This window comes from Cupriavidus lacunae (genome assembly GCF_003353055.1).
Taxonomy (GTDB): domain Bacteria; phylum Pseudomonadota; class Gammaproteobacteria; order Burkholderiales; family Burkholderiaceae; genus Cupriavidus; species Cupriavidus lacunae.
This window is the reverse complement of the sequence record NZ_QKWJ01000014.1, coordinates 1-57,671: the sequence shown is the minus strand read 5'-3', so window position 1 is coordinate 57,671 and position 57,671 is coordinate 1. Positions and strand designations below refer to the sequence as shown.

Annotated in this window: 47 protein-coding genes (1 of these 47 running past the window's edge); 28 read left to right on the top strand and 19 right to left on the bottom strand. The window is 67.7% G+C overall.

Annotated features, from left to right (window positions below; genetic code table 11):
- Positions 1-1,500, bottom strand: partial view of an NADP-dependent isocitrate dehydrogenase gene (locus DN412_RS13920; protein ID WP_115212178.1) — the 5' portion only. 738 nt of this gene lie to the left of the window's left edge; only the first 1,500 of its 2,238 coding nucleotides appear in the window; it begins with the start codon at positions 1,498-1,500; the stop codon falls past the left edge of the window.
- Positions 1,501-1,839: 339 nt separating this feature from the next.
- Here DN412_RS13920 and DN412_RS13915 point away from each other — a divergent pair, with 339 nt between their 5' ends.
- Positions 1,840-3,201, top strand: coding sequence for an esterase-like activity of phytase family protein (locus DN412_RS13915; RefSeq protein WP_115212177.1), 1,362 nt, complete (start codon positions 1,840-1,842; stop codon positions 3,199-3,201).
- 73 nt (positions 3,202-3,274) lie between these two features.
- On the opposite strand, the gene DN412_RS13910 is transcribed toward DN412_RS13915, so the two are convergent.
- Positions 3,275-4,816, bottom strand: coding sequence for a methyl-accepting chemotaxis protein (locus tag DN412_RS13910; RefSeq protein ID WP_115212176.1), 1,542 nt, complete (start codon positions 4,814-4,816; stop codon positions 3,275-3,277).
- A 278-nt stretch (positions 4,817-5,094) separates the two neighbouring features.
- Here DN412_RS13910 and DN412_RS13905 point away from each other — a divergent pair, with 278 nt between their 5' ends.
- Positions 5,095-5,523, top strand: a complete 429-nt coding sequence (locus DN412_RS13905) for a phasin family protein (RefSeq protein WP_115212175.1) — start codon at positions 5,095-5,097, stop codon at positions 5,521-5,523.
- Between the two features lie 12 nt (positions 5,524-5,535).
- Here the strand turns inward: DN412_RS13905 and DN412_RS13900 are convergent, their stop codons facing one another.
- The gene (locus DN412_RS13900; protein ID WP_078200795.1) at positions 5,536-5,841 is read right to left on the bottom strand and encodes a DUF1272 domain-containing protein; all 306 of its coding nucleotides are present in this window, start codon (positions 5,839-5,841) and stop codon (positions 5,536-5,538) included.
- A gap of 101 nt (positions 5,842-5,942) precedes the next feature.
- On the opposite strand from DN412_RS13900, the gene DN412_RS13895 reads away from it, so the two are divergent.
- Entirely contained in the window at positions 5,943-7,679 is a 1,737-nt protein-coding gene (locus DN412_RS13895; RefSeq protein ID WP_115212174.1) for a SulP family inorganic anion transporter, read from the top strand.
- Here DN412_RS13895 and DN412_RS13890 read toward each other — a convergent pair.
- Positions 7,654-8,097 (bottom strand): EamA family transporter, encoded by a 444-nt coding sequence (locus DN412_RS13890; RefSeq protein ID WP_425267416.1) that lies wholly within the window; start codon positions 8,095-8,097, stop codon positions 7,654-7,656. The genes DN412_RS13895 and DN412_RS13890 overlap by 26 nt on opposite strands.
- 208 nt (positions 8,098-8,305) lie before the next feature.
- Between DN412_RS13890 and DN412_RS43015 the strand changes: the two genes are divergently transcribed.
- A complete protein-coding gene (locus DN412_RS43015; protein ID WP_133303048.1) occupies positions 8,306-8,605 on the top strand; it encodes a hypothetical protein in 300 nt (99 codons plus the stop codon).
- 21 nt (positions 8,606-8,626) lie between these two features.
- On the opposite strand, the gene DN412_RS13885 is transcribed toward DN412_RS43015, so the two are convergent.
- A complete protein-coding gene (locus DN412_RS13885; RefSeq protein WP_425267415.1) occupies positions 8,627-9,910 on the bottom strand; it encodes a cytochrome-c peroxidase in 1,284 nt (427 codons plus the stop codon).
- Positions 9,911-10,259: 349 nt separating this feature from the next.
- Between DN412_RS13885 and acpA the strand changes: the two genes are divergently transcribed.
- Positions 10,260-12,392 carry an acid phosphatase gene (gene acpA / locus DN412_RS13880; RefSeq protein WP_115212172.1) on the top strand — a complete coding sequence of 711 codons (2,133 nt, stop codon included), beginning with the start codon at positions 10,260-10,262 and terminating at the stop codon, positions 12,390-12,392.
- Between the two features lie 105 nt (positions 12,393-12,497).
- Here the strand turns inward: acpA and gdhA are convergent, their stop codons facing one another.
- From gdhA to DN412_RS13850, 5 genes are all read right to left on the bottom strand, one after another.
- Positions 12,498-13,841 carry an NADP-specific glutamate dehydrogenase gene (gene gdhA, locus DN412_RS13875; protein ID WP_115212171.1) on the bottom strand — a complete coding sequence of 448 codons (1,344 nt, stop codon included), beginning with the start codon at positions 13,839-13,841 and terminating at the stop codon, positions 12,498-12,500.
- 290 nt (positions 13,842-14,131) lie between these two features.
- Complete coding sequence (locus DN412_RS13870) at positions 14,132-14,887, bottom strand: DeoR/GlpR family DNA-binding transcription regulator (RefSeq protein WP_115212170.1); 756 nt, start codon at positions 14,885-14,887, stop codon at positions 14,132-14,134.
- A 249-nt stretch (positions 14,888-15,136) separates the two neighbouring features.
- Positions 15,137-16,600: a phosphonoacetaldehyde dehydrogenase gene (gene phnY, locus DN412_RS13860; RefSeq protein ID WP_115212169.1), complete on the bottom strand. Its 1,464-nt coding sequence runs from the start codon at positions 16,598-16,600 to the stop codon at positions 15,137-15,139.
- Between the two features lie 43 nt (positions 16,601-16,643).
- Positions 16,644-17,906 carry a phosphonoacetate hydrolase gene (gene phnA, locus DN412_RS13855; RefSeq protein WP_115212168.1) on the bottom strand — a complete coding sequence of 421 codons (1,263 nt, stop codon included), beginning with the start codon at positions 17,904-17,906 and terminating at the stop codon, positions 16,644-16,646.
- 61 nt (positions 17,907-17,967) lie between these two features.
- Positions 17,968-18,678 carry a phosphonate utilization associated transcriptional regulator gene (locus DN412_RS13850; protein WP_115212167.1) on the bottom strand — a complete coding sequence of 237 codons (711 nt, stop codon included), beginning with the start codon at positions 18,676-18,678 and terminating at the stop codon, positions 17,968-17,970.
- A gap of 264 nt (positions 18,679-18,942) precedes the next feature.
- Here DN412_RS13850 and DN412_RS13845 point away from each other — a divergent pair, with 264 nt between their 5' ends.
- The 7 genes from DN412_RS13845 to purU all read left to right on the top strand — a co-directional run bounded on the left by DN412_RS13845 (position 18,943) and on the right by purU (position 28,807).
- Complete coding sequence (locus tag DN412_RS13845; RefSeq protein ID WP_115212166.1) at positions 18,943-19,977, top strand: putative 2-aminoethylphosphonate ABC transporter substrate-binding protein; 1,035 nt, start codon at positions 18,943-18,945, stop codon at positions 19,975-19,977.
- 93 nt (positions 19,978-20,070) lie between these two features.
- Positions 20,071-21,219: a putative 2-aminoethylphosphonate ABC transporter ATP-binding protein gene (locus tag DN412_RS13840; protein WP_115212165.1), complete on the top strand. Its 1,149-nt coding sequence runs from the start codon at positions 20,071-20,073 to the stop codon at positions 21,217-21,219.
- Positions 21,210-23,033, top strand: a complete 1,824-nt coding sequence (locus tag DN412_RS13835) for a putative 2-aminoethylphosphonate ABC transporter permease subunit (protein ID WP_115212164.1) — start codon at positions 21,210-21,212, stop codon at positions 23,031-23,033. The genes DN412_RS13840 and DN412_RS13835 overlap by 10 nt, the downstream gene beginning before the upstream one ends.
- 40 nt (positions 23,034-23,073) lie before the next feature.
- Entirely contained in the window at positions 23,074-24,207 is a 1,134-nt protein-coding gene (locus DN412_RS13830; protein WP_115212163.1) for a 2-aminoethylphosphonate--pyruvate transaminase, read from the top strand.
- 227 nt (positions 24,208-24,434) lie between these two features.
- On the top strand, positions 24,435-25,286 hold the full coding sequence (locus DN412_RS13825; RefSeq protein WP_115212162.1) for an EamA family transporter: 852 nt from the start codon (positions 24,435-24,437) through the stop codon (positions 25,284-25,286).
- Positions 25,287-25,387: 101 nt separating this feature from the next.
- The gene (locus DN412_RS13820; protein WP_115212161.1) at positions 25,388-27,880 is read left to right on the top strand and encodes a GcvT family protein; all 2,493 of its coding nucleotides are present in this window, start codon (positions 25,388-25,390) and stop codon (positions 27,878-27,880) included.
- Between the two features lie 30 nt (positions 27,881-27,910).
- A complete protein-coding gene (gene purU / locus DN412_RS13815; RefSeq protein WP_115212160.1) occupies positions 27,911-28,807 on the top strand; it encodes a formyltetrahydrofolate deformylase in 897 nt (298 codons plus the stop codon).
- Positions 28,808-28,829: 22 nt separating this feature from the next.
- Here the strand turns inward: purU and DN412_RS13810 are convergent, their stop codons facing one another.
- Complete coding sequence (locus tag DN412_RS13810) at positions 28,830-30,155, bottom strand: aminotransferase-like domain-containing protein (protein ID WP_115212159.1); 1,326 nt, start codon at positions 30,153-30,155, stop codon at positions 28,830-28,832.
- An 84-nt stretch (positions 30,156-30,239) separates the two neighbouring features.
- On the opposite strand from DN412_RS13810, the gene DN412_RS13805 reads away from it, so the two are divergent.
- The 8 genes from DN412_RS13805 (at position 30,240) to DN412_RS13770 (ending at position 39,747) form a co-directional block, all read left to right on the top strand.
- On the top strand, positions 30,240-30,869 hold the full coding sequence (locus DN412_RS13805) for a LysE family translocator (protein WP_115212158.1): 630 nt from the start codon (positions 30,240-30,242) through the stop codon (positions 30,867-30,869).
- Between the two features lie 25 nt (positions 30,870-30,894).
- A complete protein-coding gene (locus DN412_RS13800; RefSeq protein WP_115212157.1) occupies positions 30,895-31,233 on the top strand; it encodes an antibiotic biosynthesis monooxygenase family protein in 339 nt (112 codons plus the stop codon).
- Positions 31,234-31,724: 491 nt separating this feature from the next.
- The gene (locus tag DN412_RS13795) at positions 31,725-34,559 is read left to right on the top strand and encodes a xanthine dehydrogenase family protein molybdopterin-binding subunit (RefSeq protein ID WP_115212156.1); all 2,835 of its coding nucleotides are present in this window, start codon (positions 31,725-31,727) and stop codon (positions 34,557-34,559) included.
- Complete coding sequence (locus tag DN412_RS13790; protein WP_115212155.1) at positions 34,556-35,128, top strand: (2Fe-2S)-binding protein; 573 nt, start codon at positions 34,556-34,558, stop codon at positions 35,126-35,128. The genes DN412_RS13795 and DN412_RS13790 overlap by 4 nt, the downstream gene beginning before the upstream one ends.
- Complete coding sequence (locus DN412_RS13785; protein ID WP_115212154.1) at positions 35,128-36,447, top strand: c-type cytochrome; 1,320 nt, start codon at positions 35,128-35,130, stop codon at positions 36,445-36,447. The genes DN412_RS13790 and DN412_RS13785 overlap by 1 nt, the downstream gene beginning before the upstream one ends.
- A 232-nt stretch (positions 36,448-36,679) precedes the next feature.
- Positions 36,680-38,200, top strand: a complete 1,521-nt coding sequence (gene adh / locus DN412_RS13780) for an aldehyde dehydrogenase (protein WP_115212153.1) — start codon at positions 36,680-36,682, stop codon at positions 38,198-38,200.
- Positions 38,201-38,302: 102 nt separating this feature from the next.
- On the top strand, positions 38,303-39,331 hold the full coding sequence (adhP, locus tag DN412_RS13775) for an alcohol dehydrogenase AdhP (protein WP_115212152.1): 1,029 nt from the start codon (positions 38,303-38,305) through the stop codon (positions 39,329-39,331).
- Positions 39,332-39,345: 14 nt separating this feature from the next.
- Positions 39,346-39,747, top strand: a complete 402-nt coding sequence (locus DN412_RS13770) for a DUF779 domain-containing protein (RefSeq protein WP_115212151.1) — start codon at positions 39,346-39,348, stop codon at positions 39,745-39,747.
- A gap of 201 nt (positions 39,748-39,948) precedes the next feature.
- Here the strand turns inward: DN412_RS13770 and DN412_RS13765 are convergent, their stop codons facing one another.
- A complete protein-coding gene (locus tag DN412_RS13765; protein WP_115212150.1) occupies positions 39,949-41,907 on the bottom strand; it encodes a sigma-54-dependent Fis family transcriptional regulator in 1,959 nt (652 codons plus the stop codon).
- A 179-nt stretch (positions 41,908-42,086) separates the two neighbouring features.
- The gene (locus DN412_RS13760) at positions 42,087-42,329 is read right to left on the bottom strand and encodes a hypothetical protein (protein ID WP_018308883.1); all 243 of its coding nucleotides are present in this window, start codon (positions 42,327-42,329) and stop codon (positions 42,087-42,089) included.
- A 188-nt stretch (positions 42,330-42,517) separates the two neighbouring features.
- On the opposite strand from DN412_RS13760, the gene DN412_RS13755 reads away from it, so the two are divergent.
- The 3 genes from DN412_RS13755 to DN412_RS13745 are packed head-to-tail and all read left to right on the top strand — an operon-like array spanning position 42,518 to position 46,912.
- Positions 42,518-43,480 carry an alpha/beta hydrolase gene (locus DN412_RS13755; RefSeq protein ID WP_115212149.1) on the top strand — a complete coding sequence of 321 codons (963 nt, stop codon included), beginning with the start codon at positions 42,518-42,520 and terminating at the stop codon, positions 43,478-43,480.
- Between the two features lie 31 nt (positions 43,481-43,511).
- Positions 43,512-45,629 (top strand): PBP1A family penicillin-binding protein, encoded by a 2,118-nt coding sequence (locus DN412_RS13750; RefSeq protein ID WP_115212148.1) that lies wholly within the window; start codon positions 43,512-43,514, stop codon positions 45,627-45,629.
- A 29-nt stretch (positions 45,630-45,658) separates the two neighbouring features.
- Entirely contained in the window at positions 45,659-46,912 is a 1,254-nt protein-coding gene (locus DN412_RS13745; protein WP_115212147.1) for an arsenic transporter, read from the top strand.
- Between the two features lie 9 nt (positions 46,913-46,921).
- Here the strand turns inward: DN412_RS13745 and DN412_RS13740 are convergent, their stop codons facing one another.
- Positions 46,922-47,113, bottom strand: a complete 192-nt coding sequence (locus tag DN412_RS13740) for an arsenite efflux pump ArsB (RefSeq protein ID WP_115212245.1) — start codon at positions 47,111-47,113, stop codon at positions 46,922-46,924.
- A 287-nt stretch (positions 47,114-47,400) separates the two neighbouring features.
- Between DN412_RS13740 and folE the strand changes: the two genes are divergently transcribed.
- Together folE and DN412_RS13730 are read left to right on the top strand one after the other, a co-directional pair.
- Positions 47,401-48,150, top strand: a complete 750-nt coding sequence (gene folE, locus DN412_RS13735; protein ID WP_115212146.1) for a GTP cyclohydrolase I — start codon at positions 47,401-47,403, stop codon at positions 48,148-48,150.
- Between the two features lie 48 nt (positions 48,151-48,198).
- Positions 48,199-48,642: a BLUF domain-containing protein gene (locus DN412_RS13730; RefSeq protein ID WP_115212145.1), complete on the top strand. Its 444-nt coding sequence runs from the start codon at positions 48,199-48,201 to the stop codon at positions 48,640-48,642.
- 28 nt (positions 48,643-48,670) lie between these two features.
- Here the strand turns inward: DN412_RS13730 and DN412_RS13725 are convergent, their stop codons facing one another.
- Together DN412_RS13725 and DN412_RS13720 are read right to left on the bottom strand one after the other, a co-directional pair.
- On the bottom strand, positions 48,671-48,925 hold the full coding sequence (locus DN412_RS13725; RefSeq protein ID WP_078200834.1) for a hypothetical protein: 255 nt from the start codon (positions 48,923-48,925) through the stop codon (positions 48,671-48,673).
- Between the two features lie 144 nt (positions 48,926-49,069).
- A complete protein-coding gene (locus DN412_RS13720) occupies positions 49,070-49,234 on the bottom strand; it encodes an FmdB family zinc ribbon protein (protein ID WP_010812787.1) in 165 nt (54 codons plus the stop codon).
- A gap of 438 nt (positions 49,235-49,672) precedes the next feature.
- Between DN412_RS13720 and DN412_RS13715 the strand changes: the two genes are divergently transcribed.
- From DN412_RS13715 to DN412_RS13705, 3 genes are all read left to right on the top strand, one after another.
- A complete protein-coding gene (locus DN412_RS13715; RefSeq protein ID WP_115212144.1) occupies positions 49,673-50,320 on the top strand; it encodes a response regulator in 648 nt (215 codons plus the stop codon).
- Between the two features lie 13 nt (positions 50,321-50,333).
- A complete protein-coding gene (locus tag DN412_RS13710) occupies positions 50,334-53,753 on the top strand; it encodes an ATP-binding protein (protein ID WP_115212143.1) in 3,420 nt (1,139 codons plus the stop codon).
- Between the two features lie 129 nt (positions 53,754-53,882).
- A complete protein-coding gene (locus DN412_RS13705) occupies positions 53,883-55,163 on the top strand; it encodes an MFS transporter (RefSeq protein WP_115212142.1) in 1,281 nt (426 codons plus the stop codon).
- Positions 55,164-55,264: 101 nt separating this feature from the next.
- Here the strand turns inward: DN412_RS13705 and DN412_RS13700 are convergent, their stop codons facing one another.
- The 3 genes from DN412_RS13700 to DN412_RS13690 all read right to left on the bottom strand — a co-directional run bounded on the left by DN412_RS13700 (position 55,265) and on the right by DN412_RS13690 (position 57,617).
- Positions 55,265-56,077, bottom strand: a complete 813-nt coding sequence (locus DN412_RS13700; protein ID WP_115212141.1) for an SDR family oxidoreductase — start codon at positions 56,075-56,077, stop codon at positions 55,265-55,267.
- 33 nt (positions 56,078-56,110) lie between these two features.
- Positions 56,111-57,043, bottom strand: coding sequence for an IclR family transcriptional regulator (locus DN412_RS13695; RefSeq protein ID WP_115212140.1), 933 nt, complete (start codon positions 57,041-57,043; stop codon positions 56,111-56,113).
- Between the two features lie 160 nt (positions 57,044-57,203).
- Complete coding sequence (locus DN412_RS13690; protein WP_115212244.1) at positions 57,204-57,617, bottom strand: DoxX family protein; 414 nt, start codon at positions 57,615-57,617, stop codon at positions 57,204-57,206.
- Between the last annotated feature and the right edge of the window lie 54 nt (positions 57,618-57,671).

Here is a 57,671-nt window from a genome sequence, read left to right as displayed (position 1 = left end):
CTCGGCTTCGTGCGGACGGTACGGGTCCAGCCAGAACACCGCCGGCATGCCCGAATTGCGCGCGCGCGTGACGGCCAGCTTGACCCAGTCGCGGATCGGCGCGTCCTTGACCTGGCACATGCGCCAGATGTCGCCCTGCTCGACGTCCTGCGTCAGCAGCACTTCACCGGTGGCCAGGTCGACGATGTTGGCGACGCCGTCTTCGGCGATCTCGAAGGTCTTGTCGTGCGAGCCGTACTCTTCAGCCTTCTGCGCCATCAGGCCCACGTTGGGCACGGTGCCCATGGTGGTCGGGTCGAAATTGCCGTTGGTCTTGCAGAAGTTGATGATCTCCTGGTAGATGCGGGCAAAGGTGCTTTCCGGGATCACGGCCTTGGTGTCCTTCGGACGGCCGTCGGCGCCCCACATCTTGCCGCCGATGCGGATCATGGCCGGCATCGAGGCATCGACGATCACGTCGTTGGGCGCGTGCAGGTTGGAGATGCCCTTGGCCGAATCCACCATGGCCAGTTCCGGGCGATGCTCGTGGCAGGCGTGCAGGTCGCGGATGATCTCTTCGCGCTTGGAGCTGGGCAGCGCCTCGATCTTTTCGTACAGGTTGACCAGGCCGTTGTTGACATTCACGCCCAGTTCATCGAACAGCGCGCCGTGCTTGGCAAAGGCTTCCTTGTAGAAGATCTTGACGGCGTGGCCGAACACGATCGGGTGCGACACCTTCATCATGGTGGCCTTCACGTGCAGCGACAGCATCACGCCGGTCTTGCGCGCGTCTTCGAACTGCTCTTCATAGAAGTCGCACAGCGCCTTCTTGCTCATGAACATGCTGTCGATGATCTCGCCGTCCAGCAGCGCAACCTTGGGCTTGAGCACGATGGTCTTGCCGTTCTTGGTGACCAGCTCCATCTTGACGTCGCGGGCACGGTCCAGCGTCATCGACTTTTCGCCGTGGTAGAAGTCGCCGTGCTTCATATGGGCCACGTGCGTGCGCGAGGCCATGCTCCACTCGCCCATGCTGTGCGGGTGCTTGCGCGCGAAGTTCTTGACCGCGGCGGGGGCACGGCGGTCAGAGTTGCCTTCGCGCAGGACCGGGTTCACGGCGCTGCCCAGGCACTTGGAATAGCGCTTCTGGATGGCCTTTTCTTCGTCGGTCTTCGGGTCTTCCGGATAGTCCGGCACCTTGTAGCCCTTGCCCTGCAGCTCGCGGACGGCGCTGACCAGCTGGTGCACCGAGGCGGAGATGTTGGGCAGCTTGATGATGTTGGTGTCCGGCAGCTGAGTCAGCTTGCCCAGCTCGGCCAGGTTGTCCGGCACGCGCTGTGCTTCGGTCAGGAATTCGGGGAACTCACCCAGAATACGGCCCGCCACCGAGATGTCGCTGGTGGTCACGTTGATGCCGGCCGGCTTGGTGAAGGTCTGGATGATCGGGAGGAACGCACTGGTCGCCAGCAGCGGAGCTTCGTCGGTCAGCGTGTAGATGATGGTGGGTTGCTGGTTACTCATTGCTTCTCTCAGATCCTCGAACGGGTGATGGGACATCCGCTTGCTGGGTCACAGCCGGCGGCAATCTAGGCGAAAAATAGAATTTTGCCTCAGTTTGCTTTCGGGAGACTGAAAACCCACTGCTTTTTGCGCGGCTATCGGCAGAAATCCGGGCGCTGGCCCCATATAGCGCCGCCCGCGCAGCACAATCGTTCGCAGATTGCACCGGCACGGTGCCTGCATGGCGTTTACGCTGCAGCGCAGCATGATCGCAGTCATGCGCCCTGCGGATCACAGTTTTGTCAAATTTGGCGCCGACAATGCAGGGTTTTGTCCTCTTCAACGCCAAGGAAAACCACAATGTCTCGTTATTTGCTGCTGGCCCCGGTGGCCGTCGCGCTGGGCTGCCTGGCTTCAGCGCACGCATGGGCGCAGGCCCCTGCTGCCTATCCCGCCACGCTGGCCGGCCATGCCCTGCTGCCGGCCCAGACCATGCTCGCCGTCCCAAAGGACGCGCCCGCTGACCTGCAGGTCAGCGGCAAGTTCACCACCGCGCAGCGCGTGGAGACGCCGGGCACGGTCGAGGGCAAGTCCAACGGCCGGCCCACCGGTGTATCGCTGCCATTCCGCGGCCAGCCGGCGCAGGGGCATTCCGGCATCAAGCACATGGCCGACGGCAGCTTCTGGGTGCTGACCGACAACGGCGCCGGCGCCAAGGCCAACTCGCCGGACTTCATGCTGTATCTGAACCACTACAAGGTGGACTTCGCCAGCGGCCGCATGCAGCGCCTGAAGACCATCTTCCTGCACGACCCGGACAAGAAGGTACCGTTCCGCATCGTTCATGAAGGCACGAAGCCGCGCTACCTGACGGGCTCGGACTTCGATACGGAAAGCTTCCAGTTCGCCGATGGCGCGATCTGGATCGGCGACGAGTTCGGCCCGTTCCTGATCAAGGCGGACATGAACGGCAAGGTGCTGGCCGTGTTCGACACCATGGTCGACGGCAAGGTGGTGCGCTCGCCCGACCACCCCGCGGTCACGGCGCCGGGCGCGCCGGACGGCAGCGTCAAGTTCCAGGTGCGGCGCTCCAAGGGCTTCGAGGGCATGGCGTCCTCGCCCGACGGCAGCAAGCTGTACGCGCTGCTGGAAGGCGCGCTGTGGGACGAGGCCGCCAAAGGCTATGAGAACGATGGCGGCAAGCCCTACCTGCGCGTGCTGGAGTTCGACGTCAAGCAGCAGGCCTGGACCGGCCGCCACTGGAAATATGTGCTGGAAGGCGCCAGCCATGCCATCGGCGACTTCAACATGATCGACGCCACCACCGGCCTGATCATCGAGCGCGACAACGGCGAAGGCACGCCCGACAAGGCCTGCCCGGCAGGACAGAAGCGCACGGACTGCTTTGACGATGTCGCGAAATTCAAGCGCGTGTACAAGGTCGAGCTGAGCGATGCCAACGCCGGCGGGCCGCTGCGCAAGATCGGCTATATCGACCTGCTGCGCATTGCCGATCCGGGCAAGCTTGCACGCAAGCCGTTGACCGATGGCGTGCTGGCGTTCCCGTTCTTCACCATCGAGAACGTCGACGTGGTCGACCCCACGCACATCGTGGTGGGCAACGACAACAACCTGCCCTTCAGCAGCAGCCGCGAGCCGAACCAGGCGGACGACAATGAGCTGGTGTTGCTGGAGGTGGGGGAGTTCTTGAAGGCGCGCTGAGGTTAGCGCTGAGATGGGTGTGCTCCCCTCTCCCGCTTGCAGCGGGAGAGGGGAGAAATCCAACGGCTTGCGCTTACGCCGCCAGCCTGAACGTCGATACCGCCTCCTTCAGCCGCTGCGCCTGCTCCTCCAGCGAGCCCGCTGCGGCGGCCGCTTCTTCCACCAGCGCGGCGTTCTGCTGCGTCACGGTATCCATCTGCGTGACCGCCTGGTTGACCTGCTCGATGCCGGCGCTCTGCTCGGCCGAGGCGGCGCTGATCTCGCCCATGATGTCGGTCACGCGCTTGACCGCGGCCACGATCTCCACCATGGTCTGGCCGGCCTGCGTCACCTGCATGGAGCCCTTCTCGACGCGGTCGACCGAATCGCCGATCAGTGCCTTGATCTCCTTGGCGGCGGAGGCGCTGCGCTGCGCCAGCGTGCGCACCTCGCCCGCCACCACGGCGAAGCCGCGGCCCTGCTCGCCGGCGCGCGCGGCTTCCACCGCGGCGTTGAGCGCCAGGATATTGGTCTGGAAGGCAATGCCTTCGATCACGGCGATGATGTCGACCACCTTCCGGGACGCGCCGTTGATCTCTTCCATGGTCTCGGCGACCTTGCCCGCCGCATCGCCGCCCTTTTCGGCGATGTCCGAGGCATTGACCGCGAGCGTGCTGGCCTGGCGCGCGTTGTCGGCGTTCTGGCGCACGATGCTGGTCAGTTCTTCCATGCTGGCCGCGGTCTGCTGCAGCGACGCGGCCTGTTCCTCGGTGCGCTGCGACAGGTCGGTGTTGCCGGCCGCGATCTGGCTGGTGCCGGACACGATCGACTCGGTACCCGCGCGCACCTGGCGCACGATGCGCAGGATATTGGCGTTCATGTCGGCCAGTGCCTGCAGCAGCTGGCCGGTCTCATCGCGGCTGTCGACGTCGATGCGGCTGGTCAGGTCGCCCAACGCCACGGTGCGCGCCACCGCCACGGCGCGATGCAGCGGCCGCGTGATGCCCACCGTCAGCCACACCGAGAACGCAATGCCGATCGCCAGCACCACCACGCCCAGCGCGATCAGGCTGTTGCGCGCGTTGACATAGATGCCGTCGACCTCACGCGCGGTGGCGTCGATGCTGCCGCGCTGGATGTCGAGCAGCTTCTGGATCTCGGCCAGGTAGGCGTCGCCGGCGGGCACGAACTCTTTCTCCAGCACCTGGTTGGCCTCTTCGGTCAGGCCCTCCTGCTTGAGCTTGGTGATCTTGTCGCGGCCGTTGTTGTACGGGTCGCGCACGCTCAGGATCTTCTGGAACGCGGCCTTCTCTTCTTCCGAGCTGAGCAGCGGCTGGATCTTGTCGCGCAGCGCGGCAATGCCTTCGATCGACGCCTTGGTCTCGGCCGCGAAAAACGCGCCGAGCGACGGGTCGGCACTGCGCGCCACCGCCGTGGTGCGGCGCACGCTGGTGTGCATGAGGCGGTACCAGTCGCTGACCAGCCGCTCCTTGGTCAGCGGCTGCTGCATCATCGCGTGCGTGTGCTCGGCCACCTGTTGCAGCCGCATCATGCCAAATACGGTCATGAGCGCGGAAAGCAGCAATACCACCCCAAAGCCGATCCCGAGGCGGACCCCGATGCCTAGATTCTTCATGTCTTCTACCTGATTAGCACTGGTTATGGCGAAGTGCCGCCGCGCGCCGGTCGGCGTGGCGTTCTTCGCTCTCATCGTCCGCGGGCGGGCCGGGTCGGGCCGAAGCACTCGCGGGCTATGGATGCCAACGGCATGGGGGGCGGAAACTTTAGGGTCTTCCTCGATTGACAGCCAGAAGTGTGCGGATTGCGGCTATAGTGGACAGGAACCCGGCCGAAGGGCGCGCTCCATCCCCCGCCGCCGGCCACCCCGCCAGTCCTTCCAGAAGGAGACCCAGCATGGCCACGCCTCCCAACCCCTTTGCAGACTTCACCAAGATGATGGAACAGTTCCGCCTGCCGGGCGTGGACATGAGCGCGGTGATCGAAGCGCGCCGCAAGGACATCGAGGCCCTGACCGAGGCCAACAAGCTGGCCTATGAGGGCATCCAGGCCATGGTGCAGAAGCAGCAGGAGATCTTCGCCCAGACCATGCAGCAGTTGCAGGCGGCCGCTCAGCAGTACACCACGGCGGGCAATCCGGCCGAGGCCATGGCCAAGCACAGTGAATTCGTGCAGCAGCAGCTGCACCAGGCACTGGAGAACATGCGCGCGCTGGCCGAAACCGCGCAGAAGGCGCAGGCCGAAGCGCTTGCGGTGATCAGCAAGCGCGCCGAGCAGAATGTGAAGGAGGCCAGCGCGCTGCTCCAGCCGAAATCCAAAGGCTAGTCCAGGCCGCCGCTAGCGCTGCTCGGGCGGGACCGGGGCGATCGCCCCGGCAAAGCGTGCATGCGCCGCGAGGTCGACCGGCCGGTGCTTCACCTTGGTGCTGGCCGGGTCGTTGCCGAGATAGTTGCCGTTCTTCCAGTCGCGCGCCGGGCGCACCGGCCGCGGCGTGAAGCCGCCCCCGCAGTTCGGGCAGACATTGCCGAGCATGTCCACGCAGTCTGCGCAAAAGGTGCATTCGTACGAGCAGATGCGGGCTTCGGTGGATTCGGGTGGCAGGGGCTTGTTGCAATGTTCGCAGCCCGGTCTGAGTTCCAGCATATCGCTTGCCTCCTGTGTGGATGATCGATTCGGGATCACCGCCATCGTAGCCGCATTTCCCGGCCAGGCAAGCCATCGCTGAGCACACCACCAACCCCGCCATGCTGCACACCGCCCTGACCCGCCTGATGCCCGGCGCCGCCGAGCTGCTGCGCTACCGCCGCAACGATTTCGCGGTGGACCTGCAGGCGGGCGTTTCGGTGGCCGCGGTCAGCCTGCCCATCAGCGTGGCCTATGCTCAGCTGGCCGGCTTCAGCCCGGTAGTCGGCCTGTACAGCGTGGTCCTGCCGATGCTGGCCTATGCGCTGTTCGGCTCGTCACGCCAGCTGATCGTCGGGCCCGACGCCGCCACCTGCGCGATGATCGCCGCCACGCTGTCGCCGCTGGCGCTGCCCGACAGCGAGGCCTACCGCGCGCTGTCGGTGTCGCTGACGCTGCTGACCGGCGTCTTCTGCGTGCTGGCCGGCAAGTTCCGGCTGGGCTTCCTGGCCGATTTCCTGTCCCTGCCGATCCTTGCCGGCCTGCTCAACGGCGTGGCCATCAATATCGCCTTCAGCCAAATTGGCAAGATCACCGGACTGACGCTGGCGGGCCGCGACGTGATCGGCCAGGCGGAGTCGTTCCTCGCGCAGCTGGGCGCGATCCACTGGCCGACGGCCGCGCTGGGTGCGCTGACGCTGGCGGTCTACTTTGGCGCGCGCGCGTGGCAGCCGCGCGCACCGGGCGCGCTGTTCGCGCTGGCGTTCGCCACCTTCGTCAGCTGGATGCTGGGCCTGCAGGGCCTCGGCATCCAGGTGGTGGGCCCGGTGCCGGCCGGGCTGCCGCGGCTGATCACGCCGTCGATGCCGCACGAGCTGTTCGGCACGCTGGTGCCGGCCGCGGCCGCGCTGGCGCTGGTGTCGCTCAGCAGCGGCATGCTGACCAGCCGCAGCTTTGCCGCACGCAATGGCTACGCCATCGACGCCAACCAGGAGTTCATCGGCATCGGCGCGGCCAGCATCGCCAGCGCGCTCAGCCAGGGCTTTGCCGTAAGCGGATCGAGCTCGCGCACCGCCATCAACGAAGCCGCCGGCGGGCGCACGCGCATGGTGTCGGTGGTGGGCGCGGTGACGGTGCTGCTGGTGCTGCTGTTCCTGACCGACCTGCTGGCGGCGCTGCCCACGGCCGCACTGGGCGCGATCCTGATTGCCTCGGCCTTCAGCCTGTTCGACTTCGGCGGCCTGATGGCGCTGCGCCGCTACAGCCGCGCCGAACACGGCATTGCGCTGGTGACGGTGGCGGGCGTGGTGCTGCTGGGGGTGATGTCGGGCATCCTGCTGGCCGTGGCCATCGCGCTGCTGCGCTTCCTGGCGCAGATGGCCCGCCCCGGCGAGCAGCAACTGGGCCTGTGGCAAGGCCACGATGGCTTCTACGAACTGGCCCACTACCCCGAGGCCCGGCCCTTGCCCGGGCTGCTGATCTACCGCTTCGAATCGCCGCTGACGTTCTTCAACGCCGACTTCCTGCGCCAGCGCATCCTGGCGCTGACCGCGCTGCGAGAGGCGCGGTGGGTCGTGATCGATGCGATTTCCATCGCGCACGTCGACCTGACCGGCGCCACCATGATGCGCGACCTGCAGGCCCAGCTGTCCGCGCGCGGTACCCAACTGGCAATCGCCGGACGCACGGCGCAGCTGACCGCCTGGCTGGACCGCCGCGGCGTGCCGCCGGCAAGCACCGGCATCCTGTTCTACCCGTCCAAGCAGGCCGCGCTGCACGCCTACCTGGCACGCGAGCGCAACGGACCGCCCCCGGACGGCGCGGCCCCAGGCACTAGCGCCGCAGACTCAGCACCATGACCCCGGCCGCCACCAGCGCAATGCCCAGCCACTCGCGCGGGGCGGGCCGCTCGCCCAGGAACAGCACCGCGAACACCGCCACCAGCACCAGGCTGAACTTGTCCACCGGCGCCACCTTGGACGCATCGCCAATCTGCAGCGCGCGGAAGTAGCACACCCAGGAAGCACCGGTCGCCAGCGCGGACAGGGTCAGGAAGATCCAGTTCCGCGGCGTGAACATGGCCGGGTTTCCCCACTTGCCCGTCACCGCCACGAACACCGCCAGCACCCCGGTGATGATGACCACGCGCACCAGCGTAGCCATATCCGGATCGATGCCGGCCAGGCCGACCTTGGCAAAGATCGCCGTGAATGCGGCAAAGACAGCGGACATCAGCGCCCAGGCAAACCAGGCGGGCATGGCGGCAAAGGGGGTCACGGGCAGGCTCCGGCGGATCAAGGATAGATCTTCGAATCATAACCACGGGCGCGGCAACCGCAATCGGAAGATTCCGCCAATCTGGCAGATGTTTCGGGGCGCCAAGAGGCCAGTTTCGCATCAATCTTCGGAATCCTCAGATACCGAGGCCGGAAAGCCGTGACTAATCTGAATTCCATCGTGACCTTCGACTTCAACGAGAACCCCAATGCAATACGTACAGAAGACCGTGGCCGCGCTTGCGCTGGCCAGCCTTGGCTGCGGCGCATGGGCCAAGGCCGTGACGTTTGAAGAGATCGAGCGGGCAGATACCGTGTCAGGGCGGTACATCAACCATCTGTCGGCGACGGAAATGGATACGGTCGAAGGATCGGCTGCGCCCTTGATCGTGGCTGGCGCTGGTTCTGTGTCAGAGCACCAGAACAAAAGCTGCTGGAACCGGCATCGACAACGAATCGGGAACGCCGGGCAAGTAACACCCCAAGACCTCGCTACTCACTCTCGATGACGTTCGCGGCCAGCGCCCAGATCAGCGCGCCGCCTGAGCACGGTAGCCGTCGGTCAGCGTGTTCAGGAACGCAATCACGTCGCGGATCTCACCCTCTGTCAGCGCGGCTCGGCCGCCCGGACGGCCGCCGAAGGGCGGCTCCCTGTTGACGTTGCCGCGATAGCGCTCGGGCAGGTCATCGAACTTGTCCACGCCGCCGTCCGGCATGCGCGGATACCACTTGCCCGGGCGGGTGTCGCGTTCGGCGTAGAAGTGCATCACTTCGTCCAGCGAGTGGAGCACGCCGTTGTGGAAGAAGGCCTTGCGCGTCGCCACATTGCGCAGTGATAGCGTACGGAACAAGCCGCAGTAGGCTTCGTGCCTGCGCAGGTCGGTGCGGTCGGGGCCGCACAATCCCAGGTCGAAGAAGGCGGGGTCGCTGTTGCCGGCAAGTTTGCGGTTGCGCGGCACACCTAGTGCGATGAATCCGAAGTCACTGAACGCCGGAAACACGCCGTCGGCGCTGATCGCGCTGGGATGGCACGCGGCGCAGTTTCCCTTGGCGGGATCGTTGAACAACTTTAGCCCGCGCGCCTCCTGCGGACTCAGTTTCGCCTGTCCGCGCAGCACGGCATCGTACTTGCTGGTGTAGGGGTAGAACTCCGCCGGCGTTTCCTGGAACACCTCCAGCACCATCAGCACCGCCTGGAAGGCCGTGTCGTCGCGATCGAGAATGTCTGGCCCGAACACTTCGCGGAACGTCTGCGCGTGACGGCCCGCGCGAACGCGCGCCACCACCGCCGCCGGATCCTGGTTGGCCATCTCGTGAGCCGACAGCAGTGGAATGCCGGCCTGTTCATGGGTGGAAGACGCCCGGCCGTCCCAGTTGTGCCCCCCCGCGGGACCCTGGTCTTCGCTGTCGTTGCCGTCATTCTCGTGGAAATGCTCGGCAAACGGCGGCACGTTCTGCACGTAGCGCAACGAAGGCGCGGCGCGCACGCCGGTGCGCCGCATATCGGCGCCGCCCAGTTGCACGGACAGGTCGTTGGCTGGCCCGTAGGCATGCTCGGGGCTATGGCAGCTGGCGCAGGAAAGCTGCCCCGATGCGGACAACGTCTGATCGAAGAACAGTGCCTTGCCCAGTGCGCTCATGGCCGGCACCGATGGCCTGCGCGTCGCAAGCATCGTGTAGAAGGCACCTGCGGAAGCCGGCACAGGCTGGCTCGCGGCCGCGGCCACCATGGAAGTCCCCGCCGTGCCCTGTACGGCTTGCGCCTGCTCCCTGCCGCATGCCCCGAGCAGCACTGCCGACAGCATCAGCAACATCCCTGCGGCTGCGCGTCCACACGCCTGCAACGAGGGCATCGGGGCATTCAACAGCGACGGAATTGGCGACATGACGGGAGGGGGGGGCAGGACGGGCGGAGCGGGCGGCGGAAGCAGAGAAGGCAAAGGTGCGAGACACGGGCGGAAGCACAACCCGGACATCAGATGAACGGCGAGCCTAGCAAGGCTTCATGACAATGCCGTGACGCACCCGGATTGCCTTCGCGCGATCCGACCCTTCGTCTTTGGCCTTCATGCGATCCACCGCGGTCATCAGGCTGAAACAGAGCGGCGCGAGACTCCCGCGGCATCAGAGAACGATGTCCCCAACCAACAAATAGGGATTGATATGAGCCATGTATTCCGACCGCTGTCCCTGGCGGTGTTGACTGCCTTGGGCGTGACTGCCTGCGGGGGCAGCGACTCCGGCAGCAATTCCACACCGTCCGCCAGCACCTCCGGTGTGGTCACCGGCAGCTATTTCGAACACGCCCGCGTCTGCCTGGATGCCAACAACAATGGCAAGTGCGACAGCGGCGAAGCCAGTGCCTTCACCAACGCGCAGGGCGCATTCACGCTGCCCGGCGTAGGCGCCGTGGTAGCAGAGATCGGCACAGACGCCTTCCGCAATGAAGACGGCGGCGTGCATAACGCCGTGACGCGACCACTGGTGTTCCGGGCGCCGGCAAGCGCCAATGGCATTGTCAGCGCCATCTCCACCGAACTGGTTGCGCTCATGGAAAGCAACGGCAGCAGCCTGGATGACGCCAGGTCCCAGGTGGCCGCCCGCCTCGGCGTGCCCGCCGAGAAGCTGCTGACCGACCACAACAAGGAAGGCGACAGCAAGATCAAGGCCACCCTGCAGGCGGAAATCGAGCAGGCCATCGACCTCATCGCAGACACGGTGGCCGACGGCGGCGATATCAACCAGGGCATGCGCGATCGCGTGGCCAAGCGCCTGGCGCTGCAGAAGATCAAGACCGTGGTAGTGATCTACGCCGAGAACCGCGGCTTTGACAACCTCTACGGCCTGTTCCCTGGCGCCAACGGCGTCCCGGGCGTGAACCCGGCCTCGACCGGCAAGGCCGAGCCGCAGAAGGACTTCGACGGCTCCACGCTTCCCGTGCTGCCACCTACCTGGGGCGGCCTGACCGCGGCCGGCCAGACCGTTACGCTGCCGCAGTCCAGCACCACGAACTGGGCCAACAAGCCGTTCCGCATCGATGACCCGGTCGGCGTCAACGGCACTGGCGTGGTGGTGCCGCAGTCGGTCACCACGCGTGACCTGGTGCATCGCTTCTATAACAACCAGATGCAGATCAATCGCGGCAAGAACGACAAGTACGCTGCCTACTCCGATGCCGGCGGCCTGTCGATGGGCTACTACGATGGCAGCGGCATGGCCATGTGGAAGATCGCCCAGCAGTACGTGCTGGCCGACAACTTCTACATGGGCGCGTTCGGGGGCTCGTTCCTGAACCACCAGTACCTGGTTTGCGCCTGCGCGCCGCAGTATCCCAACGCCGACACCTCGGTGGCCAAGGGCAAGATCTCCGCCATCGATGTCGACGCGGGCGGCAACTTCTTGCGCCTTACCCCGGGCACCGGCAACCCGTCATCGGTGCTCAACGGTGCGCCGACGTACCTGAACGACGGCGCGCTCACGCCCAAGGACGCCGCCGGCATGTTCTACGCGGTCAACACCATGCAGCCGGCTTACCAGCCGAGCGGCAACAAGCCCGCTACCAGCGACACCACCAAGCTGTTCGCCGACCCGGCCAACAGCAGCACAATGCCCGTGCTGAGCCAGACCACCATCGCCGACCTGCTCGACGCGCGCGGCATCAGCTGGGCCTGGTACGCCGGAGCCTGGTCCAAGGTGGCGCAGGATCCGACCGGCATCTACAACAACACCACGCCCAACTTCCAGCCGCACCACCAGCCGTTCAACTACTACGCCTCGTTCGATCCGGTCGCGCACGCGGATTACCGCAACGCGCACCTGAAGGACTATGACAGCCAGTTCCTGCAGGATGCCGCCGCCGGCAAGCTACCCGCCGTGACGTTCTATAAGCCGCAGGGCAATCTGAACCAGCACCCTGGCTATACCAACGTGGCCGACGGCGATGCGCACATTGCCAGCGTCATCGCCCAGTTGCAGCAGAGCCCGCAATGGAAGGACATGCTGATCGTCGTCACTTACGACGAGAACGGCGGCTTCTACGACCATGCGGCAGTGCCCACGGGCGATCGCTGGGGCCCGGGCACGCGGATCCCGGCGATCGTAGTATCGCCGTTCGCGAAGAAGGGCTACGTCGACCATACCCAGTACGACACGGCCTCGGTGCTGCGCTTCATCACGCACCGCTTCGCGCTGCCGACCTTGCCGGGGCTGAAACTGCGCGATGCCTCGCTGGTGCTCAATAACGCCAAGCCGATGGGCGACCTGACCAATGCGCTGACGTTCCCGGCGCAGCAGTGAGCTGGTGACACGCCGGCAGGCCGCAATGCCTGAGGCGTAGAGCACAAGGGGCAGTCCCGCAAGGGCTGCCCCTTTTTTGCTGGCTTGCTGTAGTGACCTTGGGGGTCAGATCACGCCTTGCGCCAGCATGGCGTCGGCCACCTTGACGAAGCCGGCGATATTCGCGCCTTCCACGTAGTTGATATAGCCACCGGCCTTCTGCCCGTGGTGGATGCAGTTCTGGTGGATGTCCTTCATGATCGCATGCAGCTTCTCGTCGACCTCGGCGTGGTGCCAGGACAGGCGCATCGCGTTCTGCGACAATTCCAAGCCCGAGGTGGCCACGCCGCCGGCGTTGCTGGCCTTGCCCGGTGCGTACAGGATCTTCGCATCGACAAAGCGGTCCACCGCTTCCAGCGTCGACGGCATGTTGGCGCCTTCGGCCACGCAGATCACGCCGTTGCCAAGCAGGGTCTCGGCGTCGTTGCCGTCCAGTTCGTTCTGCGTGGCGCAGGGCAGCGCCACGTCGGCGGGCACGTGCCACGGGGTGCGGCCGGCCTCGAAGGTCATGCCGTGGCGGGCGGCAAAGTCGCACAGGCGGCCACGCTCTTCATTCTTGAAGGCCATCACTTCGGCCAGCTGCTCGGTGGTCATGCCCTGCGGGTAGTGCAGCACGCCGCCGGAATCGGTCAGGGTCAGCACCTTCGCGCCCAGCTCGATGGCCTTCTCGGCGGCGTACTGGGCCACGTTGCCCGAACCGGAGATCAGCACGCGCAGGCCGTCGAAGCCGCGCCCGCGACGGTGCAGCATCTCCTGCGCGAAGTAGACCGTGCCATAGCCGGTGGCTTCCGGGCGCATCAGGCTGCCGCCGTAGGCCAGGCCCTTGCCGGTAAAGACGCAGGCGGACTGGTTCGACAGCTTCTTCATCATGCCGGCCATGAAGCCAACCTCACGCGCGCCCACGCCGATGTCGCCGGCCGGGATGTCGGTATCCGGGCCCAGGTGGCGGTACAGCTCGGTCACCAGCGCCTGGCAGAAGCGCATGACTTCGCCGTCGGACTTGCCCTTGGGATCGAAGTCCGAGCCACCCTTGCCGCCGCCCATGGGCAGCGTGGTCAGCGCGTTCTTGAAGGTCTGCTCGAAGCCCAGGAACTTCAGCACCGACAGGTTCACGGTCGGGTGGAAGCGCATGCCGCCCTTGAACGGGCCGATGGCCGAGCTGTGCTGCACGCGGAAGGCGCGGTTGACCTGCACGCGGTTCTGGTCGTCGGTCCAGGCCACGCGGAACTGGATCACGCGCTCGGGCTCCACCAGCCGCTCAAGCAGGGCCTGGTCGGCGTAGCGCGGATTGCGCCCGACAAAGGGCCAGAGCGTCATCATCACTTCCTTCACGGCCTGGAGGAATTCAGGTTGATTGGGGTCGCGGCGGGCAACCCCCGCCAGGAATGCGTCAAGGGAGGGAGAGTTCACGGATGTCTCTTGCTGTGCTGGAGTGGCTGGATCCGGCAGCCTTGCCGGCTTGGTGCCGGTCTGTGGTGCCGTCTGGCGTTGCGCCGATGGAAGGTGGGTGGCCTCCTATTGTCTGCACATTCACGGCGGGCCGTGAATGTCTGACAACGCAGCACTTTAGCACCAGCGTGGGGCATGCGACAGTCAAAACACCTGTGACAGCGGCGTGAAAGCCGCATTCCGGCGGATCAGGCGGGGATTTTCGTGCGATCAACGGACAGCGCCGCGTCCTAGCGGCGGGCGCCCCGCCTTCAGGCGATGAGCAGCTTGGTGCCCCGCTCCTTGAGCGCCGCCCCCAGATCGGGCTCCGGCGCCATGTCGGTGATCAGCCAGGCAGCCAGTTCGGAATGCTTGATGGTGACCCCGGTATTGCGCCCGAACTTGGTGTGGTCGGCGACCACGCAGGCGACGTCGGCGGCGAGCAGCATGCGGCTGCGCAACTCCGCGGCGGCGCGCGAGAAGTCGCACATTTCGCCGCGCGGGGTCACGCCGCCGATGCCGATAAAGGCAAAGTCGGTGTGGTAGCGCGACAGCTGCTCGATGGTGTCCCAGCCGTGCGTGGCGTCTTCGTTGTCCTGCAGCTCGCCGCCCAGCACGATCACCCGGTTGCCGTTGCGCCGGCCCAGCAGTTGGGCGATGGACAGGTCGTTGGTGTAGACCAGCAGGTTGTGGTGCCCGTGCAGCGCCTGCGCGACCGCGTGAGTGGTGGTGCCGTAGTCCAGGATCAGCGAGGCGCCGTCGCGCACCAGCTCCGCCGCGCGCACGCCGATGGCGCGCTTGCCCTCGGCATTGACCTGGGCGCGGGTCTGGGTATCGGGCTCGGTGCGGTCCGAGGCCAGCGCGCCGCCGTGGGTCAGCACCAGCAGCCCGCGCGCGGCCAGGGCATTGAGGTCGCGCCGGATGGTCTCGCGCGAGACGTCGAGCTCGGTCACCAGTTCGCTGATGGCAAGCGCGCCGGTGGCTGAGAGCTGGTCGAGGATGTATTTCTGCCGTTGTTCGGCGAGCACGGTAACTCCGGGAGCGTCAGGGACTGGGAGCTGATTCTAGCGCAGCGGGTACTGCGGTGTGCCAAGGAATGGCCTGCCCACGACCGACAGCGCGCTCCCTCTCCCGCTTGCGGGAGAGGGTTGGGGAGAGGGCCGGAGTATCGACGAAGTGAAGCCTGTCGGTATGCCAGCGCCTGCCCTCTCCCCCGGCCCCTCTCCCGCAAGCGGGAGAGGGGAGCAAACCGGCGATAGATTCAGTGCCCCAGTACTTCACCCCCAAGGCAACGTAATCGTCTTCAGGTTGGTAAAGCTCTTCGCCGCCTCCTGCACGCCCTCCTTGTACCCCAGCCCCGAATCCTTGATCCCCCCGAACGGGGTCAGCTCGATGCGGTAGCCCGGCACTTCCCACAGGTTGACCGTACCCACATGCAGCGAATTGGCGATCTTCGTGAAATCCTCGATGCGGTTGGTGCAGACGCCAGAGGACAGCCCGAACGCGGTGCCGTTGGAGATGCGGATGGCATCATCCACGCCGCGGAAGGTGATGATCGGCGATACCGGCCCGAAGGTTTCCTCGCGCACCACGGTCATCGACGGATCCACGCGGTCCAGCACCGTCGGCGAATAGCTGGCGCCGTTGCGCTGGTTGCCGACCAGCAGCCGCGCGCCCTGCGCCACCGCCTCGTTGACGCGCGCCTCGAACAGCTGCGCGGCCTGCTCGTCGATCACCGTGCCCATGTCGACGCCGCGGTCCATCGGGTCGCCGTACTTCCACGCGCGGGTCTTCTCGACCACCAGTTCGGTAAAGCGCGCTGCCACGGCTTCATGCACCAGCATGCGCTTGACCGCGGTGCAGCGCTGGCCCGAGTTCTTGTACGAGCCCTGCACCGCCAGGTCCGAGGCGCGGTCCAGGTCAGCGTCGTCCAGCACGATCAGCGGATCGTTGCCGCCCAGCTCCAGCACCACGCGCTTGTAGCCGGCCTTGCTGGCGATGTACTTGCCGATCGCCACCCCGCCGGTAAATGTCACCAGGTCCACCGCCGGGTGCATGATCAGCTCATCGGCGATCTCGCGCGGGTCGCCGGTGACCACCTGCAGCATCTGCGGCGGCAGGCCGGCTTCATACAGCAGGTCAGCCAGGTAGAACGCCGACAGCGGCACCTTCTCCGACGGCTTGAGCACCATGCGGTTGTTGGTGGCGATCGACGGTGCGACCTTGTGCGCGACCTGGTTCATCGGGTGGTTGAACGGCGTGATGGCGCAGATCACGCCCAGCAGCGGCTCGCGCTGGGTCATCACGCGGCGCTTCTTGCCGTGCGGGGTCAGGTCGCACGAGAACAGCTGGCCATCGTCGCGCAGCGCCTCGGTGGCGGCAAAGCCAAGCACGTCGGCCACGCGGCCGATCTCATACACCGAATCCTTCTTGGACAGGCCGGATTCCAGCGTGATCAGGTCCGATGCTTCCTCGGTGCGCTCGCGCAGCAGCGCGGCGGCGCGGTTCAGGATGGCGGCACGCTCATAGCGGGTCAGCGTGGAGCGGTAGGCCTGACCCACTTCGAAGGCGCGGCGCACGTCGTCCAGCGTAGCCTTGGGCACGGTGCCGACCAGCGTCCCGTCATACGGGTTGCGCACTTCGATCACGCGCTCGCGCACGACTTTCTGGCCGTCGATGCGCAGGGCCTCGGCGCGGAAATGGGGGCTGACGGCGCCAGCGGGGAATTGGGGGGCGTTCATGAGTCTCCTCCGGTCAATACAGGCTCAATACAGCTCGATGCACTCATTGCAGGTGGTTCAGCGCGACATCGAAGATGTCGAAGTTGCGTAGCAGGGCCTTGCCGGGAATGCCGGCGGTGGCGCGATTGAACACCAGCGGCACGGTCTGCTCAGACACGCCGCCGTGCGAGCGCAGCGGCGCATCCAGCCCGGACAAGTCGTGGCGGCTGCGGCTGGTGCCCAGCACCACGTGCTTGTCGCTGGTCACCACCAGGTCGCCGACGCGGTCGGGCGGCAGCTCGAAACGCGCGCAGGCTTCGGCGTTGGTCAGCACGCTTTCCACGCCTTGCAGGTCGGACAGCCGGGCCCGGATCGCGGCTTGGTCGGCATCGTCGGGCAGGTAGATGGTGGCGTAGGACCCGAGCGCGCCGTGGTGGACCACGTAGGGATCGGTGATCGGCAGGATCACGCGCGCGCCGCCATCTTCCACGCCGCGGCCCAGCCAGGCGTCAAGGTGGTCCTGCAGGTAGATCACGTTGGGCGCCTTGGTGGCGTCGTCGTGCTTGGCGTTCATGCCGTGGTCGGCGGTCAGCGCGACCACGCAGCCCAGTTCGTCCAGCCGCGCCAGATACTTGTCCATCATGGCGTAGAAGGCGTTGGCGCCGTCCGTGCCGGGCGCGAACTTGTGCTGGATATAGTCGGTGGTGGACAGGTACATCAGGTCCGGGCGGCGCGTTTCCATCAGGCGCACGCCGGCGGCGAAGACGAATTCAGACAGCTCCGCGCTGTACACGTCGGGCACCGGCATGCCGACCAGCTCCAGCACGCCGTCGATGCCGTTCTCTGCCACCGTGGCCTGGTCGGCCTTCTCCGATGAAAAGCAGATGCCCTGCATGCCGTGGCCCAGCAGCCTGCGCAGCTTGTCCTTGGCGGTCACCACGGCCACGCTTGCCCCGGCGTCGGCAAATGCGGCCAGGATGGTGCCGGCGCGCAGGTACTTGGGGTCGTTCATCATCACTTCCTCGCCGCGCCCGCCGTTGGCGCTGCGGTCGAAGAAGTAGTTGCCGCAGATGCCGTGCACCGCCGGCGGCGCGCCGCAGACGATGGACAGGTTGTTGGGATTGGTGAAGGTCGGCACCACGCAGGCGCCGCGGAAAGCGGAGCCGGCTTCCAGCAGCCGCTTCAGGTAAGGCGCGCGGCCGCTGGCGGCGGCGGCTTCCAGGTAGTCGAACTCGCAGCCGTCGACGCAGACCACCACTATGGGCTGCTGCATCCAGCGATAGGTGCGCTGGTTGACGGTGATGGTGCGGGCGTTGGTGTCAGGCATGTTGGGGTTCCTGTGCGTAAGCGCGATCGGGGTCGTTGGCTTCAGTGGATTCAGTCGGGATTCAGGCCGCAGCACCCTTGCCGGCGCTGGCGGGGTCCACCGCGGCATGCATGCGGGCGCGGCCGCGCTCGACGTGCTCGCGCATCAGGCGCGCGGCCAGTTCGCCGTCGCGCGCGGCGATCGCCGAGACGATGGCGCGATGCTCGCGGGTGGATTCGGGCATGGCAGCCTGGTTGCCGGACAGCGCCTCGCGGCGGAACAGCGTCAGCTCCTTGACCAGGCGCCGGTAGGTATCCAGCAGCTTGCGGTTGCCGGCCAGTTCGACCATGTGGTCGTGGAATTCCAGGTTCAGCCGCGTGTATTCGTCGACGTCGCGCGCCTGGCTGGCTGTGTCCAGTGACTCGACCAGAGCGCGCAGTTCGCGCAGGCCCTCGGGCGTGATGCGCGCCGCCAGTTGCCGGCCGATGAATTCATCCAGCACGGCGCGCAGTTCATAGATCTCATCGGCTTCCTGCACCGAGATGGCCCGCACAAACACGCCGCGGTTCTTCTCGGTGCGCAGCAGGCCAGCCTGCTCCAGCGCCCGGAAGGCTTCCCGCACCGGTCCGCGCGACACATTGAGCTGGCCTGCCACCTCGATCTCGTTGAGCTTGGCGCCGGGCGGCAGGTCGCCCGACATGATCCTGAGCTCCAGTTCGCGCTGCACCAGGGTGGTCAGGGACTGGCTCTGCAGGATGGTGATTTCGCTCGCCAGCGGCGCTTGGCGTGACATGAAAACTCCCGTTTGTGACGGATTGAGCAATATCGAAAATCCTTATTGCCATTAAAGCAAGCGGTTTGTATATTGTCAACAATCAAGACATCGGTGCGGCGCAGAGGGTCAGTTACGGAGCGTCAGAATCCAGGCATATGTCTTGCAAGTGTTGTAGCACAAGGGTTTTACGGTGATTCAATGTTGCGCAGCATGCCTCGTGGCATTGCAACATATTCACCAAAATGACACATATCTCCACCTATAATGCCAGAAGGAGTCCCCATGCAACCGTCCTTCACCACCACCCTGCGCACGGCCGCCGCCCTGCTTGCGCTAGCCGCCTCCGGTACGGCGCTGGCCCAGAAAACCACGCTCACCGTCTATACGGCGTGGGAGATCGAGACCCTCAAGCCGTATGCCGAGGGCTTTGCCAAGGTGGCGCCCGATATCGAACTGAAGTACGTGCGCGACTCCACCGGCGTCATCACCGCCAAGGCGCTGGCCGAAAAAGGCAACCCGCAGGCCGACGTGATCGCCGGGCTGGCGGCGTCCAGCCTGGAAGTGCTGAAACAGGAAGGGATGCTGACGCCCTACACCCCCAAGGGCTTCGTCAAGCTGACGCGCGACTACAGCGACAAAGCCACGCCGCCGTCGTGGGTGGGCCTGGACGTCTGGGGCGCCACCATCTGCTTCAACACCATCGAGGCCAAGAAGCGCAACCTGCCGCGCCCCGAGACCTGGAAGGACCTGGCCAAGCCCGTCTACAAGGGCACCATCGTGATGCCCAACCCGGCCTCCTCCGGCACGGGCTTCCTGGACGTGACCGCCTGGCTGCAGCTCTATGGCGAGCAGGAGGGCTGGAAGTACATGGACGGGCTGCACGAGAACATCGCCCAGTACACGCATTCGGGTTCCAAGCCCTGCAAGCAGGCCGGCTCGGGTGAGTTCCCGATCGGCATCTCGTTCGAGCTGCGCGCGCACAAGACGCTGGCCTCGGGCGCGCCGATCGAGATGATCTTCCCCAAGGAGGGCCTGGGCTACGACATCGAGGCCGCCGGCATCGTCAAGGGCACAAAAAAGATGGCGGCCGCGCAGCGCTATATGGACTGGCTCGCCAGCAAGGAGGCCAACCAGCTGTATGCCAGGGACTGGGCCATCGTCGCCTATCCGGGCGTGGCCAGGCAGGTCGAGACCATCCCTGCCAACTACGAGCAGATGCTGGTCAGGAACGACTTCAGCTATATCGCCAGGAACCGCGAGCGCGTGCTGACCGAATGGCAGAAGCGTTATGCCAGCAAGTCGGAGAAGCAGCCCTGAGCGCCTGAGCGCTGTCCTGTACCGGCGCCCTCGCCCCGCCAGGGGCAGAGGGCCGCCGGGTCCCCCAACAGAACACACCGGGCCCCCAACGCCATGCAGACCTCCACATCCACGGCCGAGACCTATCTCAGCCTGAAAGGCATCCACAAGCGCTTCGGCGGCAACGGCAGTAAAAGCGGCGGCGCCTTCGTGGCACTCCACCATATCGACCTGGACGTGCGCCAGGGCGAGCTGCTGTGCTTCCTGGGCCCGTCGGGCTGCGGCAAGACCACGCTGCTGCGCATCATCGCCGGCCTGGAATCGCAGAGCGCAGGCACCTTCCACCAGGGCGGGCGCGACATCTCCACGCTGCCGCCGATGGAGCGCGACTACGGCATCGTGTTCCAGTCCTATGCGCTGTTCCCCAACCTGACGGTGGCGGACAACGTGGCCTACGGCCTGGTCAACCGCCGCATGCCGCGCGACCAGCGCCGCGCCCGCGTGGACGAGCTGCTGACGCTGGTGGGGCTGCCCGACCGCGGCAACCAGTACCCGGCGCAGCTCTCTGGCGGCCAGCAGCAGCGCGTGGCGATTGCGCGCGCGCTGGCCACCTCGCCCGGCCTGCTGTTGCTGGACGAGCCGCTGTCCGCGCTCGATGCCCGCGTGCGGGTACGGCTGCGCAGCGAGATCCGCGCGCTGCAGCAGCGGCTGAACATCACCACTATCCTGGTCACGCACGACCAGGAAGAGGCGCTGTCGATGGCCGACCGCATCGTGGTGATGAACCAGGGCGCGATCGAGCAGGTAGGCACCCCGGTGCAGATCTACCAGCGCCCGGCCACGCCGTTCGCGGCGGACTTCGTCGGCAAGACCAATATGCTGGGCGCGCGCGTCTGCGGCGACGGCGAGCTGCACCTGGGCGGCGTGCGCATGCGCTGCGCCGCACCCCCGGGCTGTTGCGCCGACGAGGACGTGCAGGTGTTCTTCCGCCCGGAAGACGTGTGCGTGCGCGGGATCGAACAGCATGGCCCCAACGTGCTGGAGGCCACCGTGGACAAGATCGAGTTCCTCGGCGCGTTCTCGCGGCTGACGCTGCGCCTGCCTGACGCCGCAGCCGGTGCGCCGAGGGGCGCTCCGGGGGGCGCTCTTTACGCCGACCTCTCCCTCAATGACCTGCACGAGCTGCGCCCGAACACCGGCGACCTGCTGCGCCTGGCCATTCCCGCTGACCGTATCCGCATCTTCCGCCACGCATGCGCATGAGCCTCACTGCGGCGCCGGCCAATACGTCCGCCACCTTGCCGGCCACCGATACCCTCCCCGCTGCCGCCGCCACCAGCGCGCCGGCTGGGCCCGTCAACCCTGGCGCCCAGCCCCGGCCGCCGGCCCTGGTCGCCACCTCGGTGCGCGCGCACTGGACCGACCGCCTGGCCCACATGCTGCTGGCGCTGGCCGCGCTGGCGCTCGCCTGCTTCGTGCTGGCGCCGATCGTGACGATCCTGGCCAAGAGCGTGCAGAACCGCGACGGCAGCCTGGCCGGCATCGCGCACTTCCGCGCGTACCTTGAGTCGCCCGCGCTGCTGCGTTCAGTGTGGAACAGCCTGTGGGTCTCAGCCCTGGCCACCTGCATCACGGTGCCGCTGGCGTTCAGCTTTGCCTACGCGCTGACGCGCAGCCGCATCGCCTGCAAGGGCCTATTGCGCAACCTGGCGCTGATCCCGCTGCTGGCGCCGTCGCTGCTGGCCGCGATCTCCTTTATCTTCTGGTTCGGCAACCAGGGGCTGTTCAAGCCCTGGATGGGCAGCACGCAGATCTACGGGCCGTTGGGCATCGTGGCCTCGCTGGTGTTCGCGACCTTCCCGCATGCGCTGATGATCCTGATCACGGCGCTGTCGCTGACCGACGCGCGGCTGTATGAGGCGGCCGATGCGCTGGGCACCTCGACCGTGCGCAAGTTCTTCACCATCACGGTGCCGGGCGCGCGCTACGGGCTGGTCAGCGCGGCGATGGTGGTGTTCACCTATGCAATCTCGGACTTCGGCATCCCCAAGGTGATCGGCGGCAACTTCGGCATGCTGGCCACCGACATCTACAAGCTGGTGATCGGCATGCAGGACTTCTCGCAGGGCGCGGTGGTGTCGCTGATGCTGCTGGTGCCGGTGGCGGTCACCTACTATGTCGACGCGCGCGTGCAGCGCCGCCAGATGGCGTTGATGTCGGCGCGCTCGGTGCCCTACGTGCCGCGCCGCAGCCGCCGCTTCGACCTGGCCATGGCGGTGTTCTGCTGGCTGATGGCGACCCTGATGCTGGCGGTGATGGGCATGGCGGTCTACGCCTCCTTCGTCAAGCTGTGGCCGTACAACTTCTCGCTGTCGCTGAACCACTACCGCGTGGGGCTGGTCGAGGGCGGCGTGGTCGACTCCTACCTGAACAGCCTGCGCATGGCGGGGCTGGCCGCGCTGATCGGGCCGGTGTTCATCTTTGCCACCGCCTACCTGCTGGAGAAGACCCGCGGCATGGACTGGCTGCGCAGCTTCGTGCGGCTGATGGCGGTGCTGCCGATGGGCGTGCCGGGGCTGGTGCTGGGCCTGGGCTATATCTTCTTCTTCGTGCCGCAGGCCAACCCGATGCACGGGCTGTACCAGACGCTGGGGATCCTGGTGCTGGTGACCATCGTCCACTACTACGCGTCCTGCCACCTGACAGCGGTCACCGCGCTCAAGCAGCTCGACAGCGAGTTCGAGGCCGTGTCCGCGTCGCTCAAGGTGCCGTTCTACAAGACCTTCTTCAAGGTCACGGTGCCGGCCTGCCTGCCCGCCATCCTGGAGATCTCGCGCTACCTGTTCATCAACGCGATGACGACGGTCTCGGCGGTGGTGTTCCTGTACGGCGCCGACACCAAGCTGGCCTCGGTCGAGATCGTCAACCTGGATGAATCCGGCGACATCGGCCCCGCCGCGGCGATGGCAACGCTGGTGGTGCTGACCTCGGCCTTCGCCTGCCTGCTCTATTACCTGCTGCAACGCGTGCTCGATTGCAAGACCCAGGCCTGGCGCCAGGGCCAGGGCAACGACTGACCTTCCCTTGTTTCCACTCCTTCCCAATCAGGAGCTCACCATGATTCGCGGCAACGACCCGATCCTTCTGACCCCCGGCCCCCTCACCACCTCGCTCGCCACCAAGCAGGCCATGCTGCGCGACTGGGGTTCGTGGGACGCCGCCTTCAACACCATCACGCGCAGCCTGTGCGACGACCTGGTGCGCATCGTCCATGGCGAAGGCACCCATGTGTGCGTGCCGATGCAGGGCAGCGGCACCTTCTCGGTGGAAGCGGCCATTGCCAACGTGGTGCCGCGCGACGGCAAGGTGCTGGTGCCGCAGAACGGCGCGTACTGCCAGCGCATCCTCAAGATCTGCAAGGTGCTGGGCCGCGCCAGCGTGGAACTGCCGATTCCCGAAGACCAGCCTGCCACCGCCGCGCTGATCGAAGAGGCCATCCGGCGCGACCCGTCGATCACGCACGTGGCGCAGGTGCACTGCGAGACCGGTGCCGGCGTGCTCAATCCGCTGCAGGACATCGCCGCGCTGTGCCAGCGGCTGGGCAAGGGGCTGATCGTCGATGCCATGAGCTCGTTCGGCGCGATCGAGATCGACGCGCGCACCATGCCGTTCGATGCGCTGGTGGCAGCCACCGGCAAGTGCATCGAAGGCGTGCCGGGCATGGGCTTCGTGCTGGTGAAAAAGGACGTGCTGGAAGCCAGCCAGGGCAACAGCCACTCGCTGGCGCTGGACCTGTACGACCAGTACGTCTATATGCAGAAGACCACGCAGTGGCGCTTCACGCCACCCACGCACGTGGTGGCGGCCTTCCGCACCGCGCTCGACCAGTTCCTGGAAGAAGGCGGCCAGCCGGTGCGCGGCGCGCGCTACCGCAAGAACTGCGACACGCTGGTGCAGGGCATGGCCACGCTCGGCTTCCGCGCCTTCCTGCCGGCGGCGGTGCAGGCGCCGATCATCGTCACCTTCCATGCGCCGGCCGACGCGCGCTATGACTTCAAGACCTTCTACGCCAGGGTGCGCGAGCGCGGCTACATCCTGTATCCGGGCAAGCTGACGCAGATGGAGACCTTCCGCGTGGGCTGCATCGGCGCGATCGACCATAACGAGATGCGCAACGTGGTGACGGCGATCGGCGAGGTGCTGCGCGAGATGGGGATCGAGATGCAGGTCCCGCTGGCGGAAGCGGCGTAGGTTATTTTCCTCCCACGCCCGGCAGCAAGCTCCCCTCTCCCGCTCGCGGGAGAGGGGTGGGGGAGAGGGCAGGCGCTTGCAGCACTGCCGGCGGCTCTGTCGCGATATCTCAAACGCGTGACGCAACGCACGCGCCTGCGCACTTGCCACCGCCGGCCCTCTCCCCCGGCCCCTCTCCCGCAAGCGGGAGAGGGGAGCAAACCCTCGGTTCGCAAACCTGGTCCTTCATGTCCCTTCCCCCCGATTTCCACGGCCTCGCCTTTGCCGCCGTGATGCTGTCCGCGCTGATGCACGCGTCGTGGAATGCCATCGTCAAGATCGGCGGCGACCGGTTGTCGTCGATGGCGCTGATCGACACCTTCTGCCTGTTGGCGGCCTTGCCCTTCCTGTTCCTGGTACCCCTGCCCGCGCCGCAGGTGTGGCCCTTCCTGCTGGCCACCGTGGCGCTGGAGGTCGGCTACAAGCTGTCGCTGGTGGCCGCCTACAACCGCGGCGACTTCAGCCAGGCCTATCCGCTGATGCGCGGCTCGGCGCCGATGATGGTCGCGATCCTGCTGTTGCTGAGCGGCAGCGAACGACTGGGGCCCGGCGGCTATGCCGGCATCGCGCTGATCTGCTGCGGGCTGGTCAGCCTGGTGCGCTGGCGCCGGCAGTCGCCCGACCTGGTCGGCTTTGCGCTGCTGGCCGGGGCCTGCCTGGCGGGCGGCACCGTGATCGACGGCACCGCGGTCAAGCGCTATGGCGAGGTCTTCACCTATATCGTCTGGCTGCAGGCGATGTCGCATATCTTCATGCCGACCTACGCCTTCAGCCGCCGCGGTACCGCTCTGATCGCGCTGCTGCGCACGGAATGGAAGCGCGCCTGGATCGGCGGCATCAACCGGCTGGGATCCTATGCGCTGATGCTGTGGGCGATGACCATGGCGCCCGTGACCAAGCTGGCGGCACTGCGCGAGTCCAGCGTGATCTTTGCCGCGCTGCTGGGGCACTTCCTGCTGCGCGAGCCATTTGACCGGCGACGCCTCGTCGCGACCGCGCTGGTGCTGGCCGGGATCCTGACGCTGCAACTGGCGCGCTGACCGCTGCCTCGGGGAATGTTGCATTTTGTGTTGTTTGTTGGCATTTTTTTGCATAGTATGACTGACAACACCAACCACCTTCCCGTCGAGGTTTTCGCGCCATGTCCCTCCCCCCGTCCAGTACCCGCGTCGTCATCATCGGCGGCGGCATCATCGGCTGCAGCGTCGCCTACCACCTGACCAAACTTGGCTGGCGGGACGTGGTCCTGCTCGAACAGGGGCAACTGTCCTGCGGCACCACCTGGCACGCCGCCGGCCTCGTCGGACAGCTGCGCTCGCAGGAAAGCATGACCAAACTGATCCGCTACTCCACGCAGCTGTACAGCGAACTGGAAGCGGAAACGGGCCTTGGCACTGGCTGGAAGCAATGCGGCTCGCTGTCGGTCGCGCGCATCGCGGAGCGCATGACGCAGCTGCGCCGCACCGCGGCGGTGGCGCGGGCCTATGGGGTGGAATGCGAGGTGATCTCGCCCGCCCAGGCTGGCGAGCTGTGGCCGGTGATGCGTACCGACGACCTGCTTGGCGCGGTCTGGCTGCCGGGCGACGGCAAGGCCAACCCGACCGACCTGACCCAGGCGCTGGCACGCGGCGCGCGCAGCCGCGGCGCCGTCATCGCGCAGGATACGAAGATCACCGCGATCCATACCCGCGATGGCCGCGCCACCGGCGTCAGCTGGCGCAACAAGGCCGGCGACGAAGGCCGCATCGAGGCAGAGATCGTGGTCAACTGCGCGGGCCAGTGGGCGCGCAAGGTCGGCCAGATGTGCGGCGTGACCGTGCCGCTGCACTCGGCCGAGCACTATTACATCGTCACCGAGCGCATCGCCGGCGTGCACCCTGACCTGCCGGTGATGCGCGACCCGGACGGCTTCATCTATTTCAAGGAAGAAGTGGGCGGGCTGGTGATGGGCGGCTTCGAGCCCAATGCCAAGCCGTGGGGCATGCAGGGCATTCCGGAGCCGTTCGAGTTCCAGCTGCTGCCCGATGACTGGGACCAGTTCGAGATCCTGATGGAAAACGCGCTGATCCGCGTTCCGGCACTGGAGTCGGCGCAGGTCAAGCAGTTCTACAACGGGCCCGAGTCCTTCACGCCGGACAACAACTTCATCCTCGGCGAAGCCCCCGAGCTGCGCAACTTCTACGTGGGCGCGGGCTTCAACTCGATGGGCATTGCCTCGGCCGGCGGCGCGGGCATGGCGCTGGCGGAATGGATTGTCGCGGGCGAGCCGACCATGGACCTGTGGCCCGTCGATATCCGCCGCTTTGCCGGCTTCAACGGCAACGAAAGCTGGCTGCACGACCGCGTCAAGGAAACGCTGGGCCTGCACTACGCGATGCCCTGGCCCAACCGGGAACTGGATACGGCGCGGCCGTTCAGGCGCTCGCCGCTCTATGCCCACCTGCGTGCTGCCGGCGCCAACTTCGGCAGCAAGATGGGTTGGGAGCGGCCAAACTTCTTCGCGCCGGCCGGCGAATCGCCCGAAATCTGCTACGCGTTCGGGCAGCAGAACTGGCTGCCGTGGAGTGGCGCGGAACACCGCGCCTGCCGCGAGGCGGTGGCGCTGTTCGACATGAGTTCGTTCTCCAAGTACATCGTCAAGGGTGCCGATGCCGAGGCCGTGCTGCAATACGTGATGAGCAACGACGTGGCCGTGCCGCCGGGGCAGACCGTGTACACGGCCATGCTCAACGACCGCGGCACCTATGAATCCGACCTGACCGTGACGCGGCTGGCGCACGACCAGTACCTGCTGGTGACCGGCTCGGCGCAGACCACGCGCGACTTCAACTACATCGAGCGCCTGATTCCCGCCGACAAGCGCTGCGCGATCGTCGATGTCACGGGCCAGTACGCGGTGCTGGCCGTGATGGGCCCGCGCTCGCGCGAGCTGTTGCAGAGCGTATCGCGCGCCGATTTCTCCAATGAGGCGTTCCCGTTCGGCACCTCGAAAGAGATCGATCTCGGCTATGCCACGGTGCGCGCGACACGCCTGACCTATGTGGGCGAACTGGGCTGGGAGCTGTATGTCCCGGTGGAATTTGCCGTGGGCGTGCATGACACCCTGCACGCGACCGGAGAACGCTTCGGGCTGGTCAACGCCGGCTACTACGCCATCGAATCGCTGCGCATCGAGAAGGGATACCGCGCCTGGAGCCGCGAACTGACCACGGATATCCATCCGTTCGAGGCCGGGCTGTCGTTTGCCTGCAAGCTGAACACGGACATCCCGTTCCGCGGGCGCGAAGCGCTGCTGAAGCTGCGTGCTGCCGGCGGTGCCGCCCAGGTGCGGCGGCGCGTCGCCGTGGTCACGCTGGACGGCGCGAGCGAGGCCATGCTCTGGGGCGGCGAGGCGATCCTGCGCACCGCCCGGGACGGCACCGTGCGCCCGGCCGGCTTCGTGACGTCCGCCGCGTTCGGCCATACTCTTGGCTGTCCGGTAGGCATGGGGCTACTGGTACGCGACGATGGTCCGGCCGACGCGGCATGGATCGAGGGCGGCAAGTATCACGTGGACCTGGCCGGGGAACTGCTGCCCGCGCGCATCCACCTGCGCGCACCGTACGATCCGGCCAGCGAGCGGACCAAGGCCTGAACATCGATGCAACCCGATACCGGAGTGCCCATGCCCGCGGCCCAGACCGAAACCGCCAGCTACATCCTGACGCTGTCCTGCCCCGACCGTCCCGGCATTGTCCATGCCGTCTCGGCCCTGCTGGTGGAGGCCGGCGCCAATATCGTCGACTCCGCACAGTTCGGCGATCGCGACAGCGCACGGTTTTTCATGCGCGTGCACTTCCAGCGGCCGCTGCCCGAAGGCCACGATGCCGGCGATGCGCTCGCCGCCCTGCGCAGCACGCTGGCGGGCGTGGCGGCCGCGCATGAGATGGACTGGTCGCTGCATGACGCCGCGCGCAAGCCGCGCGTGATGCTGATGGTGTCAAAGATCGGCCACTGCCTGAACGACCTGCTGTTCCGCTACCGCACCGGCCAGCTGCCCATCGAGATTCCGGCCATCGTCTCCAACCACAAGGACTTCTACCAGCTTGCGGCGAGCTACGACATCCCCTTCCATCACCTGCCCCTGCTCAATGCCACGCCGCAAGGCAAGGCCGCGCAGGAAGCCAGACTGTGGGACCTGGTCTGCGACTACCGTATTGACCTGGTGGTCCTGGCCCGCTACATGCAGGTCTTGTCCGACGACCTGTGCCGCCGCCTGGAAGGCCGCGCCATCAACATCCATCATTCCTTCCTGCCCAGCTTCAAGGGCGCGCGCCCCTACGCGCAAGCCTATGAGCGCGGCGTCAAGCTGATCGGCGCCACGGCGCACTACGTGACCGGCGACCTCGACGAAGGCCCCATCATCGAACAGGAAGTCGCGCGCGTGGACCATGCCATGGACCCCGCGCAGCTGACCGCCATCGGACGCGACGTGGAATGCGTGGCGCTGGCGCGGGCGGTGAAATGGCATGCGGAACATCGGGTCCTGCGCAACGGGGGCAGGACGCTGGTGTTCCGCTGAAGCCGCAGCCTTCGCCGCCGCCTCACCCGGCTACCACCCTCCGGACCTTGCGCAACGCCTGCTCCAGCGCATCCGTGGCAATCGAGCCGATCGCCAGCCGCAGCGCATGCGGCACGCTCGCGCCAACCGCGAACGGCTCGGCCGTCGTCACCAGCACACCCTCGTGCTCCAGGGCAGCCGCGACCTGGTCGGCGCGCAGGTCCTCCGCGAGTTCAAGCCACAGGTAGTACGAAGACGGGTGCGCGGTGACGCGGCAGCCATGCAGGACGCGCCGCGCCAGGCCCTGCCTGCGCCGGGCGTCCTTGCGTTTGCGGTCCTCCAGGCCATCGACCGTGCCGGCTTCGATCCAGAGGCAGCCGAGCGCCACGGTCAGCGACGGCGTGTTCCAGGTCGACACGCGAATGGCGCGCTCCAGTGCCGGCACCAGGTGCCCGGGCGCCGCGACGAACCCCATCCTCAAACCTGATGCCACGCTTTTCGACAAGCCCGAGACGTAGACGGTCCGCTCCGGCGCAAAGGTGAACACCGGTTTCGGCGCCGGTTCGGCAAGGAAGGCGTAGGCACCGTCTTCAATGATCAGCAGGTCATGCCGTTGCGCCAAGGCCGCAAGACGGACACGGTCCGCCTCGCTCATGACATGGCCCAGCGGATTGTGCATCGTCGGCATAGTGTAGACCGCCCGCACCGGACGCCGCTTGCAGAGCGCGGCAAGCCGGTCCAGGTCCAGGCCCGCGGCGGTCGCCGGCAACGGCTCCAGGTCAAGCCGGTATGACTGCGCCAGCGCCTTCATGCCCGGATATGTCAGCGCGTCGACCGCCACGACGTCGCCGGGCTTGAGCAGCCCCATCACCGCCACCGCCAGCCCCTGCTGCGCGCCGTTGACGATCAGCACCTGGCCGCCTGGCACCCGGATGCCGCGGTTGCGCAGGTGCCTGGCGACGGTCTGCCGTTCGTGCGGGCGCCCGCCTTGCGGCGCGGAGTGCAGCAGCGCGTCGAGATCGCCCGAGGCCGCGATGCTGCGCAAGCCATCGCGCAACAGTTCAACCTGCCCCGGCAGCGCCGGGTAGTTGAAGGTCAGGTCCACTGCGCCGGCGCGCACCGGATGCTGCTCCAGCCCCAGGCCGCGCGGCAGCGAGGTATCGCGCACGAACGTGCCCCTGCCCGTCTCGCCGACCACCAGGCCGACCGCCTCCAGCTCGACGTAGACGCGTGCCGCGGTCGCCAGCGCCACGCCGTACTGCTTCATCAGCGCACGCACCGTCGGCAGTTGGGTGCCCGGAGGCAGGTCGCCGCGGTGAATGCGCGAGGCAATCTCGTCAACGATGGTCTTGTAGCGCGCGGGGGCCATGCTTTGTATCTAGAACAATTCTTTGCGTGTATCAGGCCTGAAGAATAGCCTGCATGCCTGGTCAACGCTAACCAATTCCCGCACATGATTGCCCTGACCACCCTGTCGATCTTCGCCGCGGCAGTGATGCTCCTGCTCCTGTCACCCGGCCCGAACATGGCATTCGTGATGGCACATGGCATCACCCATGGTCCTCGGGGCGGCATTGCGACCGCGCTGGGGATTGCCGTGGCCGACCTCATCCTCACGGTCCTGACGGCCTCCGGCATCACCGCCCTGCTCATGGCGTGGGCGCCGGCGTTCGACGTGATCCGCTATGCCGGTGCGGCCTATCTGCTGTGGATGGCCGGCAAGGCGCTCCGGCAGCCGCTCGCGTTGAGCGAGGCAGTGGTGACGCAAGCGTCTTTGCGCTCGGTGTTTGTGCGCGCCATGCTGAACAGCCTGCTCAATCCCAAGGCGCTGCTGTTCTTCATGGTCTTCCTGCCGCAGTTCGTGGATCCCGGCAAGGGTGGCGTGGCCCGGCAGCTGCTCGTGCTCGGCGTAGTCCTGACCGTGCTTGCCACCGTGTTTCATGCGTTGCTCGGCGCGGCTGGCGGCACCGTGCGCCGCTTCCTGTCACGCCATCCCAAGGCGGCAACGATGCAGTCGCGCGGCCTGGCAGCCGTGCTGGTCCTGCTGGCGCTGCGGCTGGTGCTGACCTCGCGCCCGGCCTGAAACCGCTTCTCACGCAGAGCCCTTGATGTATATCGCAGCCTTTATTTACCGGCCCGGCCAGGCCGATGACGCGTTCCACCGCCTCAGCGCCCTGATCGACGAGATCGCGGCCGGCATACCCGGCTTTGTCGGCGCCGAGTCCTGGCGCTCGCCAGATGGCCAGCTGTTCAACGCCAGCTACTACTGGCGGGACAAGGCATCCCTGCAGGCCTTTGCCACCCACCCGCGGCATCTGGACGCCAAGCGCCAGTACCGCAAGTGGTATGACGGCTATCACGTGGTGATATCCGAAGTGCAGCGCGCCTATGGCGACGGTTCGCTCCAGCACTTCGTGCCCGACAGCCGGCGCCAGCCGCAGGGGTAAAAGCCGTCACCGTGCCCGGCCGATATTTTGACGGCGTGCCGCACGCCGGGATACGAACGATTCTTGCGGCGATCTGAATTCTTTCGCGCTCTGCCACCGCCCGCGCGGCATGGTTCTGCCTGTCTCTTCGTGCAGACAACGGCCACAGGCATGGCTTGCGGTGACGATCCGCACCATGACGCGATGCACAATCGCGCACCCATTGGTATCAACCCCTACTGATAACCGCTATTCCACACCCCGAATTGCGGTATACCCTGATGTCAACGCACAATCGCCCCCGTCAGCGCGGCAGTCCGTGCCACGACAGATAACAAGACATTGCCCCACCTCTCACCTGCCATCTCCGGCGCCACGGCTTCGCAGCCCGGGCCATGCACGCGACGTCACCGCGTGCGGCCAGGCACTGCGTCGGCCATCCTGTCACGATCCCCGCTGATCCCGCACAACGCGCGCCGGCTGCCGTAGCAGCGCATTCCCGAGGAATCCCCATGCCCAGCTTCAACCCTTCACGGCGCGCTTTCCTGAAAGCCAGCGTCGTGGCCGGGGTGTCGGTCTATATCGCACCCATCGGCGGCAAAGCCTTCGCGGCATTGTTCGAAGACAAGATCCTGACCCCGGTCCAGTGGGACCCCAAGGCGGGCATCCCGAAATTCCGCATCGACGGCATCGCCAAGGTCACCGGCGCCAAGGTGTTCGCGCGCGATATTCGCGCGCGCGACATGCCGCACTGGCCGCCGCAGCAATCGCACGCCTTCATCCTGCGCGCCACGCAGGCCGACCGCGCCTATGAAGGCTTCGACCTCGCCGTGCTGGGCGACGAACTGAAGCCGGACCGCGTGGTCACCGCGGAAGACCTTGCCCGCGACGGCGTGGCCTTCCCCGCCTTCTACGGCGAAGACATGCTGCTGCCCAAGGGCAAGACCCCGGCCTACCTGGGCCACGCGGTGGCGATCCTGATCTACCACGACTTCGCGCGCTTCCGCTTTGCCAAGGACAAGCTCAAGTTCCGCGACGACGTGGTCCGCTATGGCGCCAGGACGGGTCCGCTCGAGCGCGATCCGTGGGGCACCTTCCGCTTCGTGCGCGTGGGCGGCGCCACGCCGCAGGACGACGACGTGTTCTCCAGCCTGAAGAACGCGCCGGTGTTCCCCAGCATGATGCGCAAGCACCAGCCGGTGTGGCCGGACGGCAAGGACCACGGCCAGCTCGGCGAGCTGGGCATGTACCACGCCGACGCGATCCGCGCGCAGCTGGCCAGGCCGCCCGAGGACTGGCTGGTGCTGGAGCGCGAGTACAACTCGCAGTCGATCGATACCGCGGCGCTGGAACCCGACAACGCCAACTGCTGGCACGACACCGCCGCGCAGGCACTGCACCTGGTGGTGCCGACGCAGTCCCCGATCGAGGTCGCCGAGAGCGCGGCCGAGATGCTGGCCAGGGCCAAGGGCGCGCTCCCGGTGAAGCAGGTGTTCCTGCACCCGTGCTACACCGTGGGCTACGGCTCCAAGGACCACTACAACTTCCCCTTCTACGGCCTGGTCACCGCGCTGTATGCCGAGGGCAAGCCGGTGCGCCTGGCCAACGACCGCTACGAGCAGTTCCAGACCTCGATCAAGCGCCACGCCTTCAAGATGCGCTATCGCATCGCCGTGGACCGCAAGACCGGGCTGTTCCAGGCGTTCCAGGGCGACCTGGAAGCCAACGGCGGCGGCCGCGCCAACTTCTCGCCCTCGGTGGCGATGGTAGGCGCCACCGCGGCGCAGTCGATCTATTACTTCCCGAAGAACGACCTGACCGCGGTGGCGATCGCCTCGCGCGCCATCGACGCCGGCTCCGCACGCGGCTACGGCACGCTGCAGAGCATGGCCGCGACCGAGATGATGGTCGACGAGTTCGCCGAACAACTCAAGCTCGATCCGATCGAGTTCCGGCTGAAGAACGCGCTGCGCTCCGGCATGAAGAACACGCAGGGCGCGATCCCCGCCGGCGCGATCCGGGTCGATGAAGTGCTGGAAGCGGCGAAAGTGCATCCGCTGTGGACCGGCCGCGCGAAGAAGAAGGCCGAGTACGAAGCCGCCAACCCCGGCCGCCGCTATGGCGTGGGCTTTGCCTGCGTGCAGAAGGACTTCGGCACCGGCGCGGAAGCCTCGTTCGCCAGGGTCGAGATGAAGGCCGACGGCAGCATCGCACTGCATCACTCCGGCGCCGAGATCGGCACCGGCATGTCGACCTCGCAGGCCGCCGCGGTGGCGCGCTGGCTGGGCAAGCCCGCGGCCGAGGTGCGTACCTCGGTCACCGAGTGGGCCGACCTGCCGATGGTGACTTCGGGCGATCCGTACCTGATGAGCCAGGCCGAGCAGGACCGCCTGTGCGCCAGTCCGCGCTGGACGCCGTCGTACGCGTCGCCCTCCAGCGCCACCAACTCGGCCTACTACTTCACCCACAGCACGCGCGAAGCCGCGCGCGTGATCTTCATGCACGGCCTGTGGCCGGCGGCGATGGCGATCTGGAGCCAGGGCATCGGCGGCGGCCAGGCGGCCTCGCTGGTGGTGCGCGTGGAAGACGCGCGCTGGGCCGAGGGCAAGCTCAGCGCCGGCGGCCTGCAGGCGCTGCCGCTGGAGCAGCTGGCGGCCAAGGCGCATGAAATGGGCCTGGTCACCGGCGCCACCGTGCACGTCTTCAACCGCTGGCAGTGGAGCGAGGCCGACTTCGACATCAACGGCCGCGCGGCGCGGCTGCCAATCGATGGCCTGTCGGTACGCTACGGCGATGGTGCCGACAGCACGCGCAAGGCACGCATGCGCACCAGCGGCGGCTACGACGTGCTCGACCGCAAGAAGGTCTACATCGCGCCCACGCAGCGCAACAACGCCTCGGTCACGTACTACAGCGCGATCGGCACCTTGGTCGAATTGTCGGTGCACGAGGCCAGCGGCAAGGTCGAGGTGCTGTCGCACCACTCCATCATGGAGTGCGGCTCGCAGCTGTCGCCGCAACTGGTGTCCGGCCAGCTGCAGGGCGGCGTCGCCATGGGCATCGGCCACGCGCTGCATGAAACCCTGCCGCTCTACGAGGACGGCCCCGGCAACGGCACCTGGAACTTCAACCGCTACCACCTGCCGCGCGCCAGCGACGTGGCCGTGTGGACCCAGAGCGGCACGGTTCTGCCACCCGTCTCAGAAACCGACCCGCCCAAGGGCATCGCCGAGGTGGTGATGATCCCGGTGGTGGGTGCCATCGTCAACGGCATCGCGCATGCCATCGGCCACCGCTTCACCGACCTGCCGGTCACGGCCGAAAAGATCCAGGAGAAACTGGCATGAGCATCGCCACCCAACCGCTTTCCCTGAACATCAACGGCAAGGACGTCGGCCCGCTCGACGTGCCCGAAGGCCTGATGATGATCGACTTCCTGCACGAATACCTGGACCTGACCGGCTCGCGCCTGGGCTGCGGCCAGGGTATCTGCCATGCCTGCGTGGTGATCCACGACAAGACCGACGGCACCAGCGAGGAAGTGCGTAGCTGCATTACCGGCGCGCACTGGTTCCAGGGCCGCAAGGTGCGCACGGTGGAAGGCCATGGCAAGCGCAACGACAAGGGCGAGGTGGTCGAGCTCACGCCGGTGCAGCAGAAGTTCCTGGAGCATTTCAGCTTTCAGTGCGGCTACTGTACGCCGGGCTTCGTCAACGGCGCCACCATCCTGGTGGAACAGCTCAAGCGCAAGCCGGTGGCGAAGGACAAGGTCGACGAGACCATCACCGCGGCGCTGGATGGCCATATCTGCCGCTGTACCGGCTATGTGCGCTACTACGAGGCGGTGAAGGACGTGATCACCAGCACGCCGGGCCTGGTACTGGCGAACACCACGGACAGCGGGAGCGCCAAGTGATGCAGCGACCCGCCTTCCTGACCCTCGCCCGCGTCGCCCTTGCCGCCCTTGCCGCCCTTGCCGCCCTGGCCGCCCTGGCCGCCCTGGCCGCCGCCACGCTGGTGGCCGGTTGCGGCGGCGACACCGAAGCCGTCGCCCCGGCCGCCGACCAGGCGCCCAAGGCGCAGCTCCCGCCCGCCGAGCAGATCGCGCGCGGCCGCTACCTGGTGCGCGCGGGCGACTGCGCCGCCTGCCATACCGCGCCGCAGGGCGCGCCGTTTGCCGGCGGCGTGGAACTGGCCTCGCCGTTCGGCAAGTTCTACGGCACCAACATCACGCCCGACAAGAAACACGGCATCGGGAACTGGAGCGCCGACGACTTCTACACCGCGCTGCATGACGGCAAGACGCCGGACAAGCATCTCTATCCGGCGATGCCGTACACCTCGTACCGCGGCCTGTCGCGCGCGGATACCGACGCCATGTACTCCTACCTGATGCAGGTGAAGCCGGCCGCGGTGCCGAACCGCCCGCACGACCTGCAGTTCCCGTACAACCTGCGCTTTGCGCTGGCGGGCTGGAACCTGCTGTTCCTGGAGAACAAGCTGCCCGATGCCTCCACCGGCAATTCGGAGTCGTGGCAGCGCGGCCGCTACCTGTCCAACGCGCTCGGCCATTGCGCCGAATGCCATACGCCGCGCGCCGCGTTCGGCCGGCTGGACCAGTCCAGGCCGCTGGCCGGCGCCGCGCTGGCACGCGTCGGCGCGCCGGACATCACCCCGGCCGGCCTGGCCACACGCGGCTGGACCGCGGCCGACCTGCAGCAGTTCTTTGCCACCGGCATCGCGCCGCAGGGCTCGGCCTTCGGCGAGATGTACCCGGTGGTGCATCTGAGCAGCCAGTACCTGAACAAGGGCGACCTGGCGGCGATGAGCACCTACCTCTTGGGTGACAAGGCACCCGCGCCGCAACCGGTCAAGGCGATCAACGCCGATGCCGCGCAGCTGGCACCGGGCCGCCGCCACTACGTGGCGGTCTGCGCCGGCTGCCACGGGCGCGAGGGCGAAGGCAAGCCGCACGTGGCAGTGTCGATGGCCGGCAACTCGACCGTGCGCAACGCCGATTCGCGCAACCTGATCGTGTCGATGCTCGACGGCATCGAGGCGCAGCGCTTCCCCGGAACGGAAGCCATGCAGGACATGCCGGGCTTTGCCGCGCGCATGAACGATGAAGAACTGGCGCAGCTGGCCAACTACCTGCGCGCCACCTGGGGTGGCCAGCCGGCCGACGTGACGCCCGCCGCCGTCAAGGCGCTGCGCGCCGCAGGCCCCGGGCACTGAGGCCCTGCCCCGGGTGTTCCATTCTGGAACACCCGCTGTCACGCACTGGCACAGCCGTGCCGGCGCGTGACACATCCCACCCGTGCCACGCGCACACGCCCCCCCGGTTTTCCCGCGTTTTCCCCGCCTTTTTGCTCCGGTCCCGCCCCGGCACAGCTTTTGCGATCTGCCTGCCGTGCGCACGGCGCCCACGCCGTGACGACACCACAAAGATCACTGAACGGAGCGAGACATGAACATGGCGGAAATCGCCCAGCTGGGCGTCAGCAACCCCTACAAGCAGCAGTACGAGAACTACATCGGCGGCGCCTGGGTGCCGCCGGCCGGCGGCGAGTACTTCGAATCGATCACGCCGATCACCGGCAAGCCGTTCACGCGCGTGCCGCGCTCCGGCCAGCAGGATGTCGACGCTGCGCTGGACGCCGCGCACGCCGCCAAGGCCGCATGGGCGCGCACCTCCACCACCGAGCGCGCCAATATCCTGAACCGCATCGCCGACCGCATCGAGGCCAACCTGAAGCTGCTGGCCGTGGCCGAAAGCATCGACAACGGCAAGCCGGTGCGCGAGACCACCGCCGCCGACCTGCCGCTGGCGGTCGACCACTTCCGCTACTTTGCCGGCTGCATCCGTGCGCAGGAAGGCGGCATCTCCGAGATCGACGCTGAAACCATCGCCTATCACTTCCATGAGCCGCTGGGCGTGGTCGGCCAGATCATCCCGTGGAACTTCCCGCTGCTGATGGCCACCTGGAAGCTGGCCCCGGCGCTGGCCGCCGGCAACTGCGTGGTGCTCAAGCCCGCCGAACAGACGCCCGCTTCGATCCTGGTGCTGATGGAAGTGATCGGCGACCTGCTGCCGCCGGGCGTGATCAACGTCATCAACGGCTTCGGCCTGGAAGCCGGCAAGCCGCTGGCATCGAGCCCGCGCATCAGCAAGGTGGCCTTCACCGGTGAGACCACCACCGGGCGCCTGATCATGCAGTACGCCTCGCAGAACCTGATCCCGGTGACGCTGGAACTGGGCGGCAAGTCGCCCAATATCTTCTTCGAAGACGTGCTGGCCGCCGACGACGCCTTCTTCGACAAGGCGCTGGAAGGCTTTGCCATGTTCGCGCTGAACCAGGGCGAGGTCTGCACCTGCCCGTCGCGCGCGCTGATCCAGGAATCGATCTATGACCGCTTCATGGAACGCGCGCTCAAGCGCGTGGCCGCGATCCGCCAGGGCCATCCGCTCGACACCGGCACCATGATCGGCGCGCAGGCGTCGGCCGAACAGCTGGAGAAGATCCTGTCGTACATCGACCTGGGCCGCAAGGAAGGCGCGCAGTGCCTCGCCGGCGGCGAGCGCAACGTGCTGGACGGCGACCTGGCGGGCGGCTACTACGTCAAGCCGACCGTGTTCGCCGGCCACAACAAGATGCGCATCTTCCAGGAAGAGATCTTCGGGCCGGTGGTATCGGTGACCACCTTCAAGGATGAAGAAGAGGCACTGGCCATCGCCAACGACACGCTCTACGGGCTCGGCGCCGGCGTCTGGACACGTGACGGCGCACGCGCCTTCCGCATGGGCCGCGGCATCCAGGCGGGGCGCGTGTGGACCAACTGCTATCACGCCTACCCCGCGCATGCCGCATTCGGGGGATACAAGCAGTCCGGCATCGGCCGCGAGAACCATCGCATGATGCTCGACCACTACCAGCAGACCAAGAACCTGCTGGTGAGCTACAGCCCCAACGCACTCGGATTTTTCTGACGAGGCTCAAAGCATGGCGTTTTGGCCGTCCAGCGCGGCCCGCGCCATGCCATCATCCGATGGTGCCCCGCGGCGCGGGGCCAACCTGAACCAGGAGTCGAGATGCCAGCGAAGATGAAAGCTGCTGTAGTGCGCGAATTCGGCGCGCCCCTTACGATCGATGAAGTTCCTGTTCCACAACCCGGCCCCGGCCAGATCCAGGTCAAGATCGAAGCCTCCGGCGTGTGCCACACCGACCTGCACGCCGCCGACGGCGACTGGCCGGTCAAACCCACCCTGCCCTTTATTCCCGGCCATGAAGGCGTGGGCTATGTCTCCGCCGTCGGCAGCGGCGTCACCCGCGTGAGGGAAGGCGACCGCGTCGGCGTGCCCTGGCTCTACAGCGCCTGCGGCTACTGCGAACACTGCTTGCAAGGCTGGGAAACGCTGTGCGAGAAGCAGCAGAACACCGGCTATTCCGTCAACGGCGGCTACGGCGAATACGTGGTCGCCGATCCCGACTACGTGGGCCTGCTGCCGGACAAGGTCGGCTTTGTCGAGATCGCGCCGATCTTGTGCGCGGGCGTGACGGTCTACAAGGGCCTGAAGGTCACGGACACGCGGCCGGGCCAGTGGGTGGTGATCTCCGGCATCGGCGGCCTGGGCCACGTCGCCGTGCAGTATGCGCGCGCCATGGGCCTGCGCGTGGCGGCGGTCGATATCGATGACGACAAGCTCGCGCTCGCGCGCAGGCTGGGTGCAGAAGCCACCGTCAACGCGCGCACCACCGATCCCGCGACGTGGCTGCAGAAGGAGATTGGCGGCGCGCACGGCGTGCTGGTGACAGCGGTGTCCCCGATCGCATTCTCGCAGGCCATCGGCATGGTGCGCCGTGGCGGCACCATTGCCCTCAACGGCCTGCCGCCGGGCGACTTCGGCACGCCGATCTTCGACGTGGTACTGAAAGGCATCACCATCCGCGGCTCCATCGTCGGCACGCGCAGCGACCTGCAGGAATCGCTGGACTTTGCCGCCCACGGCGACGTCAAGGCCACGGTATCGACCGCGAAGCTCGACGACATCAACGATGTCCTTGGGCGCCTGCGCAACGGCAAGGTCGAAGGCCGCGTGGTACTGGACTTCGCCGCCTGAACCGGAGAAAGCCCATGCCCGCTTCCGCTTCCCCTACCGCCGCCGCGCCGGTCGCACGCGTGGTGGCAACCCCGGCCGCGCTCGCGCTGATCGCGGAGCTGGCCGCGCGGCATGGCCCGCTGATGTTCCACCAGTCCGGCGGCTGCTGCGACGGCAGTGCGCCGATGTGCTACCCCGCCGGCGAACTGCTGGTGGGTGCGGCCGATGTCTGCCTGGGCGAGATCGGCGGCGCGGCGTTCTACATGACGCGGGTACAGTTCACGTATTGGCAGCACACGCGGCTGGTGATCGATGTGGTGCCGGGCGCGGGCGGGATGTTTTCGCTGGAGGGGCGGACGGGTAAGCGGTTTTTGACGCGGTCGGAGTTGTTCAGCGATGAAGAGGCTGCGTGGCTGGCTGCGCAGCCGGGCTTGTGATGGGGCGCGTGATGATTGCTTGCTGATGTCGGTGCTTGCTTGCCGACAGCGTGCTCCCTCTCCCGCTTGCGGGAGAGGGTTGGGGAGAGGGCGGGAGTGTCAACGAAGTCAGGCGTATCGGTATGTCACCGCCTGCCCTCTCCCCCGGCCCCTCTCCCGCAAGCGGGAGAGGGGAGCAAACAAGCGGGACGGGATGACGTCTCAGCGTTCCGACTCTGGCTCGTCGCCCTCCAACCCTCCCCTCAACCGCCGATAGATCGTATTACGCGACACCCCCAGTTCACGCGCCGCGTGGCTGACGTTGCCGCCGTGCCTGGCGAGCGCCTGGCGGATCAGGCCGGCTTCCCAGTCGCGCATCCGGCTGGCCTTCGATGACGCCGGCGCCTGCACTGCAGCCGTGGCATCACTGCCCTCCCCCACATCGCCGCACTCCTGCTCAAACCCCTCCGGCAGGTGTGCCAGCCCGATCTCCATCTCCCCTTCCGCCAGGATCGCCGCCGTGTGCAGCACGTTCGCCAGCTGGCGGATATTGCCCGGCCACGGATGCCGGCGCAGCAGCGCCAGCACCTGCGCATCGACACGCAGCGGCGGCTGCACGCCGGCTTCATCGCATTGCCGCTGCAGGATGCGGTCGACCAGCAGCGGCAGGTCGCTGCGCTCGCATAGCGGGGGCAGCGTCACCGCCAGCGCATTGATGCGGTAGTACAGATCCTCGCGGAAGGTGCCTTCGGCAATCATCGCGCGCAGGTCGCGGTGGGTGGCGCAGACCACCCGCACATCGACCGGCACCGCGCGGGCGCTGCCCAGCGGGGTCACGGCGCGCTCCTGCAGCACGCGCATCAGGCGCACCTGCTGCGCCAGCGGCATATCGCCGATCTCGTCCAGGAACAGCGTGCCGCCATGCGCCTGCACGACCTTGCCTTCGCAGCCGCGGCGGCGCGCGCCGGTGAAGGCGCCTTCTTCATAGCCGAACAGCTCGGCCTCGATCAGGGATTCGGGGATCGCCGCGCAGTTGACCGCGACGAACGGCCCGTTGCCGCGCGGCGAGGCAGCATGGATGGCGCACGCCAGCCACTCCTTGCCGGTACCGGTGCGGCCCTGGACCAGGATGGTGATATCGCGCCCGCTGACCTTGCGCACGCGGCGCAGCACCGCGGCCACGGTGGCGTCGCCGGTATCGAGCGCCGCCAGCGCCGGCGGCAGCGGGTCTTCCTCGCTCGGCAGGCGCACCGCCATGGGCGCGGCCAGGAAATCGATGCGGGCAAACACCTGCACCCGGCTGGGCAGCGTCAGCACCTGGAGCGAGCCGGCCGCGGTGGCGCGCGCCTGCATCGCCATGCGCACCGGCTGGCCGAACAGTTCGGCGAAGCCGGCCGCCGCCAGCGCGTGCGGCGCCAGCCCGAGCTGGAACAGCCCGCTGCGGTTGGCGGCGAGGAAGGCGCCGTCAGGGGAAAACGCCGCCATGCCTTCGAACAGCGTGCCGACAAACTCGGGCCGCGCATGGAAGCGCACCAGCACCGCGTCCGGGAAGTGGTTGGCGAACAGGTGGTTCTCGATCATCTGCGCCGACATCCGCACCAGCGCCATGGTGTGCCGGTGGAAGCCGCGATGATCGCCGCTGACATCCAGCGCGCCCAGGATCGCGCCGGTGGGCCCGGCGATCGGCGCGCACGAGCAGGTCAGCTGGTGGTTGGATTCAAGGAAGTGCTCGCTGGCGTGGACCAGCGTCGGCCGGGCCTCGGCCAGCGCGGTGCCGATGGCATTGGTGCCCTTGCTCGGCTCTGACCACGACACCCCGGGCGCCAGCGCCACGCGCCGCGCCCGCGCCACGAAATCGCCGTCGCCCAGGCTGTGCAGGATCACGCCGCTGCGGTCTGTCAGCAGCACCATGCTGTCGGTATTGGCGATCTGCGCGTGCAGGGTCTCCATCACGGGCAGCGCATGGCGGTACAGGTCGCGGCTGGCGTCGACCAGCGCCCCCAGCGCGCGCGGGCTCACGGCGTCAAAGCCGGGCGCATGGCGCGCATCCAGGCCGAAACCGGCCGAGCGCGCATGCGCACGCGCGATCAGGTCCACGCGGTCCGTGTCGGTCGGATCAGCCGGAGCGGCAGCCTGACGGCTGAAATCGGGAAGCGCAGCGGGATCGGCGGCACGATGCATGACGGCGGGTCTCCTGTATGGGCCGGCGGCGCGCGCGGCGGCCGCTGCCCTGCCGTCCCGTGGCGGCTGCCGCGCGGATCCGGTGCGGATCCGCTGCGGCGGCAGGCGGGCGGCTGTTGTCCGGCAACCTTATCACAGGCTAGCGGCCCTTTAGTGCCCCTGCGCCGCGCCCGGCCGCCTCAGCGTTTTTCGTCGAGCAGGTCGTTCAGGATCTCGTCGAAGGTGGCCTGGGCGTCCTCCAGCGCCTGCAGCGCCGCATCGAAGGTCTGCAGCGCCAGCTTCGACGGCTTGCCGCTGCCCTGCGGCGGATAGTGGGTCTGCAAGGCGGTAAAGGCCACCTGTACCTGCCGCGTGGCCGCAACCACGCGCTCCATTGCCTGCGCCTCTTCGGCGCGGTACTGCTCGTGCTTTTGTTCGCTCATGCCTGTTAGCTCCGGTTGGCGCGTCGTCTCGGTGGGGTGCGCGCGCCTGAATGAGGCATATCGTACAAGAACTGCGCCGGCTGGCTTGCGCCGCGGCCGCGCCCCCGGCAAAAATGAGGTAGGCTGCGCGGCTGGGCGGCAAGGCCGGCGCGCACGCGCCACGCCTGGCCGCGGCCCCGGGAATTGCCATGCCACTGAAGACCCGCCGCGCGCTGGCAGCCGCGCTGATGACCGCCAGCGGCTTTGCCTGCTACTGGACCTACCTGACGCTCAACCAGGACCGGCTGCTGTTCGACGCGCGCCGGCGCCCGCCGCGCGACCTGCCCGACGGCATCATCGGCTATTCGCACCGGATCCCCGGCGGCGTGGTGCGCGGCTATATCTATCATGCCCCCGGCGACACCGTGCGCGACCTGCTGTTCTACCTGCCAGGCCGCGGCGAAGATGTGCTCGAAACGCTGCAGTACGCGCGCTGGCTGCCTGGCGGCATGGCCTTTGCCACTTACGATTACCGCGGCCTCGGCCACTCCGACGGCCGCCCGTCCGAAGGCGCCGCCGTGGCCGACGCCAGCCAGTTCCTGCTGCATGTGCGGCGCGTCTTTCCCGGCACCCGCGTGCATGTGGTCGGACGCAGCCTGGGCACCGGCGTGGCGATCCAGCTGGCGGACCTGCAGGATTTCGAGAGCCTGCAGCTGATCACGCCCTACGATTCGATGCTCGAGCTGGTGCGCAAGCGCTTCCCGCTGGTGCCGCTGCGCCAGTTGATGCGCCACCACTTCAATTCGATCTCGCATTGCAAAAAGGTGGTGCAGAGCACCAAGGTGCTGCTGGCCGAAGCCGACGAGGTGGTGCCCCACGAATGCTCGGAACGGCTCATGGCGGCCTGGCCCGGCCCGGTGGCGCTGCAGACCGTGCCAGGCACCGATCACTTCACCATCATCGAGCGCGAGCAGACCTGGCTGTCGCTGTGCGAATTCGCCCGCCAGCACAGCCAGGCCAGGCTGCGCATGGCGGCGAACCAGGCCGAGCCGGCAACGGCCCAGCCGGCCCCGTCGACGATCGTGCCGACTGCTCCACAGACCGCCCCCGGCACCCAGCCCGTCGACCATGATGAGCTCGGCAATCCGTTGCCGCTGGCGGCCAACCGCTGATCCGGGCCGACGCAGCGGGTAAAATGCGCGCATGAAAAAATTTGCAGTCAAGGCAGGCGGCGCCGTACTGGCGCTGGCTGCAGCCGGTGTCTTGCTTGCCGGCTTTGCCGCGGTGGTCAGCCTGCGGCAGCTTCCTCCGGTCGATGCCCTGCGCGACTACCGGCCCGACGTGCCGCTGCGGATCTACACCAGCGACAACGTCCAGATCGGCGAGTTCGGCAGCGAGCACCGCGAGTTCATCCCCTTCGAGCAGATGCCCCCGCGCATGGTCCAGGCGCTGCTCGCGGCCGAGGATGACCAGTTCTACGAGCACGAGGGCGTCGACATCCCGGGCGTGTTCCGCGCCGCGCTGGCCAACCTGGGCCAGGGCTACGCGCAAGGCGCCTCCACCATCACCATGCAGGTGGCGCGCAACTTCTACCTGTCGCGCGAAAAGACGCTGGCGCGCAAGTGGTATGAAATGCTGCTGGCCTGGCGCATCGACCAGTCCCTGCCGAAGGACCGCATCCTCGAGCTGTACATGAACCAGGTCTACCTGGGCGAGCATGCTTATGGCTTCGGCAGCGCCGCGCATGCGTACTTCGGCAAGCCGCTGGCGTCGCTGTCGCTGGCCGAGACCGCGATGCTGGCGGGCCTGCCCAAGGCGCCCTCGAGCATGAACCCGGTGGTCAACTTCCCGCGCGCCAAGCGGCGCCAGGAATATGTGCTGGGCCGCATGCTGGCGCTGGGCATGATCAGCCAGGACGACTACCGCGAGGCCCGCACCGCGCACCTGGTGCTCACCGACGACGGCCCCGGCAGCTTTGCCGGGCATGCGGAGTATGTGGCCGAACTGGCGCGCCAGCTGGCGCGCGAGCGCTTTGGCGACGAGGCCTATACGCGCGGCCTGAACGTCTACACCACGGTGTCGTCGGTGCGCCAGACGCTGGCCTATGATGCCGTGCACGGCGGGCTGGAGGGCTATGCGCGCCGCCACCGCCAGTACGTCAAGGACTTGTCGCAGGGCCCGCAGGCCGCGCTGGTGTCTCTGGACAGCGCCACCGGGGCGATCGAATCGATGGTGGGCGGCACCGACTTTGCCGCCAGCCGCTTCAACCACGCCACCCAGGCGCAGCGCCAGCCGGGCTCGACCTTCAAGCCCTTTGTCTATGCCGCAGCGCTGGAACGCGGCGTGTCGCCCGGCACGCTGATCAACGACGCGCCGCTGGCCAACGGGTCGCGCTGGCAGCCGTCCAATGACGACGGGCGCTTTGTCGGCCCCGTCACCGTGCGCCAGGCGCTGGCCGAATCGCGCAACCTGCCCGCGATCCGCACACTGCAGGCGATCGGCATCCCCTACACGGTGGAATTCGCCAGCCGCTTCGGTTTTTCGCCCAAGCGGCTGCCGCGCTACCTGCCGCTGGCGCTGGGCACCGGCACCACCTCGCCGCTGCGCCTGGCCGCGGCCTATGGCGTGTTCGCCAACGGCGGCCATCGCGTTGAACCCTATCTGATCGCGCGCATCACCGACAGCGAAGGCAACGTGCTGTTCTCCGCCGACGCTGGCGCCAGGGACCGCGCCACGCCGGCGCCCGTGATCAGCGCGCGCAATGCCTTTGTCATGGACAGCCTGCTGCGCAGCGTGGTCGACGACGGTACTGGCGCCGGCGTGCGCCGCTACCTGCGCCGCGACGACGTGGCCGGCAAGACCGGCACCACCAACGACTCGGTCGACGGCTGGTTCGCGGGCTACGCCGGCGGCGTGGTCACGGTGGCGTGGATGGGCTACGACGACAACCGTAGCCTGGGCGAGCATGAATTCGGCGCCACCAGCGCATTGCCGGTGTGGGCCGCCTACATGGAAGGCCGCCTCGCGGGCGTGCCGGTGCCCGACACCGCGGCGCCCGCCGGCGTGGTGCGCGTGGGCGACGACTGGATGTACGCGGAGTATGCCGACGGCAGCCACGGCGTTGCGTCGATCGGCTTCCCGCCGCCGGCACCGGCAGCGCCGCCGCTGGCGGACCCGGTCGCCAGCAACCTTGGCGAGCCCGCCCCTGGGTCGCCTGGGGCGCCTGCCGCGGCCGGACCGACGCCCGTCACCAGCGAGGCAAGCGGCCTGCCGGCGCGTGACGCCGCCACGCCGGTAGTCCCCGCCGACGCCAGCCTGTAGACTTCCGGATTTCCACACTCCCGATCCCGATGTCCAGCCACAGCCCGCTGCTGATCTGGTCGGTCGCCGCGCTGACCACGGCCGGCGTCCTGTTCCGCCCGTTCCGCCTGCCCGAGGCGTTCTGGGCCGCCGGCGGCGCGCTACTGCTCTGCGCCACCGGCCTGCTGGCGCTGCCCGACGCACTCGCGGCAGTGCTGCGCGGCTACGACGTGTACCTGTTCCTGGCCGGCATGATGCTGATCTCCGAACTGGCCCGCAAGACCGGGCTGTTCGACCATGTTGCCGCGCTCGCCGTGCGCCAGGCGCGCGGCTCGGCGCTGCGGCTGTTTCTGCTGGTGTACGGCTTCGGCACGCTGGTGACGGCGTTCATGTCCAACGACGCCACCGCCGTGGTGCTGACGCCCGCGGTGCTGGCCGCCACCCGCGCCGCGCGGGTCCGGCATCCGCTGCCCTACCTGTACGCGTGCGCCTTTATCGCCAATGCCGCCAGCTTCGTGTTGCCGATCTCCAACCCGGCCAACCTGGTGATCTTCGGCGAGCGCATGCCGCCGCTGGCGGGCTGGCTGGCGAGCTTCGCGCTGCCGTCGCTGGCCGCGGTGCTGGCCACGCTGGCGGCGCTGTGGTGGACGCAGCGCGCGGCGCTGGCCGAGCCCATCGAACACGACGTGCCGGTGCCGCCGCTGTCGCTGCAGGCCTGGCTGACGGCGCTGGGCATCGTGCTCACCGGCCTGGTCCTGCTGGGAGCTTCGCTGCGCGGCGACGCGCTCGGCTGGCCGACCTGCGCGGCGGGCGTGGCCACGCTGCTGCTGGTCTGCGCCACCCGGCGCGAGCTGCTGGTGCCGGCGCTGCGCGAGGTCTCATGGGGGGTGCTGCCGATGGTGGCGGGGCTGTTCGTGCTGGTGGCGGCGCTGGAGCAGACCGCGGTGATCCGTCACCTGGCCGATGCTGTCGCAGCGGCGTCGCGCGACGGCGGCGCGCTGGCCCTGCTGGGCGTGGGCGCGGTGGTGGCACTGGCGGGCAATATCGCCAACAACCTGCCGGCCGGCCTGATCGCGGCCTCGGCGTTGACGGCCGGGCATGCCTCGCATGCCGTGACCGGCGCGGTGCTGGTCGGCATCGACCTGGGCCCCAACCTGTCCGTCACCGGCTCGCTGGCCACGCTGCTGTGGCTCGCGGCGCTGCGGCGCGAAGGGCATATGGTCAGCGCCGCCCAGTTCCTGCGCGTGGGGGCCGTGGTCATGCCGGCAGCGATGCTGCCGGCGCTGGCGCTTTTGCTGCTTTAAACGGCTGCCTCAGCCGGTGGCGGCGTCATTGGCCGCGGGGGTGTTGCCAGCCGGCAGCAGTGGCCGGCGCAGGCCGGTCACGCCATGGCGCACCGCGCTGGCGTGGTGTTCGGCCACCCCCGTTTCCACCGGCGTGGCCGGCAACGGCACTGTCACCACATGGAGCAGCATCAGGCTGCTGCACGGAAAGGCAATCGGCATGATTAGGTGGATCCCGACAAAAGTCAGGCCGCGCATCTCTGCGGCCGGGCACCGGCAGCCTTCAGAGGCCGCCTGGACACATACGTTGTGCAAACATTATGTGCGCTTGTCGGCGTTGCGCGGCGCGGGCTTGAGCGATGTCATGAACTATTCACGGAGCGGTGTCCCGGTGTGGCGTAATCGGCCCACCGCCCCGCACTTTTCCATGCCCCGCACGGGTTGTGAGGCCACGGCATCTGCCATATAGTGAATCCGGCACACCCCCACGCCACCCCATCACGCAGACCATGACCAGCAAGGACGCGACGCACCGCGCGAAGGACAGCAACGACGGCGACGAAGCCGGCCACCCTCACGCCCACAGTGTCTCGGCCCGCATCCGCGCACGGCTTGAGGCCGCGCAGGAGCGCTTTCACGCCAACGACAATATCTCGCGCTACCTCGAGCCCGGCGAGATGGAGCAACTGCAGGCCGAAGTGCAGGCGCGCATGGAAGACGTGCTGCGCGCGCTGGTGATCGATGTCGACAACGACCACAACACGCAGGAAACCGCGCGCCGCGTCGCCAAGATGTACCTGAAGGAAATCTTTGCCGGCCGCTACGCCAAGGCGCCGCCGGTGACCGAGTTCCCCAATGTGGGCCAGCTCAACGAGCTGATGATCGTGGGTCCGCTGCGCGTGCGCAGTGCCTGCTCGCATCACCTGTGCCCGATCATCGGCAAGCTGTGGGTGGGGGTGATGCCGAACCAGCATTCCAACCTGATCGGTCTGTCCAAGTACGCGCGCCTGGCCGAATGGATCATGTGCCGCCCGCAGATCCAGGAAGAGGCGGTGGCGCAGGTGGCCGACCTGCTGCAGGAAAAGATGAATCCCGACGGCCTCGCCATCGTGATGGAGGCCGAGCACTTCTGCATGCACTGGCGCGGCGTACGCGACACCGACGCCAAGATGACCAACAGCGTGATGCGCGGCTCGTTTCTGAAGGACGACAGCCTGCGCCGCGAATTCCTCACGCTGCTGAACCATAACCGCGGCTAGGCCGCTTGCCCGAGCCTCGCCCAGCCGCAATCACCGAGCGCCACGACCATGCTAGTCCGCCTGCTCTATGCCAGCCGTGCCCGCCAGGCCATCGACGCCGCCATGCTCGACGCCATCCTGGCCACCAGCCTCGAACGCAATCCGCGCCACGGCATCACCGGCGTGCTGTGCCACGGCAGCGGCATCTTCCTGCAGGCGCTGGAAGGCGACCGGCAGGATGTGTCGCAGCTGTTCCAGTCGATCGCACGCGACCCGCGCCACCACGACGTGACACTGCTGCATTTCGAGGAAACCTGCACGCGCGACTTTGCCGGCTGGGCGATGGGCCAGGTCAATGCGGCACGCATCAATACCGCCACCCTGCTCAAGTTCTCCGCGCGCGCCGAGCTCGATCCGTACCGGACCAGCGGCGCCGCCTCGCTGGCGCTGCTCAAGGAGCTGATCGCCGGCGCGTCGGTGGTGTCGCGCGCCAGCGAACGCGGACGGCACTGAGCCGCGCCGCGCTGCTGTCACCGGAGCGCTAGGCCGTCACCTGGCCGAACAGGCCGCACTCCAGGTCGCTTTCGAACTCCTCCATCCAGACCGAGCCTGGGCCGGCGTCGTAGACGCTGGTCTTGTCCGTGCCGACCCGGCGCACGCTGACGCGCCGGGTGCCCGAGCCATTGCTGTCATCGGTGATATCGAACATCTCGGCCGCCAGCCCCACATGCCTGCACGCTTCCAGGGCCTGTTGCTGCTCGTCGGCGGGAAATTCGGTGAACGGTCTCGTTGCCATGGCATCCTCCGTCAAGGTTGAGATCGCCGCTTGCGCGCAGCGCGGACGCGCGTGGCACGAAATGCGCCACGCATAAAGCAGGGCGTGCACCGGCGCTGGGCCGGCGGCACGTCCACACCCTCCTGGGACGTTGTTATCTGAAACTCAGCTCTTGCGCTGGGTCACTGCCACGAACGGGGCCGGTGCGTGCTGGACGGACTGGCTGCCGCAGTTCGGGCAGTTTGGATGGGCAGAGGCATGTTCCGCGAGATGCTCGGTTTTCTCGAACATATGGCCGCACTTCTCGCAGCGGTATTGATAGACAGGCATTGCATTCCCCCACGCGGTGCACACGCCGCGGGGCGCGTGTCAGCTTCATTCTAGGACAGCGGCCCGCCCCTCGAAGCGTGAAAGTTCGACCCTGTCGGGCGGGTGCGCGGCGATGTCGTCGCGGATTCACTTTCCCTTGTGCCACCCCGCATTCGATGCGCCTTGCGCCGCGCATTGACATGCCTCAAACGCTTTGTCGCCGAACAGGCGCCGTCATGGTGCGCAAACCCAGGTCAAGCCCCGCGGCATGCCGCCGTTCTTCATGGCACGTCATCCATTTTCGCAATCGGCCGTGTCCACGCGCGCCCTGCAAGTTCCCTGAACTAGCTGAATTACGATTCAACGGAACGCGCAATCTGGCCAGAATGCGGGATTTGTGATGACGCAATCGCCCGGCGCAACCGACAGACCCGGTTGCCCCCTCATCCGGAGATAGCTATGTACGACGGAATCCTGCGCGTGGCCCTGGCGGACGACCACCCGCTGGTCGTGGCCGCGCTGCGCGACTGCCTGCTGCGCAACGCCAGCGTCCAGATCAGTTGCGAATGCCGCAACGGCACCGAGTTGCTGGGCGCGCTGGACCGGCATCCCGCCGATATCGCCATCACCGATTTCTGCATGGGCCACGGCGATGCCTCGCTGGACGGCTTCAACCTGCTGAGCCGCCTGGCGCGGCGCCACCCGCTGACGCGCGTGGTGGTGATCAGTGCCCAGTCCAATCCCGCCATCATCCGCCGCGCCATGAAGCTGGGCGTGCGCGCCTTCGTCAGCAAGGAAGACCCGCTCGAGGAAGTAGTGCGCGCCTGCGCCCATGTCGCGTTCAGCAACACCTGCTTCTGCTCGCCCGCGGTGCACGCCGTGCTCCAGCACGCGGCGATCGCCGGCCTACCCGCAAGGGAGCTGACGCAACGCGAACTGGAGGTGGTCCGGCTCTATGCGCAAGGCGCGCAGTTGACCGACATCGCCGGCAAGCTGGGGCGCTCGGTCAGCACCATCTCCAGCCAGAAAACCGTGGCCATGCGCAAGCTGGGCGTGCAGACCAATACCGGCCTGATCCGCTACGCCTATGAAAACGGCCTGATCTGACGCGCCCGGATCCATGCAGCAAGCCCTCGACCGCACCCGGGACACGCTGGCCAGCGCCTTCGACACGCTTGCCGACCATGCCCGCCGCCAGCAGCACCTGTACTCGGTGACCATCGCGGGACTGGTCGCCATCGTGCTGTTTTCCGGCACGCTGCTGGCCGGGCTGGCGGCAGACCAGCACCTGGACTACCGGCGCAGCCACGTTGCGCACTATGCCGGCGCGGTGTCGCAACAGCTGCACAATGAGTCGTCGTTCCTGCGCCGTACCGTGCTGAGCATCCGCTACTACCTCAACCCAAACGCGCCCGCGGCGAACCCGTCGCGCGATGCCGGCCTCGATGCCTTCCGGCGCACCGGCACCGCCAGTCTTCACATCGATGCCGTGCGCAAGGACTACCATCTGCTGGCTACCGATGCCACGCGCCAGGCCTGGGGCGCGGGGCTGCCGGCACAGTACCTGCGCCTGCGCCAGATCGCAATGGCCGCGGTGGCCACGCAGCAGGCATTCGACCTGGACCACGGGGCCTACGCGATCTCGCTGGGCGAGGACAGCGTTGTCGTCATCCGCCAGCCGGACGCCAATGCGCGCGCGCCGCTATCGCTCGATCCGGCATGGATACCGCAGCTGCGCACGCGGCTGACCCAGGCGCTGCTGGACCGCACCGGCCACGCCGTGCCGGCGCGCGACGAACAGGTCTGGGTAGGGCCGCTGCGCGATCCGGTGGACGACTCGCTCGTCATGGTGCTGGCCGGCGCCGCCTATACCGGCGATGCCGGCGATGGACCCACCATGCTGGTGGCGGCCAGCGTGCCCGTCCAGGCTTTCCTGGCCGGCCTGCAGCGGCCGCAGGACACCGCGCTGCTGGCGCTGCTCAACGACGCAGACGCGATCATCGACGTGTGGCCGCACGACGCCGCCATGCCCGCGGCCAGCGTCAGCGACATCGCCGCGCGGGTCCGCGACCTGCCACGCAACGCGCTGCGGCTCACGCGCTCGGGCATCGCCCTGGCGCAGCCGTTGCAGGCGGGCTTCGGCCTGCTGGTCTACCACCTCCCGTACCGCCTGCTGGGCGCCGCGCTGGCGGCGGAGCTGGCCGTGATCGCCGGCGCCATGCTGCTCCTGACCGGCGCCATCGCGCTGGCGGCGCGGTACTGGAGCCGTCACCTGCTGCGGCGCACGCATGCCGAGGCCTCGCGCGCGCTGGAAAGCGAGCTGATGAACCAGGTGCTGGTCAGCGCCACGCCGGTCGGCCTGTGCATCGTGCGCCAGCACGACTACGCCGTGCTGACCTCCAACTCTCTGGCAGAGACGCTGCTGCCGCCGCCGCACGGACGTTTGCCCGCCGCGGTGGCGGATGCATTGGACCGGCAGCCACGCGGTGCAGGCAATGGGCACGCATCCGTCTCCAGCGTTACGGTCGCGGTGGAAGACCCGCCCGGTCACGACGATGCCGCGCAACGCTTCCTGCAGGTCACCTACGCGCCCGCGCGCTACCACGATGAAGCGGTGTTGTTCTGCGCAGTACAGGACTGCACCGCGCAGCAGGCGCTGCAGGAGCAGTTGCGCTCCGCCCAGCGGGCCACCGAAGCCATGCTGCGCGTGCGCTCGACCTTCTTTGCCGCGATGAGCCACGAGATCCGCACGCCGCTGAACGCGCTGCTGGGCAACCTGGAACTGCTGGCGCGCAGCAGCGGCCTGGAGGCGCACGCGCCGCGGCTGCGCGCGCTCGATACCGCCGCCGAGGCGCTGCGCCGCATCGTCAACGATGTGCTGGACTTCTCCAAGATCGATGCCGGCCAGCTCGCGCTGGTCAATGCGCCGTTCCGCCCCGTCGATGCGCTGGAAAGCCTGGCGTTGACCTATGCGCCGATGGCGGCGGGCCGTCCCATCCGCTTCTGCCTGCACCTGTCGCCATCGCTGGACGCGGAGGTCCTGGGCGACCGCACGCGGCTGGTGCAGGTGTTCAACAACCTGCTGAACAACGCCTTCAAGTTCACCGCCAGCGGCCGCATCACGATGAGCGGCGAACTGAAGCAGGCGGAACACGGCACCCGGCGGCTGGTCTGCCGCGTCAGCGATTCCGGCATCGGCATGGCGCCGGCGCTCGCGGCGCGCGTGTTCCAGCCGTTCGTGCAGGGCGATGCCGTGACGGCCAGCCGCTACGGCGGCACCGGCCTCGGGTTGTCGATCTGCGCACGGCTGTGCGAGCTGATGGGCGGCAGCATCCGCGTGGACAGCGTGTCGGACGTGGGCAGCGCATTCACGGTTTCGGTGCCGCTGCCGCTGGCCGCCGAGGCAGTGCAGGCGAGCGCGCCGGCCGCCGTGGCGCGACATGGCCATGTGATGGTGCTGTGCCGCGATGCACGCGCCGGCGAATCGCTCGAAGCGTGGCTAGCCACCGCGGGCTGGCGCACCGATGTCATGGAGTCCCTGGCCGCTGCGCAGGAATGCGCGCAGCGCAATGCGCCCGATGTCATCGTCGCCACCGATGAGTATCCGCTGGCCGCGCTGGCCGCCGTGCGCCACGCCGCACCGGTCCCGCTGGTATGGGTGTCGACGGAAGGCCCGCATCGCCCACGCCAGTGCGCGCCCGGCATCCTCGAAGTCTCGGCCTTCAGCCACCGCGCGCTGCTCGATGGCGTGGACGCGGCTGCCGGCGCAACGCCGTTGGCGGTGCCAGCTCCGGGCGCCGCCCCCGCGGCCCGCGCACTGCCCGCACCATCGTCGGCCGCGCTGACGATCCTGGTCGCCGAAGACAATCCGCTCAACCAGTCCCTGATCGCCGAACAACTGCAGGCCCTCGGCTGCCGGCCGATCGTCACCGGCAACGGCACGCAGGCGCTGGCCGTGCTGGAGTCCACGCGTGTCGACGCGGTGCTGACCGATCTCCATATGCCGGGGATGGACGGCCAGGCCTTGCTGAACGCAGTCCATGCGCGACATCCGGGCCTGCCGGTACTGGCCTTCAGCGCGATGGCGTGCAGCGAGCCCGCACAGGACTGGCGCCTGCGCGGGTTCTCCGGCTATGTCGCCAAGCCGGCATCGTTGCAGGACCTGGAAGCATGCCTGCACAACCTGCCCGGCCGCAGCCACGCCGCGGTGCCATCCGAACACGATGGCGTCCCGGCAACCGCTGCCGAAGCCAGCGACCGCCGCCGCTATGAAGATACGCTGCGCCAGCAGTTGCAGCAGGACCTGCCGGCGCTGGCCGGCATCCTCGCGCAGCAGGACCTGCCGGCCCTGCGGCACTGGGTGCACGCCGTGGCCGGCGCCTTCATGATCGTGCGCCGCCAGTCCATTGTCAGAGAATGCCGCGCACTCGAAACCCTGTGTGACGCCGCGCAGACCTGGCCCCCCGCCGCCACGGCCGCCGCCGAAGCCCTGTACAAGCGGCTGCAGCGCTACGCACAAGGCGCCGCGACCGCACACTAGCGCCCCGCCTTACCACAACTGGCGGATTTGCGAGCAGCGCCACGCGCGACGATAATGGCAACGCCGCGCCGTGGCCTTGCTGGCCAGGCGCCCCGCTCCTGGCGCGGTATTGTCTTCAATGTCTCCCCCATGCAGCCAGAACAAGGCCTTCCCCAGCCACAGCGGACCTGGGCGATCCTCACCGTTTTCTTCGGCCTGATCATGGCCGTGCTCGATGGCTCGATCGCCAATATCGCCCTGCCGTCGATCTCGCGCGAGCTGCNCCGGGCGGGGCTCGCCACCTTCCTGGTGGGCTCGCTGCTGTGCGCGCTGGCGGTCAACCTGCCGATGCTGGTCGCCGCGCGCGTGCTGCAGGGCATCGGCGGCGCCGGCATCATGAGCGTCAACACGGCGCTGGTGCGTTTTATCTACCCGCCCACGCGCCTGGGCCGCGGCATCGGCCTAAACGCGCTGGTGGTCGGCGTGACCATCGCCGTGGGGCCGTCGCTGGGCGCGCTGATCCTGGCGGTGGCCAGCTGGCAATGGCTGTTCGCGGTGAATGTGCCGGTGGCCATCGTCGCGCTGGCGCTGAGCCGCACCTCGTTGCCGGCCACGCCACCGCAGCCGCGTGATTTCGACTACCGCAGCGCGCTGCTGTCGGCGCTGGTGTTCGGCATGTTCATCCTCAGCGTGGACGGTTTGGGTCACTCCGCCTGGCGCATCGCCGGCGCCGCGGGCCTGGCCGTGGCGGTGGTGCTGGGCTGGCTGCTGGTGCGGCGCCAGCACGGACGCGCCGCGCCGCTGGTGCCGGTGGACCTGTTCGCCAACCGCGCCTTCACGCTGGCGGTGGGCACCTCGTTCTGCTCGTTCATGACGCAGATGCTGGCCTTTATTGCCCTGCCGTTCTATCTCGAATACCAGCTCGGCCGCTCCTTGCAGCAAACCGGCCTGCTGATCACGCCGTGGCCGCTGATGGTGGCGGTGATGGCGGCAATCTCGGGCCGGCTGTCGGACCGCTATCCGGCCAGCATCCTGGCCGGCATCGGCCTGGCCATGCTGGGCGGCGGGCTGGTCGGCCTGGCCACGCTGGGGCCCGATGCCAGCAGCTTCGACATCGCCTGGCGCATGGCCATGTGCGGCACCGGCTTCGGCTTCTTCCAGTCGCCCAACAACCGCGCCATGATCGGCGCCACGCCGCCCGAGCGCAGCGGTGGCGCCAGCGGCGCGCAGGCCACCACGCGACTATTGGGCCAGACCACCGGCACCGCGGTGGTGGCGCTGCTGTTCAGCCTGGCGCCGACCGGCGCGGCGCGCATTGCCCTGTATGTGGCGGCGGTGGTGGCGGCGCTCGGGGCGGTGATCAGTCTGAGCAGGTTGCGGGATGCTGGCGGCGCGGAGCCGGCGCGCGGGGCGATGGAGCCGGATGCCTGATCAGCGGGCAATCCACGGGCGGCAGCAAGACCGCTGACCTTTCAGATCCCGATTGCGCGCGCCCCCGCCTCCTTCACCACCCGCGCCCACTTCGCAATCTCTCAGACCGCGATGCCGCCGAACTCCTGCATCACCTTGTCATGCAGGCGACGCATGCCGCGCAGCCAGCGGTCGTAGTCCTGGCCCTTGCGGCGATAGTACTCAAGCACTTCCGGGTGCGGCAGGATCAGGAAGCGCTCGTCGGCCACGCCTTCCAGCGTCACCGCCGCGACATGCTCGGCGGTGACCGAGCCCTCTTGCAGGAAGCCCTTGCGCTCGCCCTTCTCGCCGAACAGCATATTGGTCTGCACGCCCTGCGGACAGATGCAGCTGACCTTGATGCCGCGCTCGCCGTAGGTGATCGACAGCCACTCGGCAAAGCCGATGGCGGCGTGCTTGGTCACCGCATATGGCGCCGAGCCGATCTGCGACAGCAGGCCCGCGGCCGATACCGTGTTGATGAAGTAGCCGTCGCCGCGCTCCAGCATCTGCGGCAGCACCGCCTTGGCCGCATGGATATGCGCCATCACGTTGATTTCCCAGATGCGCTGCCACTCATCGGCGCTCGCATCCAGCCCCTTGCGCAGGATGATGCCGGCGTTGGAGCAGAAGATCTCGACCTGGCCGAAGCGGCGCGTGGCCTCGTCGGCCAGGCCCTGCACGGCGGCGGCGTCGGCCACGTCGACCGGCTGGGCGAACACCTGGCAGGCCGGCACCGCGGCCTGGACCTCGGCGGCGACGGTGGCGGCGCCGGCCGCGTTCAGGTCGGCCACGGCCACGCCGCGCGCGCCGGCCTGCGCGAAGGCCAGCGCCAGCGCGCGTCCGATACCGGTGGCCGCGCCGGTTACCACGACGGTCTTGTTGCGTACATCCATGGGTTGTCTCCTCGTTGAATTCGGATGTCCGGGTCAGCCGTTCGATGCGTCGGCCCGGGTGCATGGGCCAGGCTCAGGCTGCGCGGAGGTAGAACGCGCGGTCGCACGCGCGCCGCCCGGCTGCCACAGCCGCGCCTGCAGGGTCTCGGCGAGGTCGCGCACGCGCGGGCCCAGGTTGCTTTCCAGGATTTCCGGCGACAGCCGCGCCGCGGCCCCGCCGATATTCAGCGCCAGCACCTCGCTGCTGCCCGCCAGCCGCAGCGGCGCGGCGGCGCCGCTGACGGTGCGGTCCCATTCGGCATGTGCCACGCAGAAACCGCGCCGCGCGTGGTCGCGCAGCGCGCGGTCGATGCCGGCGCGCAAGGCGGCCCAGCGCGCGCCGTAATGACGCGCCAGTTCCGCCAGCGCGGCCTCGCGGTGGTCGGCATCCAGCCCGGCCAGCCAGGCGCGGCCGATCGCGGAGGTTGCCATCGGCAGGCGCGCCCCCGGCGCCAGCCGGATCACCAGCGCGCCGCGCGGCTGGCAGCTTTCCAGGTAGACCATGGCATCGCGGTCCGGCATGGCCAGCGCCACCGTGCAGTCGGTGGCAAAGGCCAGCGACTGCATCAGCGGCTGCGCGATCTCGCGGATGCCGGCGCCGCCCACATAGCGGTGGCCGAGCACCATGGCGCCCTGCCCCAGCCGGTATTTCTCGGTGGCTTCGATGTAGGTCAGGTAGCCGAGCGTGGCCAGCGTATAGGTCAGCCGCGATACGGTCGGACGCGGGATGCCGGTGCGCCGCGACAGTTCGGCATTGCCCAGGTAGTCGTCCTGCGGCCCGAAGGCGCGCAACAGTTCCATGCCGCGTGCCAGCGCGGTGACGAAGTTGCGGTCGTCGGCGCAGGCATGGCCCGCCTGTGCATCGGCCGGCACCAGACTGTGCGCGGCGTCTGGCGGCGGGACCGGAATGGTAGTGGTGCGTTTCATGGGCAAACGGTCGGCAAGAGAACACTAGATTGCGGCAACGGAGCTGCCCAGGCGACCGCTATGTAGGGAAATCATGTGCGCGAGAGACGGCGTTCATGGATACGAATCAGCCGCATGTCGCGGCTTTAGCCGTCAACGACATGAGCCAAAACCCGACTCCCTAGCCCGCGCTCAGCGATGCAGCCCGGCCAACGCGCGCGTCCAGACTGAAGGCGCCGGCGCCGAAGTACGCAATCTGAAGGAGGCCACCGGCCATCATCACGTTCTTCAGGAAGTGAATCATCTGGTTCTGGTCGCCGAAGTTGCTGTGGAAGAAGACCGCCGTGGCCACACAGAACACCGCCATCACCAGCGACGCCAGGCGGACCCGATAGCCGGACAACAGCATCAGGCCGCCGCCCACCTCGATCGCCACAGCGACGATAAAGGCGAGGGGTGCCGCCGGCAGGCCGATGGCCGAGATATAGCCAACCGTTCCCGCGTAGGCCCCCAACTTGCCCAGCCCGCTCCAGAGAAACGAATTGAAGACGGCTGCCGTGAGGGGGCCATTATCATGAAGCTGTCCCCACGGGATGGATCTGGAAGCCAAGGGCAGTCGCGCGGCGCCGTAGCGCGGCGATGCTGCGCT

Bases quoted from the DNA above. Each gene is read 5' to 3' on its own strand.
- DN412_RS13915 (WP_115212177.1), top strand. From the start codon at position 1,840: ATGTCTCGTTATTTGCTGCTGGCCCCGGTGGCCGTCGCGCTGGGCTGC.
- DN412_RS13910 (WP_115212176.1), bottom strand. From the start codon at position 4,816: ATGAAGAATCTAGGCATCGGGGTCCGCCTCGGGATCGGCTTTGGGGTG.
- DN412_RS13905 (WP_115212175.1), top strand. From the start codon at position 5,095: ATGGCCACGCCTCCCAACCCCTTTGCAGACTTCACCAAGATGATGGAA.
- DN412_RS13900 (WP_078200795.1), bottom strand. From the start codon at position 5,841: ATGCTGGAACTCAGACCGGGCTGCGAACATTGCAACAAGCCCCTGCCA.
- DN412_RS13895 (WP_115212174.1), top strand. From the start codon at position 5,943: ATGCTGCACACCGCCCTGACCCGCCTGATGCCCGGCGCCGCCGAGCTG.
- DN412_RS43015 (WP_133303048.1), top strand. From the start codon at position 8,306: ATGCAATACGTACAGAAGACCGTGGCCGCGCTTGCGCTGGCCAGCCTT.
- DN412_RS13885 (WP_425267415.1), bottom strand. From the start codon at position 9,910: ATGTTGCTGATGCTGTCGGCAGTGCTGCTCGGGGCATGCGGCAGGGAG.
- acpA (WP_115212172.1), top strand. From the start codon at position 10,260: ATGAGCCATGTATTCCGACCGCTGTCCCTGGCGGTGTTGACTGCCTTG.
- phnY (WP_115212169.1), bottom strand. From the start codon at position 16,600: ATGAACGCCCCCCAATTCCCCGCTGGCGCCGTCAGCCCCCATTTCCGC.
- phnA (WP_115212168.1), bottom strand. From the start codon at position 17,906: ATGCCTGACACCAACGCCCGCACCATCACCGTCAACCAGCGCACCTAT.
- DN412_RS13850 (WP_115212167.1), bottom strand. From the start codon at position 18,678: ATGTCACGCCAAGCGCCGCTGGCGAGCGAAATCACCATCCTGCAGAGC.
- DN412_RS13845 (WP_115212166.1), top strand. From the start codon at position 18,943: ATGCAACCGTCCTTCACCACCACCCTGCGCACGGCCGCCGCCCTGCTT.
- DN412_RS13840 (WP_115212165.1), top strand. From the start codon at position 20,071: ATGCAGACCTCCACATCCACGGCCGAGACCTATCTCAGCCTGAAAGGC.
- DN412_RS13835 (WP_115212164.1), top strand. From the start codon at position 21,210: ATGCGCATGAGCCTCACTGCGGCGCCGGCCAATACGTCCGCCACCTTG.
- DN412_RS13830 (WP_115212163.1), top strand. From the start codon at position 23,074: ATGATTCGCGGCAACGACCCGATCCTTCTGACCCCCGGCCCCCTCACC.
- DN412_RS13825 (WP_115212162.1), top strand. From the start codon at position 24,435: ATGTCCCTTCCCCCCGATTTCCACGGCCTCGCCTTTGCCGCCGTGATG.
- DN412_RS13820 (WP_115212161.1), top strand. From the start codon at position 25,388: ATGTCCCTCCCCCCGTCCAGTACCCGCGTCGTCATCATCGGCGGCGGC.
- purU (WP_115212160.1), top strand. From the start codon at position 27,911: ATGCCCGCGGCCCAGACCGAAACCGCCAGCTACATCCTGACGCTGTCC.
- DN412_RS13810 (WP_115212159.1), bottom strand. From the start codon at position 30,155: ATGGCCCCCGCGCGCTACAAGACCATCGTTGACGAGATTGCCTCGCGC.
- DN412_RS13805 (WP_115212158.1), top strand. From the start codon at position 30,240: ATGATTGCCCTGACCACCCTGTCGATCTTCGCCGCGGCAGTGATGCTC.
- DN412_RS13800 (WP_115212157.1), top strand. From the start codon at position 30,895: ATGTATATCGCAGCCTTTATTTACCGGCCCGGCCAGGCCGATGACGCG.
- DN412_RS13795 (WP_115212156.1), top strand. From the start codon at position 31,725: ATGCCCAGCTTCAACCCTTCACGGCGCGCTTTCCTGAAAGCCAGCGTC.
- DN412_RS13790 (WP_115212155.1), top strand. From the start codon at position 34,556: ATGAGCATCGCCACCCAACCGCTTTCCCTGAACATCAACGGCAAGGAC.
- DN412_RS13785 (WP_115212154.1), top strand. From the start codon at position 35,128: ATGCAGCGACCCGCCTTCCTGACCCTCGCCCGCGTCGCCCTTGCCGCC.
- adh (WP_115212153.1), top strand. From the start codon at position 36,680: ATGAACATGGCGGAAATCGCCCAGCTGGGCGTCAGCAACCCCTACAAG.
- adhP (WP_115212152.1), top strand. From the start codon at position 38,303: ATGCCAGCGAAGATGAAAGCTGCTGTAGTGCGCGAATTCGGCGCGCCC.
- DN412_RS13770 (WP_115212151.1), top strand. From the start codon at position 39,346: ATGCCCGCTTCCGCTTCCCCTACCGCCGCCGCGCCGGTCGCACGCGTG.
- DN412_RS13765 (WP_115212150.1), bottom strand. From the start codon at position 41,907: ATGCATCGTGCCGCCGATCCCGCTGCGCTTCCCGATTTCAGCCGTCAG.
- DN412_RS13760 (WP_018308883.1), bottom strand. From the start codon at position 42,329: ATGAGCGAACAAAAGCACGAGCAGTACCGCGCCGAAGAGGCGCAGGCA.
- DN412_RS13755 (WP_115212149.1), top strand. From the start codon at position 42,518: ATGCCACTGAAGACCCGCCGCGCGCTGGCAGCCGCGCTGATGACCGCC.
- DN412_RS13750 (WP_115212148.1), top strand. From the start codon at position 43,512: ATGAAAAAATTTGCAGTCAAGGCAGGCGGCGCCGTACTGGCGCTGGCT.
- DN412_RS13745 (WP_115212147.1), top strand. From the start codon at position 45,659: ATGTCCAGCCACAGCCCGCTGCTGATCTGGTCGGTCGCCGCGCTGACC.
- DN412_RS13740 (WP_115212245.1), bottom strand. From the start codon at position 47,113: ATGCCGATTGCCTTTCCGTGCAGCAGCCTGATGCTGCTCCATGTGGTG.
- folE (WP_115212146.1), top strand. From the start codon at position 47,401: ATGACCAGCAAGGACGCGACGCACCGCGCGAAGGACAGCAACGACGGC.
- DN412_RS13730 (WP_115212145.1), top strand. From the start codon at position 48,199: ATGCTAGTCCGCCTGCTCTATGCCAGCCGTGCCCGCCAGGCCATCGAC.
- DN412_RS13725 (WP_078200834.1), bottom strand. From the start codon at position 48,925: ATGGCAACGAGACCGTTCACCGAATTTCCCGCCGACGAGCAGCAACAG.
- DN412_RS13720 (WP_010812787.1), bottom strand. From the start codon at position 49,234: ATGCCTGTCTATCAATACCGCTGCGAGAAGTGCGGCCATATGTTCGAG.
- DN412_RS13715 (WP_115212144.1), top strand. From the start codon at position 49,673: ATGTACGACGGAATCCTGCGCGTGGCCCTGGCGGACGACCACCCGCTG.
- DN412_RS13710 (WP_115212143.1), top strand. From the start codon at position 50,334: ATGCAGCAAGCCCTCGACCGCACCCGGGACACGCTGGCCAGCGCCTTC.
- DN412_RS13700 (WP_115212141.1), bottom strand. From the start codon at position 56,077: ATGGATGTACGCAACAAGACCGTCGTGGTAACCGGCGCGGCCACCGGT.
- DN412_RS13695 (WP_115212140.1), bottom strand. From the start codon at position 57,043: ATGAAACGCACCACTACCATTCCGGTCCCGCCGCCAGACGCCGCGCAC.